At 41.3% G+C, this 57,671-nt stretch carries 45 protein-coding genes and 2 pseudogenes (2 of these 47 running past the window's edge); 29 read left to right on the top strand and 18 right to left on the bottom strand.

Features of this window, described 5'->3' with window-relative positions; genetic code table 11:
• The 11 genes and pseudogenes from AM629_RS01720 to AM629_RS01675 all read left to right on the top strand — a co-directional run.
• Positions 1-1,045, top strand: partial view of a type VI secretion protein IcmF/TssM N-terminal domain-containing protein gene (locus AM629_RS01720; protein ID WP_054475569.1) — the end only. Its footprint begins 2,459 nt before the window's first position; the window shows 1,045 of its 3,504 coding nt (coding positions 2,460-3,504); the start codon falls outside the window, past its left edge; it ends in the stop codon at positions 1,043-1,045.
• A complete protein-coding gene (tssH, locus tag AM629_RS01715; RefSeq protein WP_054475568.1) occupies positions 1,038-3,596 on the top strand; it encodes a type VI secretion system ATPase TssH in 2,559 nt (852 codons plus the stop codon). Before AM629_RS01720 ends, tssH begins: the two co-directional genes overlap by 8 nt.
• A 98-nt stretch (positions 3,597-3,694) precedes the next feature.
• Positions 3,695-4,933: a hypothetical protein gene (locus AM629_RS01710; RefSeq protein ID WP_235525370.1), complete on the top strand. Its 1,239-nt coding sequence runs from the start codon at positions 3,695-3,697 to the stop codon at positions 4,931-4,933.
• 16 nt (positions 4,934-4,949) lie between these two features.
• Entirely contained in the window at positions 4,950-5,576 is a 627-nt protein-coding gene (locus AM629_RS01705) for a response regulator (RefSeq protein WP_054475564.1), read from the top strand.
• Between the two features lie 3 nt (positions 5,577-5,579).
• Positions 5,580-9,185: a transporter substrate-binding domain-containing protein gene (locus AM629_RS01700; RefSeq protein ID WP_054475562.1), complete on the top strand. Its 3,606-nt coding sequence runs from the start codon at positions 5,580-5,582 to the stop codon at positions 9,183-9,185.
• Positions 9,167-9,315: pseudogene (locus AM629_RS23175) on the top strand (IS110 family transposase); the annotation flags it as partial. The gene AM629_RS01700 and the pseudogene AM629_RS23175, both read left to right, overlap by 19 nt.
• A gap of 91 nt (positions 9,316-9,406) precedes the next feature.
• Positions 9,407-9,652: a type II toxin-antitoxin system Phd/YefM family antitoxin gene (locus tag AM629_RS01695; protein ID WP_054475561.1), complete on the top strand. Its 246-nt coding sequence runs from the start codon at positions 9,407-9,409 to the stop codon at positions 9,650-9,652.
• Entirely contained in the window at positions 9,652-10,053 is a 402-nt protein-coding gene (locus AM629_RS01690) for a type II toxin-antitoxin system VapC family toxin (RefSeq protein WP_054475560.1), read from the top strand. The genes AM629_RS01695 and AM629_RS01690 overlap by 1 nt, the downstream gene beginning before the upstream one ends.
• Positions 10,054-10,389: 336 nt before the next feature.
• Positions 10,390-11,949 carry an MFS transporter gene (locus tag AM629_RS01685; RefSeq protein WP_072161782.1) on the top strand — a complete coding sequence of 520 codons (1,560 nt, stop codon included), beginning with the start codon at positions 10,390-10,392 and terminating at the stop codon, positions 11,947-11,949.
• 25 nt (positions 11,950-11,974) lie between these two features.
• On the top strand, positions 11,975-12,778 hold the full coding sequence (locus AM629_RS01680) for an SDR family NAD(P)-dependent oxidoreductase (RefSeq protein ID WP_054475554.1): 804 nt from the start codon (positions 11,975-11,977) through the stop codon (positions 12,776-12,778).
• A 115-nt stretch (positions 12,779-12,893) separates the two neighbouring features.
• Entirely contained in the window at positions 12,894-14,009 is a 1,116-nt protein-coding gene (locus tag AM629_RS01675) for an NADH:flavin oxidoreductase (protein WP_054475552.1), read from the top strand.
• A 158-nt stretch (positions 14,010-14,167) separates the two neighbouring features.
• Here AM629_RS01675 and AM629_RS01670 read toward each other — a convergent pair whose 3' ends face one another.
• Entirely contained in the window at positions 14,168-15,148 is a 981-nt protein-coding gene (locus tag AM629_RS01670) for an EthD domain-containing protein (protein WP_054475550.1), read from the bottom strand.
• Between the two features lie 359 nt (positions 15,149-15,507).
• Here AM629_RS01670 and AM629_RS01665 point away from each other — a divergent pair, with 359 nt between their 5' ends.
• Genes AM629_RS01665 through AM629_RS01655 form a run of 3 tightly spaced genes read left to right on the top strand, consistent with a single transcriptional unit; the run spans position 15,508 to position 20,959 of the window.
• Positions 15,508-17,196, top strand: coding sequence for an FAD-dependent monooxygenase (locus tag AM629_RS01665; RefSeq protein WP_054475548.1), 1,689 nt, complete (start codon positions 15,508-15,510; stop codon positions 17,194-17,196).
• Positions 17,196-17,429 (top strand): DUF2783 domain-containing protein, encoded by a 234-nt coding sequence (locus AM629_RS01660; RefSeq protein WP_054475547.1) that lies wholly within the window; start codon positions 17,196-17,198, stop codon positions 17,427-17,429. Before AM629_RS01665 ends, AM629_RS01660 begins: the two co-directional genes overlap by 1 nt.
• A gap of 44 nt (positions 17,430-17,473) precedes the next feature.
• Entirely contained in the window at positions 17,474-20,959 is a 3,486-nt protein-coding gene (locus AM629_RS01655; RefSeq protein WP_054475545.1) for an indolepyruvate ferredoxin oxidoreductase family protein, read from the top strand.
• 175 nt (positions 20,960-21,134) lie between these two features.
• Here AM629_RS01655 and AM629_RS01650 read toward each other — a convergent pair whose 3' ends face one another.
• The 6 genes from AM629_RS01650 to AM629_RS01625 form a co-directional block, all read right to left on the bottom strand.
• Positions 21,135-22,526: an MmgE/PrpD family protein gene (locus AM629_RS01650; protein WP_054475543.1), complete on the bottom strand. Its 1,392-nt coding sequence runs from the start codon at positions 22,524-22,526 to the stop codon at positions 21,135-21,137.
• 59 nt (positions 22,527-22,585) lie between these two features.
• The gene (locus AM629_RS01645) at positions 22,586-23,164 is read right to left on the bottom strand and encodes an acyl-CoA carboxylase biotin carboxyl carrier protein subunit (protein ID WP_054475540.1); all 579 of its coding nucleotides are present in this window, start codon (positions 23,162-23,164) and stop codon (positions 22,586-22,588) included.
• Between the two features lie 61 nt (positions 23,165-23,225).
• Positions 23,226-24,704: an acetyl-CoA carboxylase biotin carboxylase subunit gene (locus AM629_RS01640; protein WP_054475538.1), complete on the bottom strand. Its 1,479-nt coding sequence runs from the start codon at positions 24,702-24,704 to the stop codon at positions 23,226-23,228.
• A complete protein-coding gene (locus tag AM629_RS01635; RefSeq protein WP_054475536.1) occupies positions 24,701-25,933 on the bottom strand; it encodes a hydroxymethylglutaryl-coenzyme A reductase family protein in 1,233 nt (410 codons plus the stop codon). Before AM629_RS01635 ends, AM629_RS01640 begins: the two co-directional genes overlap by 4 nt.
• Positions 25,934-25,946: 13 nt before the next feature.
• A complete protein-coding gene (locus AM629_RS01630) occupies positions 25,947-27,452 on the bottom strand; it encodes an acyl-CoA carboxylase subunit beta (RefSeq protein WP_054475534.1) in 1,506 nt (501 codons plus the stop codon).
• 236 nt (positions 27,453-27,688) lie between these two features.
• Positions 27,689-28,150, bottom strand: coding sequence for a MarR family winged helix-turn-helix transcriptional regulator (locus tag AM629_RS01625; RefSeq protein ID WP_054475531.1), 462 nt, complete (start codon positions 28,148-28,150; stop codon positions 27,689-27,691).
• A gap of 551 nt (positions 28,151-28,701) precedes the next feature.
• On the opposite strand from AM629_RS01625, the gene AM629_RS01620 reads away from it, so the two are divergent.
• The 5 genes from AM629_RS01620 (at position 28,702) to AM629_RS01600 (ending at position 35,071) form a co-directional block, all read left to right on the top strand.
• Positions 28,702-29,283 (top strand): nucleoside deaminase, encoded by a 582-nt coding sequence (locus tag AM629_RS01620; RefSeq protein ID WP_083451849.1) that lies wholly within the window; start codon positions 28,702-28,704, stop codon positions 29,281-29,283.
• Positions 29,284-29,559: 276 nt separating this feature from the next.
• Positions 29,560-30,438: a PhzF family phenazine biosynthesis protein gene (locus tag AM629_RS01615; RefSeq protein ID WP_054475528.1), complete on the top strand. Its 879-nt coding sequence runs from the start codon at positions 29,560-29,562 to the stop codon at positions 30,436-30,438.
• Positions 30,439-31,112: 674 nt separating this feature from the next.
• Entirely contained in the window at positions 31,113-31,625 is a 513-nt protein-coding gene (locus AM629_RS01610) for a phosphopantetheine-binding protein (RefSeq protein WP_149616671.1), read from the top strand.
• 1,226 nt (positions 31,626-32,851) lie between these two features.
• A complete protein-coding gene (locus AM629_RS01605; RefSeq protein ID WP_083451848.1) occupies positions 32,852-33,400 on the top strand; it encodes a GNAT family N-acetyltransferase in 549 nt (182 codons plus the stop codon).
• Between the two features lie 72 nt (positions 33,401-33,472).
• The gene (locus tag AM629_RS01600) at positions 33,473-35,071 is read left to right on the top strand and encodes a condensation domain-containing protein (protein ID WP_072161781.1); all 1,599 of its coding nucleotides are present in this window, start codon (positions 33,473-33,475) and stop codon (positions 35,069-35,071) included.
• A gap of 196 nt (positions 35,072-35,267) precedes the next feature.
• Here the strand turns inward: AM629_RS01600 and xylB are convergent, their stop codons facing one another.
• Both xylB and xylA read right to left on the bottom strand, forming a co-directional pair.
• A complete protein-coding gene (gene xylB, locus AM629_RS01595; protein WP_054475522.1) occupies positions 35,268-36,755 on the bottom strand; it encodes a xylulokinase in 1,488 nt (495 codons plus the stop codon).
• Between the two features lie 35 nt (positions 36,756-36,790).
• Positions 36,791-38,110 (bottom strand): xylose isomerase, encoded by a 1,320-nt coding sequence (gene xylA, locus AM629_RS01590; RefSeq protein ID WP_054475520.1) that lies wholly within the window; start codon positions 38,108-38,110, stop codon positions 36,791-36,793.
• Positions 38,111-38,387: 277 nt separating this feature from the next.
• On the opposite strand from xylA, the gene AM629_RS01585 reads away from it, so the two are divergent.
• On the top strand, positions 38,388-39,569 hold the full coding sequence (locus tag AM629_RS01585) for a XylR family transcriptional regulator (protein WP_054475518.1): 1,182 nt from the start codon (positions 38,388-38,390) through the stop codon (positions 39,567-39,569).
• A 140-nt stretch (positions 39,570-39,709) separates the two neighbouring features.
• Here the strand turns inward: AM629_RS01585 and AM629_RS01580 are convergent, their stop codons facing one another.
• A complete protein-coding gene (locus tag AM629_RS01580) occupies positions 39,710-41,023 on the bottom strand; it encodes a glycoside hydrolase family 30 protein (RefSeq protein ID WP_054475517.1) in 1,314 nt (437 codons plus the stop codon).
• A gap of 493 nt (positions 41,024-41,516) precedes the next feature.
• Between AM629_RS01580 and AM629_RS01575 the strand changes: the two genes are divergently transcribed.
• Positions 41,517-41,900, top strand: a complete 384-nt coding sequence (locus AM629_RS01575) for a nuclear transport factor 2 family protein (RefSeq protein ID WP_054475515.1) — start codon at positions 41,517-41,519, stop codon at positions 41,898-41,900.
• A gap of 173 nt (positions 41,901-42,073) precedes the next feature.
• Positions 42,074-43,405, top strand: a complete 1,332-nt coding sequence (gene aptA / locus AM629_RS01570; RefSeq protein ID WP_054475513.1) for an omega-aminotransferase AptA — start codon at positions 42,074-42,076, stop codon at positions 43,403-43,405.
• Between the two features lie 135 nt (positions 43,406-43,540).
• On the opposite strand, the gene AM629_RS01565 is transcribed toward aptA, so the two are convergent.
• Complete coding sequence (locus tag AM629_RS01565) at positions 43,541-44,527, bottom strand: alpha/beta hydrolase family protein (RefSeq protein WP_054475511.1); 987 nt, start codon at positions 44,525-44,527, stop codon at positions 43,541-43,543.
• A 273-nt stretch (positions 44,528-44,800) separates the two neighbouring features.
• Between AM629_RS01565 and AM629_RS01560 the strand changes: the two genes are divergently transcribed.
• The 3 genes from AM629_RS01560 (at position 44,801) to AM629_RS01550 (ending at position 47,019) form a co-directional block, all read left to right on the top strand.
• Entirely contained in the window at positions 44,801-45,079 is a 279-nt protein-coding gene (locus tag AM629_RS01560; protein WP_054475509.1) for a type II toxin-antitoxin system TacA family antitoxin, read from the top strand.
• Entirely contained in the window at positions 45,076-45,600 is a 525-nt protein-coding gene (locus AM629_RS01555; RefSeq protein ID WP_054475508.1) for an acetyltransferase, read from the top strand. Before AM629_RS01560 ends, AM629_RS01555 begins: the two co-directional genes overlap by 4 nt.
• Before the next feature lie 243 nt (positions 45,601-45,843).
• A complete protein-coding gene (locus AM629_RS01550) occupies positions 45,844-47,019 on the top strand; it encodes a DmpA family aminopeptidase (protein WP_054475506.1) in 1,176 nt (391 codons plus the stop codon).
• Positions 47,020-47,096: 77 nt separating this feature from the next.
• On the opposite strand, the gene AM629_RS01545 is transcribed toward AM629_RS01550, so the two are convergent.
• The 4 genes from AM629_RS01545 to AM629_RS24470 form a co-directional block, all read right to left on the bottom strand.
• Complete coding sequence (locus AM629_RS01545) at positions 47,097-47,318, bottom strand: type II toxin-antitoxin system Phd/YefM family antitoxin (protein WP_054475504.1); 222 nt, start codon at positions 47,316-47,318, stop codon at positions 47,097-47,099.
• 358 nt (positions 47,319-47,676) lie between these two features.
• Entirely contained in the window at positions 47,677-48,084 is a 408-nt protein-coding gene (locus AM629_RS01540) for a type II toxin-antitoxin system HicB family antitoxin (protein ID WP_054475502.1), read from the bottom strand.
• Between the two features lie 51 nt (positions 48,085-48,135).
• A complete protein-coding gene (locus AM629_RS01535; RefSeq protein ID WP_054475500.1) occupies positions 48,136-48,318 on the bottom strand; it encodes a type II toxin-antitoxin system HicA family toxin in 183 nt (60 codons plus the stop codon).
• A 306-nt stretch (positions 48,319-48,624) separates the two neighbouring features.
• Positions 48,625-48,714 carry an S-4TM family putative pore-forming effector gene (locus tag AM629_RS24470; protein WP_232832504.1) on the bottom strand — a complete coding sequence of 30 codons (90 nt, stop codon included), beginning with the start codon at positions 48,712-48,714 and terminating at the stop codon, positions 48,625-48,627.
• A 288-nt stretch (positions 48,715-49,002) separates the two neighbouring features.
• Here AM629_RS24470 and AM629_RS01530 point away from each other — a divergent pair, with 288 nt between their 5' ends.
• A complete protein-coding gene (locus tag AM629_RS01530; protein ID WP_054475499.1) occupies positions 49,003-49,452 on the top strand; it encodes a hypothetical protein in 450 nt (149 codons plus the stop codon).
• 390 nt (positions 49,453-49,842) lie between these two features.
• On the opposite strand, the gene AM629_RS01525 is transcribed toward AM629_RS01530, so the two are convergent.
• Entirely contained in the window at positions 49,843-50,286 is a 444-nt protein-coding gene (locus AM629_RS01525) for a cupin domain-containing protein (protein WP_054475497.1), read from the bottom strand.
• A gap of 268 nt (positions 50,287-50,554) precedes the next feature.
• Here AM629_RS01525 and AM629_RS01520 point away from each other — a divergent pair.
• Positions 50,555-51,434 (top strand): annotated as a pseudogene (locus AM629_RS01520) (dihydrodipicolinate synthase family protein).
• 227 nt (positions 51,435-51,661) lie between these two features.
• Positions 51,662-52,687: a P1 family peptidase gene (locus AM629_RS01515; protein ID WP_054475494.1), complete on the top strand. Its 1,026-nt coding sequence runs from the start codon at positions 51,662-51,664 to the stop codon at positions 52,685-52,687.
• An 81-nt stretch (positions 52,688-52,768) separates the two neighbouring features.
• Here AM629_RS01515 and AM629_RS01510 read toward each other — a convergent pair whose 3' ends face one another.
• Positions 52,769-53,647 (bottom strand): hypothetical protein, encoded by an 879-nt coding sequence (locus AM629_RS01510; protein ID WP_054475492.1) that lies wholly within the window; start codon positions 53,645-53,647, stop codon positions 52,769-52,771.
• 391 nt (positions 53,648-54,038) lie between these two features.
• Positions 54,039-55,733 carry a glycoside hydrolase family 18 protein gene (locus tag AM629_RS01505; protein WP_054475490.1) on the bottom strand — a complete coding sequence of 565 codons (1,695 nt, stop codon included), beginning with the start codon at positions 55,731-55,733 and terminating at the stop codon, positions 54,039-54,041.
• A gap of 415 nt (positions 55,734-56,148) precedes the next feature.
• On the opposite strand from AM629_RS01505, the gene stlA reads away from it, so the two are divergent.
• A protein-coding gene (stlA, locus tag AM629_RS01500; protein WP_054475488.1) for a phenylalanine ammonia-lyase StlA crosses the window boundary here: on the top strand, positions 56,149-57,671 show its 5' portion. 76 nt of this gene lie beyond the right edge of the window; the window shows 1,523 of its 1,599 coding nt (coding positions 1-1,523); its start codon is at positions 56,149-56,151; the stop codon falls past the right edge of the window.

Below are 57,671 nucleotides of genomic sequence, written 5' to 3'. Positions count from 1 at the left end.
TCGCTTCGCGCTGTGGCGTCATGAAACGGAAAGCAAGAATGCCGGGGTGAATGAAACCTTGTGGCGGCTCTATCAGGGGGATGCTCATCTGGTACTGCGTTATGCCTTCTTAAGTGCCGCCAGCCGCTTGCAAACACAGTGGGAAAGTAAAGTGATCTGGCCGATGGAAAAATTAAGCGGACAAGCGCTGTTCGATGGCCGGGAACTGAATGCTCGATTGTATGAATACAGTAATGCATTTGTGCGGGATACGGCAGATTATGCGCTGGATATTCGTCCTGCAGGCATTAAGCGTCAGGAAATTGAAGGGGTGGCTTTTCCATTTAGCGACAATTTCATTTTTTATATCAATAACTTGATTCAACCGAATAACATGCTTTCATCTACATCTGATATTCGTCGCCGTTTGCAAGAAAAGCTTACTTTGTTGGAAAACGAACATGAATTGGCGGCGGTACAGCAGCAGAAACCAGAACAAGAGCAATCGGCAGAAGTCGTGATGACTAGTCAGCCCGCGACGGCTAACCGGGGAGCACGGGTGTTGCCAGTTGGTAGTTCGGTGACATTGAGTTGTGATGATGGTGAACAGCAACTCAGAAGTATGAATTTCAATGACAGCATGACCCTGCGTTGGAACCCAGCATCATGCGGCAAGGTACAAATTGATGTGTATTTCCCCAGTTTTACGCTCAGTAAAAGCTACGTTGGTACTGATGGTTTGCTGCAATTTATACGCGCTTTCTCCCGTGGTGAACTGACACTGGCAGCACAGGCATTCCCGCAGCGGCACAATGAATTAAGTTCGCTGGGTATCAATAATGTCACCGTGCGCTATCAGATCAGCGGAGAGAAAGCCGTTTCTTCATTGTATCAACAGTGGCAACAACGTCAGCAGCAACAAACCGCGTTGTTGGAACAACGCAACCGGCTGGATAGTCAGTTGCTGGATTTAAGTGAACCGACAGTGGCGAAAGGCTCTCTTTCCACACTGCCGTTACAAATCACCACCTATTGGAATGAATTAAGGAAACCTAAAAGTGAGTAATTATCTGAAACAGATCGTGGGTAAATTAACGATGGAAGCGCGTCAGTGTCTTGATGAGGCGGCTAATTTGGCGGTACGGCGCACCCATCATGAAGTGGAAATTGAACATTTGCTGCTAGCTTTGTTTGAAAAACAGATGTCGATGATGGAGCAGGTGTGTCATCACGGTGGTATTGATGCTATCGCGTTACTGAATGCTTGCCAACGGTCGCTGACGCTATTGCGTAGCGGTAATCATCGTCCGCCAGTATTCTCTACCAATCTGACAGAATGGCTGGAACAATCCTGGATGTATGCCAGCACTCGTTCTCACTTGGGATCGTTGCAGATTACCGCTCAGGCGTTGATTGTGGCATTGCTCGTGAATCCATCACTGCAACATTCACTCACCTCGGAGCTACAACAGGCGTTACAGGGTAACATTGATGCGATAGAACAGTGGTTGTGTACACAGGTACATACCGAACCGCAGCAAATGACGGCTGCCAGGGATAATACGCAATCTGCTCTGGCACAGTATGCTCATCATCTGACTCAGGCGGCACGTGATAACAAATTGGACCCGGTTTTGGGACGTGAACAGGAGATTCGTCAATTAATTGACGTGCTGTTGCGTCGTCGTCAAAACAATCCGTTGTTAACCGGTGAAGCAGGTGTCGGCAAGACAGCTTTGATAGAGGGGCTTGCTCAACGTATTGTCGATGGCCGTGTGCCGGAGGTGCTGACGCAGGCCGAATTATTCACACTTGACATGGGGCTATTGCAGGCAGGTGCTAGTGTGAAAGGTGAGTTTGAAAGTCGCCTGCAAAACTTATTAGACGAGGTGCAGGAATATCCGGCACCCGTGATTTTATTTATTGATGAAGCGCACACTCTGATTGGCGCTGGTGGTCAAGCTGGACAAAACGATGCAGCCAATTTGTTGAAACCGGCATTGGCACGGGGTGAATTGCGGGCGATTGCTGCAACTACCTGGGCCGAATATAAGAAATACTTTGAAAAAGACGCAGCGTTAGCACGTCGTTTTCAGGTGATTAAAGTTGAAGAGCCTTCTCTGGAACTGGCGACAGCTATGTTGCGTGCCATAACACCGGCTATGGAAACACATCATGGAGTCAAAGTACTCGCAGAGGCGGTAACCGAAGCCGTGACATTAGCTAGCCGTTATATCAGTGGGCGTCAGTTGCCGGATAAATCAGTCAGCCTGTTGGATAGCGCCTGTGCCCGTGTCTCAGTTTCACAGACTGACGAACCTGCGCCTATTGAAGATCTGCGTGCCATGCTGGCAAATATTGCTACCGAACAGGAAGCATTATTACGAGAAGGTGGTCATGAAACTCAGTTAAAGAAATTGGCACAACGTCAGGCCGAATTACAGGCGTCACTGGAAGAAATTTTGCCGGAATATCATGTTCAGCGTCAGTTAGTGAATGACATCCTCGCTTGTGAAGAACATGACGAACAGCTACCCGTATTGAGGGCAGAACTGCATCAACGCCATCGTCAACACGCCTACGTATTTGACTGTGTTGATGCCGCCTGCGTAGCGGATATTGTTGCGGGTTGGACGGGAATACCGCTTGGTCGGATGGTGGAAAATGAACGTGATGTACTGCGTCAGCTCGAAAGGCGCCTTGGTCAGCGAGTTATGGGACAAGATCATGCGCTCAGTCAGATAGCCCGGCAAATTCGAATTGCCAAAGCGCAACTGGCCGATCCGGTCAAGCCTACCGGAGTATTTATGCTTGCAGGTCCTTCTGGTGTTGGGAAAACGGAAACCGCTCTGGCATTAGCGCATGAATTGTATGGTGGTGAACATCATATGATTACGATCAATATGTCGGAATATCAAGAAGCTCATTCGGTTTCTGGCCTGAAAGGTTCTCCTCCAGGGTATGTCGGTTATGGACAAGGTGGCGTGTTGACCGAAGCAGTTCGGCGTCAGCCTTATAGTGTGGTACTCCTTGATGAGGTGGAGAAGTCACATCCTGATGTGTTGGAGTTGTTCTTTCAGGTGTTTGATAAGGGCATGATGGAAGATGCGGAAGGGCAACAGATTAACTTCCGCAATACGTTGATTATTCTTACCACTAATGCGGCATCGGATTGGGTGATGCGGGCAGTAATGCATGGGGTAAAAGAGGAGGGCGAAAATCGCTCGGCAACACTTGAAGATATTCAGCAGGTTATCCGACCAGAACTGCAACGGATTTTTACTCCCGCATTTTTAGGTCGTTTGCAGGTTATTCCTTATTTGCCGGTACAGGGTGAAGTTCTGCATGCCATTGTGCGTCATAAACTGAATAAAGTTGTGGAGCGTTATCGTCAGGCAACTCAGTGTGAACTGCACTATAGCGCTGCGTTGGTGGATTTTATCGCTGAAGGGTGCCGGATTGCCGAAAGTGGGGCCCGTGAAATTGATAACTTGTTAATGCAGTTTGTTCTACCGTTGTTATCGGATCAATTGCTACTAGGAGATACGCCAGTGAATGAGGATGTTTGGCTGGATGTTATGGACGATCAGGTCCAGTTATTGTCAGAACAAAACTAAACTATCACCATAGAATATTATCAACTTAGCGTAAGAAGCTGCCCTCTCTGCTATTATTATCTTATGATGTAACATCAGTGTTACGGAATGAGATCCTGATGAAAATGAAAAAGATAGTGGTCTTTTGGTTTGCTTTTACGCTAGTTAATTTTGCGCTGGCACTGCTAAGTTTGCAAGTGCGTGATGTCTGGAGCTTGTCGTCATTGGTGTGGTTTCCGGCGGGTTTGTTACAAGGTATTTTTTGTGCCAGGGCGCCCCGGTACTGGCCTGTCTGGTTAATAACGGGGGCGTTGATTTCTCTGACCGCGAGCCAATGGTATGGCAGACCAGTAAATGTATCGTTGATATTTGCTTGCATCAATGTCGTGATGTTGGCAGTGACGGGGCTAATCTGGCAATTTTTTTACGGTGTAATGTGGGCGCCAAAACGAGCAAGGGATATCTTTAATCTGACAGTGCTTTGCTCATTAAGCGGAATTATTGAGCGATTTGTTGCGAAGTTAGTACTTTATTTATTGGACTACCCTACCGATATATCCATTTCATTATCAATTGCCGTAGGCTCTGTGTTGAGTTATCTGCCGTTTACGTTTTTTGTCATTTCTTGTATCACCTACGAAAAGAGTCGGGCTGGAGATAAGAGAGTCTATGGTTTATGGCTAGTGGCTTTGTTAGTCATGGCAGCGTTGTTTACCAGCCCGTCACCTGAAACCGGGAAAATACAGTGGCAAGGAGTAGCGCTCATGTTTTCCTTCAGTTTGCCGATGCTACTAGCGTTAAGTGGTGATTTATTGGTATTAGGCAGCTTCTTATCTTTATGTACGCTGGGGATTGTGAGTGCAACCATTTTTGGTTTTGGGCCATTTTCATCTCCATCAATGAACCTTCAACAGAATGTACAAATGGCGGCATGGTACAGTACCGCGTTTACCTTGCCTGCGTTACTATGCTGTGGCTGTTTATATAACGCAATCAATGCATTGCATCGTTGTAAAGCGCGTTTTTTGTTAATGAAGATGATGCTGGAACAAGAACAGATTAACTGTTTTCGATTAAGTGCCGATGGACATCTGTATTGGCACCATGATTCGGTTTGGATGCGGTGTGGAAAAGCGCCTGTCTACTGGTCACAGTTGATGGCCTGGGTGCATAAAGAAGATAGACAGAAAATTGAACAGCTTAAGAGTTCAGTTTCTTTGATGCCACAGATGTTAAAAGTGCGGATTGCTGATGGCAAAGGTGAATTTAACCAAGTCATTATCGCCTTGATTGTTCATGTGGGGGAAAATGCCGGTTTTATTGAAGGAACTATGCGTGAAATAGCAGATAGAAAATAATATGGAGAAATAACCTATGTCAAGACGAGTTATTATTGCTGACGATCATCCGGTATTTCTATTAGGACTGCGTACAGTATTGGCAACATTACCCGAGAATTATCAGGTTGTGGGGGAAGCGCATGATGTCTCGGCACTTTTCTCTCTGCTGGCGGAAAAAGAGGTGGATATGCTGATTACGGATTTCAATATGCCAGGTGATAACCAGATAGATGGCTTGAGGATGATTAGTCGGATACGTGAGCAGTATCCGAGCTTGCCGATTGTGGTGATCACGATGATTAGTGACCGAAAGATAATTGCGTCGTTGATTGATTACAAAGTGAAAGCGATTTTAAATAAAAATAGTCTATCTCACGAGCTAGTGAAAGGGTTGTACAGCACAACGGGACGTGATGAGCCTTATTTAAGTGAGCAATTTCTCGAATCTCCGGGTGAGGAAGTTGTAAAAGCACTCACCGGCAAAGAGCTAGAAGTGATGAAATTATTGGGCCAGGGGTTGAGTGTGAATGATATCGCTGCGCGTTTGTACCGTACTAAACAGACGATCAGCGCACAAAAAATCAGCGCAATGAAAAAGCTGGGATTAGACAATGAAGCTGCTCTTTATAATTATTTGCATCAGGTTGGATTGGGATTGTAACAAATGAAAGGCTGGTGGAACGGACCTCGATGGGTAGCTATATTGTTACTTTTGTTGCCATTATCTGGCCGGAGTCTCAATCTGTTTGAATACCATAATGCGCAAGATCTGCCTTCAGGTGGACTGCCGGTGGAATTTTATTCGAACGTCGTCACTCAGGAGTTTGTTCCATTACCTGTCAAAGAACCCGAAATTCTGGCGCCGCATTTCCCAACCCTAAAAGTCGGCATTCTTTGTTGTATTGGGGCGCCATTGGTGATCCATCGTTGGGATGGCAAGCTGGAAGGGATTTATGCTGATTATCTTCGCCTGATTGAAACGGTGTTGAAAAGGCCGGTGGAGGTACGTCTGTTTGGTAACTGGGCATCCGCCTATGAAGCATTGCAGCGTGGGGATATTCAGCTGTTATCGCATTCTGCCTCATCACAGTCGGGAAATAGGAACGATGATACTTACCCGATTCTGGTGCAGCCGCTCGCCCTGATTGTGCGTAAAGAACAAGTGAAGATGCCCTTTGACAAAATGAATATTATGGCAGCACCTGGCAGTAACCCGAATGTCGTTAAGCAATTGAGCAAATACTACCGCAGCGTTTCAGTGGCGCAAAATCAACAGGAAGCAATTCAGGCGGTGGTAGATGGTCAAGTGGATGCTTATCTGGATGGTCAAAGCCAGATTGCCTATTTGCTGGCTTTTCGTCCGTTTTCTGGGCTAACCTACCGTCGGGATCTTTCTCAGGGAGAACGGTACGATTTTCTTGGTCACAATGGTGATGATATGGTTGAAACGATCAATCTCATCCTGACCGCCATTCCCCATGAGATAAGAAATAAGGTTTATCAACGTTGGATTTCTGGATTAGCGCTGGGAAGTAATAACGACACCTCGATCTTTTCACCACAAGAAAAAGCCTGGATTAAAAAAAATCCTGTTATTAATGTCGCAATCAGTCGTACTGCACCGCCTTATTCATTCTTAGATAAAAATGGTGAAATTACGGGGTTAGATGTCGATATTTTACATCTGATAGGAGAGAAAAGTGGCATCACCTTTAATTTTATTCCGGCTGATGGTGCTGTGGGGGTCAAAAAGCTGTTAAAAAACGGCGAAGCTCAAATGACTTCTTTGGTCAATACACCAGAGCGGACCCGATGGCTCTCTTTCAGCCATCCTTATGGCACGGTGGAATGGGTAATGATTACCCGCAATGAGCGTAATGCGCCTTATGAGTTTGATCAGCTTAAGCACCACCGGGTCGCTGTTCAGCGCGATCATGCGCTATTGTCAGTATTGAAACAATACCCAGAGATTTCCGTCGTGGAAGTTGACAATGTGACGAAAGGCATTGATATGGTACTGGCTGGGGCAGCGGATGCAACCTTTGATAGCTTGATTAGTGCTGATTATCTACAGGCAAGCCACTATGGTTCTAATATTTCTATTCAATTCTTTAGGGATTCCTTACAACCAGAACAGTACGCCATCCTACCTTCCTATCCTAAACTAGTTAGCATATTGAATAAAAGCATTGATGCACTACCGCCAAATGAGCTGCGTGTATTGCGCTTAAAATGGTTATCTATGGCGAATGTAACGCCCTATGATGACAATAAAATCTCTCCTTGGGTGAAATTGTGGGGAGGGGCGTTATTTGTGATTGCATTGAGTTCAGCCTTTTGGGGGAGCTATCTTGCACACCAAATCAGACGCCGGAAAAAGGCTGAAAATAACTTACAGAATTTGCTGGCATACTGGGAAACGTTATTCAATAACATCCCTACGCCTATGTTTGTCTGTGATCCAACGATGTGCATTACGGCGGCGAACCTCTATTTCAGACGCGAAATGAGCCTGATTGAGTCTGATGTGATTGGTCGCAGCCTTTTTTCTCTCTGTTTTTTAGATCCTGATGATGAGCAAGAGATCAGTATGATTTTCTTACGTTGTCTGGAGGGGGAACTGGCACATTTTTCTGACCGCAGTATTGTGGCACGAGGCAGAGACAAACATGTTTATTTATGGCTTGAAAGTTACCGAAATACTGAAGGCATTGTTCAGGGGATCATTGGTGGTTGGTTTGATGTCACTGAGCGTAAATTGCTAGCGCAAGAGTTGCGTCAGGAGCGCGATAAAGCTGAACTTGCCAGTTTGGAAAAATCAGATTTTCTGGCACACATGAGCCATGAGATCCGTACCCCTTTACAAGCGATTATCGGTATTCTCGATTTGGAAGTAAAACAGCAAACTCAACCATCCGCACCGTTGCATATCGCATGGCATGCCGCTATGTCCTTACAGGGAATCATCGGTGATGTGCTGGATTTTTCCAAGATAGAAGCTGGGCGCATGGTGCTGAATTTGAAGCCAGAATCATTGCAGGATGTTTTGGAAAGTTGTGCAGCGACGTTTAGCCATCGAGCAAAGGAGAAGAGGCTGTATTTCACCCGGCAGTTCGATTTGCCATCTGAATATTATCATCTGCTGGATGCTACACGTGTCACCCAGATAGTTAATAACCTGTTGGGCAACGCGATTAAATTTACTGAACAGGGCGGTGTGCGGATCAGCACTCGCTATCAGCATATTCCAGACAGTAATCGAGATGAAATTACGCTGGTGGTTGCAGATACGGGTTGCGGTATCCCGGAAATCCTGTATGAGGCGGTTTTACTACCCTACGTACAGGTGACGCAAAATAATGGCGGTAAAACCGGTACTGGGTTGGGATTACCTATCTCTGTACAGTTAGTTGAATTAATGGGAGGGAGCCTAAAAATCACTGGTGTGCCTGGTGGTGGCGCACAGGTAACCGCGGTATTACCGCTTATGCGCAGTACGATTGAAAAGGAGATTGCGAGTGAAAGAACTGAAAATATTGGCATAGAGATTAATGAACCACTGAATATCCTGGTGGTTGATGACTTACCTGCCAATTTACAGGTGCTATCATTACAGTTAGCGCCATCGGGCCATCGTGTTTTATTGGCTGAAAGCGGTGAACAGGCCATGAACCTAATGGAAGATGGGTATTTCGACATTGTGCTGACGGATTGCCAGATGCCGGTGATGAATGGTTACGAGCTGACCCAGTTACTGAGAAAACATGAACGGCTGCGGCAATTACCGCCATTCATTATTCTGGGGTGTACCGCGAATGCGTTTTCTACCGAGCAGGCCCGCTGCCTGGAGGCGGGAATGGATGGTGTATTGATTAAGCCGCTGGTGCAAAGCAAGTTACTGGCAGAAATTACTCGTTATTACCGACAAGTCAATGATGAGGCAGCGCTCCAGTTTGATGAGATTCAAACGTTGGCTCAACAAGACATAGTTGTAGAACGTCAATTACTCAGTGCGATACAGAAAGGGATGTTGGAAGATATTGCAGAGCTGAGGCAACAGGAAAATCAACAACGCCATGAGAAAGTTGCGCATCATGCACATCGTATGAAAGGTGCTTTTGCTTTGATGCGATATCAGCAGGGAATACGTGTCTGTCTGCGTATAGAAAAAGGCGAATGTTATGATGAGAAAACAATTGCCGTTTTGTTGACTCGTGCGGAATATTTCCAACGGCAGATCGAGCAGCGATTGGAAATAAAGCTAAATTAATTTCCTCTCAGTCTGTCTGGCCTTTCGTTAAAAGCAATAAAAATGATTTTATTGTTGTCGAAGCGATATGCGAGGCAGAGCATCACGGTCTTCAATGCGTTTTGTTCAACCCAGAATCGAAGCTCAACAAGCCCCTGATAAATCCTTAATCTAGTCTAGTTAACTTGACTAGATTAATAAAGACAAATAAACTTAAAGTGTGTACATCAAGAGGTGATGTTATGGAAAAGGTTAACATCTACGATGCGAAAACCAACCTGTCTAGAATTGTTCAGGAAGTTGCTCGCACTGGAGAGCCAGTCGTGATTGCTAAGAATGGTCATGCACTGGTTAAAGTCGTCGCATACAGAGAAGAGAAGCCTAAGCGAAAATTAGGTTTTCTCAAAGGTAAAGGCAGTGTTCCCGCCAATTTTGACGATATGAACAGCGCCGAAATTGTTGATATATTCGAAGGAAAATACACTTAATGGAATTACTGTTAGATACCAACATCTTGCTGTTTATGGCATATGAACCAGAAAAACTGAAAACTGATATTGTTGATCTTCTGGAAGATACCAGTAAAACGCTTTGTTTTAGTGCGGCGTCTATATGGGAGGTCGTCATTAAAAGCAATCTGAATAAGCCTAATTTTTCTGTAGATCCTGAACAGTTCAGGGATGGACTGTTTGAAGCTGGTTTGATTGAAATACCCATCAAAAGCGAGCATACGCTCGTTGTGTGCGATTTACCGGAAAAGCTACATAAAGACCCGTTTGACCGGTTAATTATCGCTCAGGCGAAATACAATAAGATCCCACTAATCACTAGTGATAGCAAACTGATAGATTTTGTCAGTGATTATATTACTGTAATCCCTAATAGATAGCCAAAATGAGTAGGTAATTTGGCTATCGTAAGCTAATAGTTTAAGTACCGGTATTTTATCCTCTCCATCTTCTATTTCTGCACGTATTATCTAAAAGCAATTTCTTCTGAAATATATTACATCACTTTATTACTCCTATTGGTGAATTTCCAGGGCATTTTAGCCTTCAAATCACGACCTTCTTGCAACCAACTTACCTTGTATCCTGTTTACGCTATACTTCATAAAAATAGATTGCATACGATCTATTCGTATGACACCATTATGGTCATTATAGCTCCTTGAGCTGAAACAAAGATGACATCTGATTAACCAAACCGAGTCATGGAGTTTAAAATGAACGTTTCACAGCAGATACCAGCTCCTGATAATTATAGTGAGGAGAGAAACCGGTATTCAGTATTACTTCCTTTATGTGCTGCGGGAATCATCATCCCTATCGTATTTACAGGGCCTGCAATTGCTACGCCTATGATTGCTCTCGAACTTGGTGGTTCTTCGATTGAGTTGGGCGGGATTGTTAACGCTTATAACGTTGCTTTTGGTAGTTGTGTGATGGCTGGTGGAACATTGGCTGATCGGTTTGGTCGTAAGCGTTGTTTTTTAAGTGGATTAATCCTGTTTTTTATCACGTCACTTCTCATTGGTTTCGCTCCCGATATTACTTCACTCAACATACTTCGAGGCATAGAAGGAATCGCTGGCGCGTTGACCCTGACAAGTTCATCAGCGCTTATCGCGCAAGAATTCGATGAACATTTACGATTGCGCGCGTTTAGTTTCCTTGGTACCTCTTTTGGCATTGGATTAGCATTCGGCCCTATGCTTGTGGGGATGATGATAGCTAATTTCGGTTGGAGATCGCTTTTTTTCTTTATCGCGCTGGTATCACTAATTGTCCTTTTGTTCAGCGCCAAAAAGGTAAATGAATCAAAAGATCCCGACGCGAAAAATATAGATTGGCCGGGCATCATTCTTTTTACACTTGCCTTGAGTACATTAACGCTGGGAATTGTTTTTGCACCAGAAAGAGGATGGACTGATATTTATATTATTGGATTATTTCTTGCGAGTGCTTTGTTTTTAGTTATTTTTGTTATAGCGGAAGTTAAGTCTCGCTATGCAATGCTTGATTTAAGCCTATTCCGCTATCCGCGATTTATTGGCGTGCAATTATTGCCCATTTCAACCGGATTCTGTTTTGTCGCATTATTAGTTTCTCTACCAATCTGGTTTATCGGTATTCAAGGTTTTGATGAGGGGCGAGTAGGTCTTGCAATCCTTCCACTGACAGCGCCGATGCTGGTTGTCCCTTTCATTGCTGGATATCTCTCGAAATATGTCTCACCTGGGCTGATTTGTAGTGTTGGGTTGTTGGTTGCTGCTGTTGGCGGGTGCTGGTTAGCTTTCAGCCTCCAAGTTAACGGAGAGATAAATTCTTTAGTTGGTCCTTTGTTAATGATCGGTATTGGTAGTGGATTGCCGTGGGGACTCATGGATGGTTTATCGATGAGTGTCGTTCCTAAAGAACGCGCAGGCATGGCAGCAGGCATATTTACAACGATGCGCGTGTCTGGAGAAGCTTTAGCTATCGCTATCATTGGTGCTTTGCTGGCAGCTCAAACATCAGCCATTCTGGTTTCCTCCAAAGCAGATCATGCTTTTTCAAATATCGTCTCCAGTGAGTGGGGAGGAAAGATCGCGAGTGGTCAAATGTCATCCATACTTGAATCGGTTGCTGATGCAGATAGGACAAGTTTAGGCCACTGGCTTGCAACAATATATCAAAGCTCATTTGGTTCAATTCTACTGATAATAGCCGCATTAACAGCGTTGAGTGCGTTAGCTTGTGCATTATTGCTACGACGTGAAAAACAAAACGCCATTCGTAATTAATTGACTTGCAAAAGCGAGGTATCTGATGGATTTGCAGCTGACAGGAAAACGAGCTTTGGTAACAGGAAGCAATAGTGGGATTGGTAGAGCGATAGCGATTTCCTTGGCAAATGAAGGCGTACAGGTTGTTGTACATGGACGAAGGAAAAAGGAAACTGAAGAAGTCATGCAGGAAATACTTGATCATGGTGGGCAAGCACATATGGTTATCGGCGATCTGACCAATGATGATCAAGCTCAAGATGTTGTCCGGTCGGCTCAAATTGCCTCTGGCGGAATCGATATATTAGTGGCAAATGCGGGCGCTTTTCCGCCAACGCCAATCCTGGAAAGTACGGCTCAGGATTGGTTAAATCTTTACGATCAAAATGTGGGTTCTATTATTCGTTTGCTTCGTTTTATTGTTCCTTCAATGGTGGAAAATGGATGGGGACGAGTGATTACTTTAGGGAGTATTGCCGCATCCCGTCCCTTTGCTTCTTTCGGTGCTTATGCGACAACAAAATCGGCCTGTGTGAGCCTTGCGGTCACCATTGCAAAAGAATTTGCGGGTACCGGTGTAACTGCCAATTGTATTAGTCCGGGTGATGTTATTACCCCAGCCGCAGAACAGCATTGGCGAACTGTAGCTAAACGTAATGATTGGGCTGATGAATGGGAAAAGATTGAATCTCATGTGGCTTCTAATATTTCACCGACTTTGGTGGGACGATTAGGGCGACCAGAAGAAATTGCTGATCTGGTGACTTTCCTGGCAAGTCCGAAATCTAATTATATTAATGGTTCTAATTTTAGGATCGACGGGGGTTTTCTAGCGAGTACGGCTTAATTCGATATATACTCAGTGGATTTCAAGATGGATCGCGACGGCAAGGGAGCGAATCCCCGGGAGCAAGAGGCAACTTGAAAGATAACGGGTATAGATAAATAGCTAGAGGGATATTATGGATACGCATTACGCTGCATTGTTTGCGCCAATGTCATTTGGTTCTCAGATGTTGAAAAATCGAATTGTCATGTCACCAATGACACGGCAATTATCTCCCAATGGTATTCCTGGGCAGGTAAATGCTGCATATTATCGACGACGTGCCGAGGGAGGTGTTGGTTTAATTATTACCGAGGGGGTATGTATTCCCCATATCGCAGCAAATGGTTACGCGGATGTTCCGGTAATGTATGGAGATGAAGCGCTTAACGGATGGAAAACAGTTGTAAAGCAAGTGCATGAATATGGTGCATTGATAATTCCCCAACTCTGGCATGTTGGCCCAATGCGTAGACCGGGTATTGGGCCAGATCCTTCAGTGCCTGGATATGGCCCGATGACCATACGCGACGGCGACCAGACAATAGTGAAAGGTCTCAACGAGAAGGATATCAAAGATATTATTGATGCGTATGTTCAGGCGGCTAAGAATGCATTGGACATTGGTTTTGATGGTATTGAGATCCATGGAGCCCATGAGTATTTGTTAGATAGTTTTATTTGGCAAGTGACAAATCAGCGTAAAGATAAATATGGAGGAACATTTAATAACCGTATTCGTCTTGCATCTGAGGTTGTCAGCGCGATACGAGCAGCCACTAGCCCTGAATTTCCTATCGTATTCCGTTTTTCACAGTGGAAAATACGCGACTATGGCGCCAAAATAATCGAAACCCCTGATCAGTTAGAGAAATTTGTGACAACGCTAGTTGAAGCGGGTGTAGATGTATTTGATGTTAGCACCCGCCGTTTTTGGGAACCGGCATTTGAAGGGAGTCCAGACAGCCTGGCAGTTTGGACCCGACGTTTAAGTGGCAAGCCTACTATTATGGTCGGTAGTGTTGGTTTGGATAAAGCCTATGCGATCGCGCAGTTGCGTGGAGATGAGAAACCAGATGCAGGGAGAGCTGATTTAGCTCCGGCAATAGCATTGTTGGCATCCGGCTCAGTTGATTTAGTTGCTTTGGGGCGAATGTTATTAGCTGATCCAGAATGGCCGACAAAAGTTTATGAAGGAAGACTATCGGACATTTTTCCTTTTGATAAGTCGTCAATGATGACGCGTCTTTGATGTTATTTACATATACCCTTCCTCTCACCCCAGTCACATAGTTATCTATGCTCCTGGGGATGCGTTCATTTGCCGCCGCGCTGCAACTCGAAATCTGCTACCGATTATTTGTCTGGTGTCTGTCAGATGAATTTTTGTATCTGATTGTCAATCCCAAATTATAAAAGGCTATTTATCGAGTTTTGATTTATTAATGTGTGAGAAAGTGCACTCCAATATTCACTTTTTTCTATATTAAATAAAGAATTATTTTCTAGAGTGGCAGATAAATCCAGATCCTGGAGAAAGTCTTCTAAATCGGTTATCGATGCGAATGCCATAATTGAGATGGCATCGATATCTTTTGCTATCGGATGGAAAAATTTCTCTCCTGTCATGATGGGACCAATATTATGTAGCTGAATGTAACGTTGAACAAACTTTTGTGTTGAAGGTTGAGAGATTATTGCTTTGGCATATTGGTATAACAGAATTTCATGAAAATCACTGCGATTTAATTCCGTTGCCCGTCGATGAATATTGACTAAAAGTATAGCATCGCTATTTGTTTTGCTCGGAATTAAAACATGTTGACGGCAAAGTACTGGACAGAGTTCTCGAAAGATCACTTGGTCCTCAGGCAAGATGGCTCTACTAATTTCTGGATGTTCGAATAAGGAATACAAGTTATCTATATTTGGGAAGCTTAAATACGCTATGCCATCCCATTGTGGCCGACGATGGCTAGGAATATGCCCTATGATGGTATTAAACAAATGCCCGTCTTTATCAAGTGGTGGCTGATAAGGAAGAGGGTTGATGCTTGAAGGACCCGATGAGAATCGGTGGATTTGATCATAGCGTAGTAACGTATATTTCCCATCGGATTCCCGTGGTAAGGCATGAAGGAACCTGGGACCATGAACTTTACGCCAATATTCGGTCCATTTTTCGAAAGCCAAATTTGCATCCTTTTCAAATGCATTTATGACTAAAGGCGGCTCCACCAAAGGGTGGCCTTGTACGTCAAGCATTTGATTTGGATTTTTGCGACGTTCTGTTAATGGCGAACTGTCAGCTCTGGAGAGCAATGTGCAAAGTACGGTTGTCTGAGGTGTGGATGATGAACTAACGGGAAGAACGCTAATGCAATCAGTCATATGTTACTTCCTTAGCTAAGCGCTGGTGCAATATTAGTGCATTACAAACGTTCGAAGTGTCTGATCAGTATGCGAGGGACAATGAACCAAATAATGGTATCATGCGATTAGTAAGCATGTAATGGTATTTTTGTGCTAGCTAGACCCTATCATGATAGGAAAATAGCATAAGGTTACTGTTCGCTTCATTTTTTGGCCCTTATAACGAATAGCAATGTTGTAGCTGTTTATATTTACATTAAAATTTAAAGAATACATTTGCTTATTACACGCAAACGATCTAAATTCAAAAAAGAAATAATCCCGTTCAGTTCTCATCTATCGTCTCTGTTCTCGCGTCATTTCGGAGAGCTAAAAAAATGCATCAACCTCCAAGTTTGGATTATAAAAAACCTTTGGATATCAATTTATCAGTGCCAAGGAAGGTTCCCGTAGTGATTGTAGGAGCTGGATTAGTAGGATTGACTTTGGCATTAGATCTCGCTCGTAGAGGTGTTCCAAGTGTCGTGCTTGAAACACGTCAGGCATTAATTGAAGGTTCTCGAGCCATTGTCTTCGCTCAGCGTTCTTTAGAAATACTTCAGCGGTTAGGGTTAGGGGAACGATTGACTGAGAAAGGCGTCAATTGGAATTTGTCCAGAATTTATCATAGAGAACGAGAGTCTTTCAGTTTTGACTTTAAAACCGAGCCTTATTTTGGTTGCCCTGCATTCTTGAATATTCAACAGACTTATATAGAACAGTGGTTAATTGAGGATTGTTTAGCCAGTGGGTGGGTTGATTTGCGCTGTTTAAACACGGTGACCTCGTTAGAATCGAGTGGTGTTGGGGCTTCGGTGATGGTCACCTGTCCAGATGGTTCGTATCGACTGGATTGTGATTGGCTCATAGCTTGTGATGGCGCGCGCTCATTTGTGCGGAATGCGCTGAATTTACCGTTAGTTGGTAGGCATTTTCATGATCATTTTTTGATTGTTGACGTCGAAATGAAACCGGACTTTCCTGCGGAACGTCGTTTCTGGTTCGATCCACCGTTTCATCCGGGGCATTCGGTTCTTTTACATAAACAACCTGATAACTTGTGGCGTGTTGATTTTCAATTGGGTGCAGAAGCAGACCCAGCATTTGAGAAACAGCCAGCAAGAGTTACCGAACGTTTAAAGGCAATGCTAGATCCGAAAATCGCTTTCAGGATCGACTGGATAAGCATATATACCTTTCGATGCAGGCGATTGGAGAATTTTGTTCATTCACGAATCGTATTCGCTGGCGATAGTGCCCACGAAGTCAGCCCTTTTGGAGGAAGAGGGGGAAATGGAGGAATTCAGGATGCAGATAATTTGGCCTGGAAACTCTGTGCCGTTGTAAAACATGGAGCATCACCAAAACTATTGCAGTCCTATGATGAAGAACGAGTTTACGCTGCGGATGAGAACATAATTAATTCGACTCGCAGTGCACAATTCATTACCCCGCCAAATCACGCAATAGCGACGCTTCGTCAAGCCAGTCTTGTTTTGTCTGAAACGACGGCAATGGGATGTACCTTTGTAAACTCTGGGCGTTTATCCAGTCCAGCTCGACTAGGAGGTATCGGGCAATTTTTGCCCGATACCTCTGTGAAAGGCAGAGTGAAACCCGGGGATGTTGCTCTGGATGCTCCGGTAAAAAATGGAGATGAGAGTAGCTGGTTATTGCACTTTATCGGTAGAAAAGGGTTCACACTTCTATGTTATCGGCTAAGTTCCAATTATGACGGAGGAGTAAATCATATTCATATAGAAGATATTAGTAATTCCTATCCATTAGAAATCATTACAGTCGTGTCGGCTACAGTAGAACAACCGACTGTAGCCTCAATTGATATCACTTTGGTAGATCACTATGGTTTGGTTGCTAAGCGTTATGATTTGGCTTGTGGATCAATCGTATTATTCAGACCTGATCAACATGTGTTAGACGTATTTCCCTCGTTTAACCGTGATGACATTGAAAGGACACTTGCTCATTCCATGCCAATAGCTACCCATGCCGAGAGAAAAATATAATGAAACCGTACAATCACTTTTTGGCAGGATCGTTAATTACCTACAGCCATTTAACAGACCCAGATGCCTGTTATGAAATGATAACAGAGGCGTGTCAAGAGCTGGGGGATGAACCAGGGAATCTATTTTACGCTCAATTGGTTTTATTACTCGTTAATCATATCGGTGATTCTAATATCTTACGAGAAGCGATAACTGTTACACGTAAGGGGCTGACGACAGTCGCTAATTAAGTCGCGTAATAACCTTTAAAAACTTATATTCAAGGGGAATTGATATGATTCTCGATACTTCTTATCGTCTTGAATCTCGATATCGTCGAGGTATTGATGAACCTCAAGGCAAAATATTTATCAGTGGACAACAAGCTCTGGTACGAATGTTATTAGCTCAATCAGCCCTTGATCGATCTGTTGGTTTAAATACTGCGGGATTTGTCAGTGGTTATCGAGGTTCACCACTTGGTGGTGTTGATAAAGAGCTTTGGGCTGCAAAAAATTTATTGGAGAAAGCAAATATTCGGTTTCAACCCGGTATAAATGAGGATTTAGCGGCAACGACCCTCATTGGGACCCAACGTGTAGAAACGGATAAAATGCGTCTCTTTGACGGTGTTTTTGGGCTTTGGTACGGGAAAGGGCCTGGGGTGGACCGATCCGGTGATGCGTTAAGGCACGGTAATGCATATGGTTCATCACCCCACGGAGGAGTATTAGTCGTTATTGGTGACGATCATGGATGTGTATCTTCCTCAATGTCGCATCAATCAGATCAAGCTTTAATTGCCTGGGGATTACCCGTTATTCATCCTATTAACCTTCAGGACTATGAATATTGTGGACTCTGGGGTTGGGCATTATCGCGTTTTTCAGGTTTATGGGTGGGTTTTAAGGCGATTACTGAAACTGTAGAAGCAACAGCATCAATTAAAGTATCTGAGTTTCCCTCGTTCAAACAACCTGAAATAGAAACTGGGCCTGATGGATTACATTGGCGTTGGCCAGATTTACCGGGTATGCAAATTGAGCGACGTTTTGCTTATAAGCTAGAAGCGGCTCGTCGTTTTATCAGCGAAAATTCGTTAGATAGCGTAGATTGCGCCCCGGCTACCCCAAAATTGCTTATTGCCGCAGTGGGTAAAGCCTACCTGGATGTTCGCGGAGCATTAGATGAACTGGGTATCACTCTGACTGAATTAGAGACGGCAGGCATTGCATTACTCGGTATTCGAGTTGTTTATCCATTATCTCCTGTCTTAAAAGCTTGGGCACAACGGAGTGAAAAGGTATGGATTATCGAAGAAAAAACCGGGATCGTTGAGAACTTGCTAAAGGCCAGTATATTTAATTCAATTCTCGATAGCAGGCCATTAATTATTGGCAAGTCAGACGAAAATGGAATGAAACTTTTACCCAGTGAGGACGAGTTAAGGCCATCACGTATTGTCGATGTTCTTGTCAAACAGCTTCGGGAATGTGGCCTGTCAATAGAAGTCCCATCATTTTGGTCAATGAAACTCATAGAACGTTCTCTGAATTGGGTAAAACGCACGCCATATTTGTGCTCCGGTTGCCCACATAATAGTTCCACAATGATTCCAGAAGGGAGTCAGGCGAGGTTAGGTATTGGATGTCACGCGCTGGCCGCTCGTATTCCTGAACGTGCCACGACAGGCAGTGTACAAATGGGAGGGGAAGGTGTTGATTGGATAGGTCAAATGTCGTTTGTCAGAACAGACCACATTTTCCAAAATATGGGGGATGGAACTTTTTTTCATTCTGGATATTTGGCTATTCGACAAGCGATCGCGGCAAAAGCTAATATCACTTATAAGATTTTATATAATGATGCTGTCGCAATGACCGGTGGTCAACCACTGGATGGTAGCTTAAGTGTTGAGCAAGTAGCGGCGTTAGTTTGTAGCGAAGGGGCTAAAGAAGTGGTTATTGTTGCTAAAGAGCCTGAGCGTTATAAAACAAAGGACCGTTTGCCAGAACAAGTCAAAGTCTACCACCGTGATCAGCTTAATGAGGTGCAGCTTCGATTGCGAACAATACCGGGTGTCACCGTATTGATTTATGATCAAGTCTGCGCCACTGAAGATCGCAGACGTCGCAAACGCCAACCCGTACCTGCTAAAAAGACCTATGTAACAATAAACGAACTGGTCTGTGAAGGTTGTGGAGATTGTCAAATCCAGTCGAATTGTTTATCCGTGGTACCCGTTGATACCGAGTTTGGAGCTAAACGAGCGATAGATTCTGAGTCGTGTAATACCGATCTTTCATGCTTAAAGGGTTTTTGTCCCAGTTTCGTCACTGTTACAGGGAAACCGCGTTTAGTTAATATGGATAAAACTGAACGGCAATTGATTATGACACGGGCAGATGAGTTACCGCTGCCGCAATTACCCGGTATTAATCAATGCTATGAAATATTGATAACCGGTGTTGGTGGTACGGGTGTTGTTACTATGGCGGCGACTATCGGTTTGGCGGCGCATCTACAGGATTTTTCAGTTAGCGTGCTTGATTTTACGGGATTCACACAGAAAGGCGGCTCGGTTTTTAGTCACATACGCATTGGTGCTAAAGATCATATATTACATCAGCATCGTATTGAACGAGGATGTGCCGACGTTTTAATCGCTGCGGATTTAACTGTTGCTTCAGAGGATGAGGCATTAAATGCTCTGCGTTCAGGACAAACTAAAATCATTGCCAATACTCATGAAATGCAGACAGGTTCAATGGTTCGTGATAGAAACCTCAAAATAGACACTTCTGATATTGAGAAACGATTAATAGAATTAGTCGGGGAAGATGGCTATGACGCTATCAATGCACGTTATTTTGCAACTCAATTCGTGGGGAGCATACAAACAAATATATTATTGTTGGGATATGCTTGGCAGAAAGGCGTCATCCCGTTAAGTTTACAAGTTCTTGAGCAGGCGATTAATTTACAAGGCGGTGATGTTGCTGCTAATAAAGTTGCGTTCGCTGGTGGTCGGTTGCTAGCGACTGATCCTGCGTATGTGCAATCCTTAGTTGTCCCTGCCGCATCTGTCAGGGCCAGCGGCGGTGAACAGGGGCTCCGTGAGGTTGTCGAGTCTCGTAGCCGTTATCTTACGGACTACCAGAATGAAAGCTATGCGGAAAAGTATCGAGCACAGGTCAATGCTGTTGTAAAAGCTACTGCTAACTGGGGGGATTTCACATTAGCTCACGCAGTTGCTCGCAATTTATTTAAACTCATGGCTTACAAAGATGAATATGAGGTTGCCCGCCTGCATAGTTCACCGCAATTTCTGCATTCTTTGACCGAATCATACATTGGGCGTCCCAAATTAAATTTTCATCTTGCACCGCCATTCTTGGGTAAGTGGCTGGGAAAAAATGGGTATCATCGTAAAATTACTGTATCTGGTTGGATTATTCCTTTTTTTCGCGGGCTTGCCGCTCTCCGATGTGTGCGTCACACTTTTTTCGACATCTTTGCCTGGTCTCATGAACGACGTGAAGAGCGGCTTTTGGTTTCGAGATATAAGGATACATTAAATGATTTATTATCAAAGGTTTCACCAGATAATCTCTCTTTGATTGTCCAGTGGGCGGAAGTACCCGAAAATATTAGAGGATATGGACATATCAAGGAGCGTTCAATTGCAGTCGCTTATAAACGTCAGGATGAATTACTTAATCAAATAGCGAATGGTGGCGCCACAATATATTCATCAATACCCATTAAAGAAGTTAATTAATAAGCTCTGTATAAATAACTGAATTAAGTGATAATCATTGGTTATTAATTTCTAAATAAAATAAAGTTTGAGAGTTACTGGTTCTAATATTTGGCTACATTCTTATATAAAACACAAAGTAACTCTCATTAATAATAAATTTATATGTCCATACCAGAATAGCGGTTAAATCCCTTTATCTTGGGAATAATACGTTAGCAAGCATTTGATAATCTGGATTATGATTTTCGCGATCTAAAATCCAATCTAATATTGCTGAAATATTTTTGTGAATATATGCATTTTGGGAATAAACCACACATTTTTTAAACTTGTCTATCAACTCTTCAAGCGTCATTGGGTTTTTGGCATTACCTTTTGCATAAGAAACTTCGCCTTTAAGTTGGGTCGCATCTTTAAACTGAATAATAATTTTGATTTTTCCATGTGTGCCTAATTCAGGTATTTCACATTCGGCTGCACTTCTGAGATAAATTTTTCTACTTAAATCAATGATATCCTTGCGACGAATGGCGTTTTCCGTGAAATCATCAATAAATAAATCCCCTGTTGTGAGTACAGACGCAATATTATACGCGAGGCTGAAACGGGCTTCGACTACGGTTTGTGGTACTTGTTTTCGTTCTACTGGCGAGCCAACGAGATCAAATATTTGTTGGTTGGTAAGAACATCTATACGCTCTATTTCATTAATATCAATCTGTTGACCATTTAGCATTTCTTTTATTAACGCCACGGCTGAGGTATTTGGGCGGCAAGTAGGATAGGGTTTAAATGCGATTAATTGATCGAGTACAAAGGTTGTGCCTAATTCGTCAATAATTGAGTCAAGATTTGAACCAGGTTCAAAGGCGCTATAATAGCCCCAGCGTCCACTGAGAAATTGTTTTGCCCCGGTAAAACCTTGTTCAGCGAATATTACCGCTTTCACTGCATGGGATGCGACCAAGCCTTGTTGGTAAAAAACGGTTGAGGCACCGTCTATCATACATTGTGTTTCACCCAATGCGGATGTATATGCAATCCCAAGTGCGTTATGCAGTCGATCTCCTGTCAGGCCATATAACATTCCTGAGGCCGCTGTTGCTGCAATAACTTTACACAGGTCATACCGGCCACTTTCAAGTAATGTTTCCTTACGCGCCCTTGAAAGTCTAAGAGAAAGTTCCATACCTGCAATATAGGCAGTCATGAATTGTTCACGCGATATTGGTCGATCAAGGGAATCGGCAATAGCAAGCAACGCGGGTAATATCGCCACACTGGGATGTGTTCCGAGTGAGTCGCCAACATCATCGAAATCTAGCACTCTGGCAGCCGCTCCGTTTAACATTGCTGTGGCCGGAGCCGGTAAAGCTAATATTCGCCCAACTACTCGACTTTCTGGTTTTCCTCCCCATTTTTCGGTTATTTTAGTCAATAGTTCAACGCCGGGGTCACGGGTGCCAGCTAATAAAACACCAATAATATCAAGTAAGCAGTGGCTGCCGATTTCTCGGGTATTGTGATCAATTGAGGAATATTTAAGACTATCACAATAACTAACGATTTTAGATTCTAAGTTCATGATAATTCCTGTTTATAAAAGTCTTATTCACGCTATAAGTCTTAAAAATAATTAAATATTTATCTAACTGGATTGAAAGTCATGAGTACCTGATCGGTACTGACATTTTCTCCCACTGCCACATCTATTTTTTGGATTAAATATTTTCCTGGAGAGTAAAGTGTTATAACCATTTTCATGGCTTCTATACGTAATAACGGTTGTTTATCTTCTACAACACTGTTTTCAGAGACGAGAATCTCTAATACATTGGCTGGCATAGGGGATGACAATATATTGCTATCTTGATAAGGCTTAATGGATTTGTTTTTCCATAAATTCCCCATACTTAAAGCTATTGCTCGATGGCTTCCCGCATAGTCGATAAGAAAGTCATTTGATGAATTGCGTTTTAATAAAATCGTTTCTCGAATACCGTCAATCTTTATTCTTAATCGTATTGTATCGCTTGATATATGTTGCACATCTTCTAACTTGAGTTCACATGAAATGCCTTGAATATCATTCCATTGCGCTTGGTAAAGATGCGAACCAAGGCTATGAATTGTTGTCCTGACTTGGTTCAATTCACCTTCTACGACACCGTTTAGCAATGTTGCTATTGTTGATGATACAGAGCTTGGATCTGTATTACGCATATGCAGTCCTCTTAATATGAAGGAATTTATGGCGTACCTGTTGACTCATTTCCAACTATTATTATTTCCAACTGCTATTTCGTTGAATCCATGGTGATATTGGTTTATGTGTATCCGAATGTGTTTGCACATCAGGAATAAGATTTAAATGTAGAACCAAAGCGGTAATTGCATGCATTGCCAGAGCTTTCCGCTGGGGTAGGGAATGGGTATTTTCGATTGTTTTACCGATAGAAAGATCATAATTGCCTTGGTTGAATGATTGGTTGTCTATTAACCAACGATGTACTGCGAGATTAGTACTAAAACCCGCAATAACCAGTTCATCCAGCGCCAGCCGCGACCGCTTTAAAGTTTGTTCACGATTGGCGCCGGAAACAATGAGCTTGAGGCATAAGCTATCAAACAGAGGCGACATCTTAGCGCCCAGATGTATCCCTGAATCAACACGTATACCCGGTCCTTCCGGGATACGATAATCCAACACTTCCCCACCGTTTGGTAGAAAATTCCCGTGGGCATCTTCCGCACAAATACGAAATTCCATTGCATGACCTGAGAAATGAATGTCCTGCTGAGTCAGTGTCAAAGGCTGATTTGCCGCGGAATAAATCATGTGTTCAACGATATCTATGCCGGTTATAGATTCTGTAACCGGATGCTCAACCTGAATGCGGGCATTCATCTCAATGAAATAAAAATGTCCTTCTTTATCAAGCAGAAATTCAACCGTGCCGGCGCTGTCGTATTCTACCTGATGAGCAACCGCCAACGCAGCGTTATGAAGTTTTTCATATTGCATTTCTGTCAGTCCGGGAGCGGGTGCTTCTTCAACAATTTTTTGCCGTCGGCGTTGCACGCTACATTCACGAGTTCCAAGATGTAAAATTTTTCCGTATTGGTCAGCCAGTATTTGAACTTCTATATGGCGGATATCTTCTCCCAGGAACTTCTCAAGATAGACCTGATTGTTGCCGAATGCCCGTAGAGCCTCTTGCCTGACTTCCTCATAAGAGGTGATAAAGTCTTCCGGTTGATCTACCACTCGAATCCCACGTCCGCCGCCACCATGAGCGGCTTTAATCAACAGGGGATAACCCAGATTATTTGCCAAAATCATTGCCGCATTAGCATCGGCATCAATTTGCATGCCCGGAATAATAGGAATTTTAGCCCGTTCTGCCGCTGCGCGAGCAGCAATTTTGTCACCTGTCTGGCGGATAACTGCGCTATTAGGACCGATAAAAATTAAGTTGGCCTTAGCACAGGCGTCAGCGAAATCAGCGTTTTCTGCGAGAGGGCCATATCCCGGTGCTACGGCATCTACCTTACAAGATAGCGCGACGTTAATCACCGTCGTGATAAGCGTTTCAGGTATCCAGGCGTCAACTCTTACCGCTTGATCAGCAGCATGAACAAATTCTGCATTATCATCATCCGCGCTGTAAATCACGGTGGTATTAATATCCATTAGCCGACATGTACGTATGAAACGCAGGGCGATTTCTCCTCTGCAACAGATAAGTACATGGCGGATCATAACGATGTATCCTCGGATGATTCAGTTGGCTTGGTCGGGTTTAAGCCACGACCCAATACGGTATGGGCACGGGTGAATTCTCCCGCACTTACCGCGCCAGCAACGGAGATTTCACCCGCCAGTGCAACTGCTGCTGTTATTTCAGCCAATTTACGGGCATCGTGAGTGCACCCAATCATGCTGAGACATTCTTGCTGGATGGGGAGTTTAGTTCCACCGCCGACCACGCCAACGATAAGGTTGGGGATGGTCAAACTGGCGTTGAGATCTCCGTTATCAAGTACTTCAAAATGCGTGCAGGCATTTTTAAAAGAGACGGTAACAAAAGCCGGATCTTGCCCACAGGCGATAAACATTGCGGTTAACGCATTAGCGACATGGATGTTTGGCGCTGTGGCTCCGCGTTGTGCAAGTAATGTGTTACATGCTAATAGAAATTGTTGCATGCGTAATGGCGTTGTACGTAATCGTTCTTTTACCAAACTGTGAGGTATTCGGACACTCGCGGCAACATATCGGCCTTTAGCCTGATCACTGACAAAACGTTTATCTCCCCCTAAGGTATTGAAATAGTGTGAAATAAGTTCGGGACACGCTTCCTGAATATAACGACAAACGGCCTCATTCGCCTTAGTCGCCATATTTAATCCCATTGCGTCACCTGTCTGGTAGGTCAATGCTAATCCGATTAAATTACCCTGAAAGAGCGGGGAAATTTCTAACAGCCGAGCGTAACGGCTGGTGTTGTTGGCAACTATTAAGATTTGCGACATGTGCTCTTGCAGCCAGTTGGCGAATTTTAGCGCATCCTCAGATCGGTGTAATACAACAGCAGAGACTTTTGTCAAAGCGTCGCCCAAAAAGCGATATGCGGGGTTTGGTGTGTTTTGAACGGAATTCTCCTGACTCAGTATTTGGCAACCTCCGCTATCACTGATTAAATTCATTCCTCTTGAAAAAGAAGCAATCAAAGCGCCCTCTGTCGTTGCCAAAGGAATAGCAAATGTTCCTTTGGCTGATATGCCATTGATCAGAAGCGGGCCCGCTATGCCTAGAGGAACCCCAACGTAACCAATCATGTTTTCGCAGGTTCCTTGAGCTAACTCGGGTCCCATGGTTTTGCCTGCAATATAGGGATAAGATTGCCCGGTTGTTTCGGAAAGCCAGGATAACCGTCGGCTTACCGATGCCTGACTATAGTCATCGTGTCGATCACGCGGAATTGCCATAATTTTAATTCCTTTATAGTTGTATGTTCGAATGCCGTCTGGCTGGATGACCACTTATTTTGTCTCTTAATATTCTGAAACTTGAAATAAGCCGGTTACGTAGATGAGAAGCGGGGATCAGTCCTTCAATGTAGGTTTTTTTTGCAGAATATGCAGCGCTAGCGTGGGCTTGACGATATTCTGTAATCAAAAGTTCTCGCTGTTTTTCTGGTTCTTGAGTAGCCGCAACAATTTTACGAAATATGATATTGACCGCGCCTTCTGGCCCCATGACAGAAATTTCGGCATCAGGCAGGGCATAAATGAAATCCGTGGCTCCCCGATTGGCTAGTGTTGGATATGCTCCTCCATATGCTTTACGCAATATCACGGCAATCTTAGGGATCGACGCTTCACAATAGGCGTGCATAAGCTTAGAGCCAGCGCCTATTATGTTACCTTGTTCCTGCTGTTTTCCCGGTAAGTATCCCGGTACATCAACTAATGTCAGTAAGGGGATGCCAAACGCATCACATAAACGGACAAAACGAGCGGCCTTTTCAGAAGCATCAATATCTAAACAGCCCGCTAACCAATTAGATTGATTAGCGACAATGCCGATGACATGTCCACCCAAGCGAGCCAGACCGGTAATGATATTGCGAGCATACAATTGCTGTATTTCAAGGAAAGTTTCTTTATCGACTATTTCTGCAATGACTTCCTTGACGTCGAAAGGAAGAGATTTGTCATGAGGTACAATTTCCTCAATGTTGGGTGTTTCTCGCTGCCTCGCTGTAGAATCTGAGATAACGATAGGCGTTTCGGCATTATTCTGGGGAAGATAGGATAATAGATGTCGTGTTAAAGATATTGCCTCCAACGCTGAATCGACCAGAAAGTGAGCCAGCCCGGTCTGACTTGCATGCATTAACCCACCGCCTATATCTTCTTTACTGACATTTTCTCCGGTCGCTTGTTTAATGACCGCTGGACCGGTTAAAAATAAAGTAGATTGTTTATCAATCATTATTATGAAGTCAGTGAGTGCTGGTGTGTAAGCCGCTCCGCCTATACAGTCGCCGAGTATTAATGATATTTGAGGGACAACGCCGGAAGCTTGTACTGTTTTATAAAATACGTAACTGAATTGAGAGTTGGCATCAACGCCTTCATGTATGCGTAAGCCAGATGATTGATTCAGCGCTATGATCGGCATACCAGTACGTAAAGCTAACTCTATGACTTTGCATATCTTTACGGCATGAATTCGGCTGGAACTGCCTCCCATAAACTGATTGTCATGACCATAAACAACCACTGGACGGCTATTGATGAATCCATATCCGGTAGATATCCCGTCTCCGGGTATTTTCTTTTGATCTGCGTTAAAGAGAATACAGTCATGTTCTGCAAGCGCATCCAATTCTGAAAAGCTACCTGGATCAAGCAGATTTTCGATCAGATTATAATTTGGGTTTGCGGGGGATACTTCTTTTTGTTGATTGATGATACCGGTAGTGTCAGATAATTCGGACATGTAGTGACTCCGCTCGCATAACGAAACAAGATAACAAAATGGACCTTATCTGATTATGATAATAGATCTCATGCGAACTAATCGCAAGCTGTGTTATTGAGGATTTCGTTGATATAAATTTGCGCGCTGAATTTAGGTGTACGATGGACGCTCTCGTGGGTTAAATGAATTTTTTTCTCCATTTTGCTGCATAGGGTGCTTACTCGAGGCGTCCATCTCGTCAGATCCGTACTCGTTTATTCACTGGTTTCACTAGCCGTACTGGCTGCATTGATAATCTTGTCAAAAACGCGATCAACAATGGCCAGATTTTCGTTAGGTTCACCATCAAGTAATCGAGCTCGGATATTTCTTACGACAATTTCGGCTTGCTCGGCTAAATTACGTCCTTCATCAGTGAGGTAAAGCGCCTTAGCGCGACGATCGGTAGGATCGTCTTGCCTGATCAGTAACCCGGCTCCTTCTAGCTGATCGAGTAGCCTGACTAATGATTGTCCTTCAAGCCCCATATGGTCGGCTAAGGTGCGTTGGCGCAGACCCTCTCCAAGTTTATTAATCAGCCAGAGCGGAGTTGTTGTCGCTTCGGATAAATTTAGTTTGCTCAGTTCCTCATCAGATACCTTACGCCACATCCTTGCGGCGCGTTGCAAACGTAGACAGAATGTATCGTCAGCCAAGGTTAGTAAACTTGTGTACATCTTATTGCCTTTTTGTTTGAGTGCTTATGCTCTGATGAGATCAGCTAGCATGGGATAAATCTGCTAGTTATATAATATCGGAGTAAGCAGGAGCTTGTGAATCTGTGGCAAGTTATGCTCAAAGAATAGATACTAACGAGCAATAAGCATGCTTCTAACTTCAAAGTTATACCAAATATACCAAAGTGAGGGAAAAATAACACCACTTGTCCGAATTCCGGGATTGAACGTTACCAAAATCCAAAATCGTGCTCCTGTGTGTCGCGGGCAAATACCGACCGGGCTTGATTTATATAATATCTGAAAAAAAGGGTGTGACGGTTATGATATTAATAAAAGCAAGAATAAACATCACATTAGTTACTTAATAATTTTCTTTTTTATGTAATTTACTCGTCAATATTAATGATTTATATATCAGATAAAAAATTAACATAAAACTATGTTGTTGTTTTTTAAATGATGGAATAATCGGAAAATATTACTCAAACTGTAATTTATCCTATTGAAATAGAAAATCGATAAAATGATAACCAAGAAAAGGATTAATCATGAATAAAACCAGAAGAAAATTATTGGCAATGCCTGACATTATGAGTGCCAATATATCTTTTGTTACACAAACGGGTGAAAATAAAACACAGTTTACAAATAATATATTATCAGAACAGGAGATTGCCAAACATGAAAAATATATGCGAGAAGCAATAGAAGAAGCTAAAAAGAGCGCTAAATATCCTTTTGGTGCGGTAATCGTTAACAGGAACAGCGGGGAAATATTAAGTCGTGGTGTGAATTCATGGGTAAAGAATCCCATTTTGCATGGAGAAATTCAGGCAATAAATCACTATGTTACTTTATATGGCAACCAAGGATGGAATAATGTTGCACTGTATACCACAGCAGAGCCTTGTTCAATGTGCATGAGCGCCTTGGTCTGGACGGGTATTCGGGAAGTGATCTGGGCGACGTCTATCAGTGGCCTTCGTAATATGGGTATACGCCAAATTGATATTTCTGCGCAGGAGATTGCGGAAAGAGCATCATCATTTTACAGCCCGATCTCTTTGGTCGGAGGGATCTTGGCAAATGAGACAGATAAATTGTTTTCTGAGCTCAGAAAGAAAAACTGAATCATAGTACTTCGTATCAGTAGCGAAATAATAAATTGTTATTTCGCTATCTTTATTGTCGAATAAACCTAAATTTTTATACCCTTCATCTTTCAAGCTGCTGCTTTGTTGGCTGCGTTCACTTGCCGCCGCCCTGCAACTTGAAATCTATTGGGTATAGTTCTGTATTTATCTGGAAACTCAGAGTAGCATGAAACCATATAAATATGAGACTGACTACTGTGTTATTCTTTTTGGGGTCAGGGTTTAAGTTAATTCAGAAAAACAGGAAATTCTATGTCTAGTGTACCTTTTAAACAAGTTGACGTTTTTACTTCAAAACGATTTAAAGGAAATCCCGTTGCGGTTGTTATGAATGCTTCTGAGCTTTCGACGGAGCAAATGCAAAGTATCGCCCGTTGGACCAATCTTTCCGAAACCACTTTTGTCCTTCCAACAATAGATTCGGCGGCTGATTATCGGGTTCGTATATTTACACCAGGAAGTGAGTTACCTTTTGCGGGTCATCCCACTATTGGTACCGCACATGCATTGCTTGAAGCTGGCGTTATCTCAGTAACAGATGGGCGTTTAATTCAGGAATGCGACGCAGGCTTGATTACCCTAAATGTTAGTGAAATGGAAAATGGTGAACGGTCAATCTCATTTGAGTTACCAGATCCGAAAATCACGTTACTTAGCAGAGAACAAATCAGTCGCCTTGAAGATATTCTTAGTTGTTCGATCAATGATGAATTAACGCCAGCATTAGTTGATGTTGGTGCCAGATGGATAGTTGCCTGTACTCCTGATGCAGAAACAGTGCTCGCTGCACAGCCCGATTTCAGCCGCTTAAAAGCTCACGACATTGAAATGAATTGCACCGGAATTTGTATCTATGGTTCGTACCCGGAAGGCATGGAGGCGCACATTGAAGTTCGCTCTTTTGCCCCTGCTTGTGGTGTAAATGAAGATCCGGTTTGTGGTAGTGGAAATGGCAGCGTTGCGGCGTTTATGCGTCACCATCATGTTATGCCACCAGAAGGTGTGGCCGTGATCTCTTCACAGGGTGCAAAACTGGGTCGTGAAGGGTTGTTATCGCTCGTTCAGCGTGGAGGCAAGATTTTTGTAGGCGGAAGTGCCGTTACCTGTATTGACGGCACAATTGCATTCTGAAACAAATATGAGCGAATAAGACCAGTTCTAATTTAAGCATGTTTAATGTAATACAGAATTATGAATATTTTCAAAAAGCTAGATTATTCTAGCTTTTCATGTTTGTTATAACTAAAGGTTTGATTTATTTAAGTTATACCCAATAGATTTCAAGATACATCGCGACGACTAGGGAGCAAATTCCCGGGAGCCCCGGGAGCATAGCTAACTCTGTGACCGGGGTGAGTGAGTGCCGCCAACTTGAAAGATAACAGGTATATTGTCTAAGGATGAAATAATGGCAGTTAACAACTCGGCTCGTGAAAGCAGTGATCAGGATATCCTATCAAGCAAATGCAATGTGGATGATTTTAAAGGCTGCCGGTATCGCCAGAACGAGCCAAGTTTATGCTGCGTGATACGAAGGCTCGTGTAGTTCTAACATTGGGCGCGCCGGGAGAGCTTTATCTTGGTGGTATTGGATTGGCTCTCGTGAGGAATTAAGTACTCAACGATTTGTCGCAAACCCTTTTGCCGATGAACATGACAAAGAAAAAGGGTATACACGACTCTATAAAACGGGTGATCTGGTTCGCTGGCGAGGTGACGGTGAGCTGGAATATTTGGGAAGAAATGACTGCCAGCTAAAAATCCGCGGATTTCGGATCGAACCGGGAGAGATAGAGAATACGCTGATGGACCTAGACGACGTACAGCAGGCAGTGGTAATTGCCCATGGAAATGGAGCGAGTAGCCACTTAATTGCGTATATCGTACCGACACCGGGAAAAGGGCAATCAGAATCGAGCCTGCGTGATGCGTTGGTGAAGGTTTTGCCGGAGTACATGGTTCCGAATATGTTTATTACGCTGGAAAAGTTACCGTTGACGATAAACGGCAAATTGGACCGCAAAGGCTTGCCGGCGCAGGGAGAAGTCAGAAATGGTGACTACGAGGCACCCGTGAAAGAGATAGAGCGTAAGCTGTGTCAAATCTGGCAAGCAGTATTGGGTGTAGAGCGGGTAGGCATCAATGATAATTTCTTTCACATCGGTGGTAACTCTTTATCCGTTGTCCGGTTGGTTGCAAAGATGAATGCTCAAATGCCGGATCAAATGAAAGTAAGGATTAGGGATGTTTTCAGACATAAAACCATCGCCATGCTGCTAAAGTCGCTGGAAAAGACATTTGAAGTAACAATGGCGTAAATCATCAATAATATAGAGGGAAAGCAAGGTACGAAAACACCGCTTTCCCTAAATTGTCTAAAAAGCCTTTGCTCATTATGATAGAACTGGCGGGGGCTTATTGAAGGCACTTAAAAATCGTTTTATTAAATAAGCTTATTATGTTCAAATTATCAGTAATAGTGATGAAATAAATAAACAGGAGTTTAGGTTTTAAAGTTATTCGTTATTCTAATAAATCAAATCAATAATATGCTTCTACATAAATACCACCTGGTTTAATAAATTGACAACTGCATATATCAGCAGTAGCATATAAAGGCAGTTTGTGGTGGCAGGAGGGTCCCCACGTAAAAAACAGAAATTTCCAAACAGAATTAACTGCCAGAAAAAAACCTGAATTTTGGGGTTTTTCTGATCTAAGCAAAAGTGATCAGAATTAAATTAAGAAAATAAAAAGATTTAGGGAAAAGAATATTTCATTGTTAGGTCTATGAATAATACGATAATGTTTTTTCATTGATTGGTGATCTACTTTAACGGAAATACTAACAGAGCATTTAACTCAAATAATTTAATTTTTACTTGTTAAACTTATACACATTCGATTGATGAAATACCTGTTTGAATCATTATCATCAAATTAGGCAGCATTTAATGCTGATAAATATGTACAGAAAGCCACAGTTGTTTAAATAAAGATCATTCATTTATTCCCATGTGATATATTAAATATTTTTAAGATCGAAAAAATTATATTGGCTATGCGCCATAATGAACGGCATATTTTATCCATATGTTAATTTATGGGAAATTTATTATTAATATTAATTCTTAGTGTGACTAATATCACAAAAAAAGAAGAAAACAGAGGAAAAATATCAAGCAAGATTTTATCTTGCATCACAATTTCAGTATGAAGCTAATTATTGCTAACTGCTTAGTTTCATGAAGTAATTACATTATGAAATTGTTATTCATAGAAACTTTCAGGTGTTAATGGGTTAGAATCAGCTCTTGGCATCTCTGGATTTATTGGATTCGGTTGCACACCATCTGGTGTCGTTGCTCTTGATATCAAAATGATGCAGATCATTCGCGGTCAGTTTAGTCATGTGAAAGCACGGATAGACAGAAAAACTCGGACAATGATTTTTGCGTCAGCACATCTCTATAGCGAGAGGGGCGGTTTATGTGCGACTGCAAGCGGTATCATTGCTAAAGGATGATGAAAGGGAGAGCTGATTATGCTGAAAAATGAAAGAATTATGCTGGTTGAACCTACAATCGACCTTGCTGACACAATGTATTCCGCAATTAAAGAAAATAGAGAGCACCTTTCTCGTTATATGCCTTGGGTAAAAGCCATCACGGATGAAGAAAGTTTTATCGAGAATATGAAGGAAGCGGTGGAAAATTTTAATAAATGTGAAAGTGAATTGCGATTTTCCATTATTCGGTTAGCTGATAATCGATTTCTTGGCGCACTGGGGCTTATTGTCCGTGATAAATCAATCCCATTCTTCGAAATGGGATATTGGCTATGTCGTGATGCTGTAGGCTTGGGCTATGTCAGTGACGGTGTGAAACTCTTAGAAAGATATGCTTTCGAAAATCTTAAAGCCAAAAGAATCGAAATTCGTATGGCAGCTTGTAATATGGAAAGTCGGAAGGTCGCAGAAAGAAATAATTATCAACTAGAAGGCATTCTAAAATGCGAACGAAGGCTACCATCTGGAGAAATAGACGATACTGCAATATATAGTAAATGTATGTATCAGTCCGCATTAACATAAAAAAACAAAATCAAGAAAATAAAACCCTCTGTATTGAGGGTGGCACAACTCATTCTTAAACAAACTATGTGAATGCTTATGTACGATACAACGCGTTATCCAGTTAATAGCTACCAACAAAATTTTCATTTGGCCTCTCAATTAGATGAGACCCACACGAAGTACTTAATTCCGGTCAAGGTGTCGATACAATGTGTGTATGATATAAGCAAGATATTAAGCGCACTAAATCAGTGGATAGCACGGCATCCAAATATTTTTTCTAAATTGTCGTTTGATCAAGGCATGACATTTTTTACTGCCGAAAACGCGACAATAGAACAATATAAATTTAATCAGGAAGAGAAAAGAGAGCAGGCGTTACTGAAATATCTCCAACAGCCTATTAAGGTCGATGACGATCCTTTATTTCGGATTGGGCTATTTTATCTGGAAAACGCTGGCATTGAACTTGCACTGCTTTTTCATCATATTCTCATTGACCAGCAAGGGCTTGAAGAATTGATGACAGATCTCGACCTTATTTTTCAAGGGCACGACAAATCACCTGCTGTCAGGTTAAACTCATCACCTAACAAAGAAATTGAGCACTCACTTTTTGACTTTTGGTATCAGTCAATACATTCATATGAAGCAATTAGATTCAAAGCACCTGAATCTAAAGATGCACCTTCGTCAGACTGGCGCTACGATTTAATATTCACTCAGGAACTGTCAGATAAAATAACCCAATTCTGCAAGGAAGAGGGCGCTACTCCGGCAATTTTTCTCAACAGCTGCCTTGCGATTGTTATTTCATCACTACAACATTCAGATAAAGTTCTCCTGGGAACAGTGACCAATGCCCGTCAGGAAGAAGATGAAGGTATAGGATGTTTTGCTAATACGACATTCCTTCCGCTCGATCTGTCGAAAGCGACAAGATTCACTGATGTTATAGAAATAGTGTTAGAAAAGACTATCGATATTCTTGAATATGGACATTATCCGTTTCAGGCATTGCGCAAAGGTATGCTGGAAAAAGGCTGGGGAGGAGAAAATCCATTTCATATTTTTACCAGCTTTGCCGAGAAATCGAAAAATAAATTAGCCACACTTGCATGGGAAGTGATATCTGCTGGTGGATCTAAATTTCCGCTGAATGTGCTGTTCTCAAAAGAGCATGCCTGTTTTTCTGTCTGTATAACATACGACACCACTATTTTTAACCGTGACTATGTGGCTGTTGTATGCCAAATGATTATTGAAGTGGCGCAGAAAGCTGTTGATACGAACGGCCATTTGGATATCACAAATCGAGAGCTTTATAGAAAGTTTACACCGTTAACGACAGGAACATTTCAGCCAGACAGTACATTGCTGGGGCGATTTAGACAACATGTGACAGCCTGCGGAGATAGGCCGTTTTATGCATCAGGGGCGAGTTCCATATCTGCGGTAAGGCTGATTGCTGAAATTAATGAGCAATTTGGTTTGAACCTGAAAGTATCAGACTTTCTTAAGCAGCCAAGAATTGTTTTTTTTCAGGATATTCAATTAGGGAAGCCGACTCAGTCAGAAGAAGTGGAAGAAAATCAACATGGAGAGAGAAGCTATTCATTAAGTTCACTGCAACAGACGATGTGGAATATCAACCAGCTTGATGAAACAGACACCTCTTATCTGAACTAATACAGTTTAGTTAGGGTTCTTGGTTACTCTCCAGAATATCGCCCAATGATTACACCAGTATTTGATTCGATTTATACCCTTCATCTTTCAAGCGGCTGCTTTGTTGGCTGCGTTGCAATTTGAAATCTATTGGGTATATATACATTTTCATTACCCAAGTCGATTCACTGAGCTCAATAAGTGAGCGGCAATGATGTCAGAATGTCGTACCATTATGTCGTTCCGGGAGATAAATCGATTTCAATGCCTGATAAATTTTACTAAATGACTGTCTTCTTTCTTGATAAATTTCATAATGTTTCTCATTGGGCCGCACTACGTGTTCTAAAGGTAATTCCGGTAGTAGTTCCTTTAACGATAAAAATGGATTGAGAGCAATTTGTGCCAAACGAGCTGCACCTAATGCTGGCCCGACATCACCTCCTAACCTAAATTCTAAAACTTGCCCGGTCACATCCGCTAACATTTGCCGCCAATATGGACTACGAGCACCACCACCAATCAAGGTAATTTTCTCTGGTGTCACTCCTGCCTTAACTTTGTGAAGGGCATCTATACCATCAGCCAGACCAAAACTAATTCCCTCTAATACCGCTCGACAAAAATCGATTCTTTTATGTTGATGAGTTAATCCCCAAAATAGACCTTTAGCATTTGAATCATTATGTGGTGTCCTTTCGCCTGATAAATAGGGGAGAAAAATAGGAGAAGCGATATTAATATCTGTCTGAGATTCAATGGTGTCTAGCATAATCGATACTGAAGAATGATGCGTTATTTCTGCAACCCAATCCAGACAATTTGCCGCATTCAACATAACAGACATTAAATGCCATGAATTAGGTAGAATATGGCAAAAACTATGTACTGCATTTTGTGAAGAATAAAACCCATTATTCACAACAAAATAAACCCCGGAACTACCAAGAGACAGCATTGCTTGCCCAGATCGGTATAATCCGACACCTAAAGCGCCGGCAGCATTATCTCCTCCGCCGGCAATAACCGGTACAATTGGCATTCCCCAACGTTTAGCCACGTCAGGTAATAACGTACCCGTTATTTCATTACCCTCAAATAAATAGGGCATATGAGAACGATTTAATCCAGTTGCATCAAGTAACTTATCACTCCAGTCTCTTTTGGCAACATCAAGCCACATTGTACCTGAGGCGTCAGACATATCTGTTGCAAAATTACCGCACATTTTAAACCGCAAAAAATCTTTCGGTAATAAAACCTTATCAATTTCCGTATAAATTTCTGGTTTATGTTTGGCTATCCATTTTATTTTAGGTGCCGTAAAACCAGGCATCATTATATTACCTGTAATCTCTTGTGCATCAGGAACAAGATGCATAATTTCTTCGCATTCTTTTGTACAACGTCTGTCGTTCCAGAGAATCGCTGGATGCAAAACGTGATAATTTTTATTTAGTAAAACAGCGCCATGCATTTGCCCAGTTAAGCCAATGGCTTTCACTGATTGAAGGGAGTTTCTTTGAGATAATTTTTGAATAACTATCTCAGTTTTATGCCACCATTCTGAAGGTTCTTGTTCCGAATAAAGTGGATGTGGATGAGAAATTGATAACTGCTCACTCGCGATATCAATGATTTTTCCTTCTTCATTCAATCGTACCGCTTTTATACTTGATGTTCCTAAATCAATACCAATGTACATAGTCCACCTTTCATTCCCATTATCTGTCGATTCATTTAACCATGAATATAACGATTAATAAGATTTTCCAGCCATTCCTGTTGCCCACTTTGATGTTTAGGTTCTTGTGTCAGTCTTTCTGCATAATCAGCAACTTCATCAAGCGTCATTCTTCCTTTAAGAATATTTTTACCTAATTCACTATGCCAACCGGAATAACGTTGAGCGATATATTTATCTAATTTACCGTCTGATAATATTTTCATGGCATTTTTTAATGATAAGGCCATCGTGTCAATTGCACCGATATGTCCATAGAATAGATCTTCAATATCGATACTTTGGCGGCGAACTTTTGCATCAAAATTTAAACCGCCTGTTGTAAAGCCACCGGATTTTAATATTTCATACATCACGAGCGAATTTTCTTCTACACTATGGGGAAACTGATCGGTATCCCAACCAAGTTGAGCATCCCCGCGATTTGCATCAATAGAACCAAATAGACCTAATGCAATTGCTGTCGCAACTTCATGTTGAAATGAGTGCCCGGCTAATGTGGCATGGTTGGCTTCAATATTCAGCTTAATTTCGTTTTCCAAGCCAAACTGTTTTAGAAAACCGTAAACTGTCGCTACGTCATAATCATATTGGTGTTTAGTTGGCTCCTGGGGTTTAGGTTCAATAAGCAAGGTGCCCTGAAAACCAATTTTATATTTATAATCTACAACCATTTGCATAAAACGACCGATCTGTTCTCTTTCCTGGCGTAAATCTGTATTGAGCAAACTTTCATAACCTTCACGTCCTCCCCAGAGTACATAGTTTTCACCAGCCAATTTTTTAGTTATTTGCATGGCTTGACATACCTGTGCTGATGCATAAGCGAAAATATTTGGATCGGGGTTAGTTGATGCACCGGCAGCATAACGCGGATGGGTAAAACAATTTGCCGTTCCCCATAATAACTTAACACCGGTCAGCTCTTGTTTGTTGGCAAGAATATCGGACATGACATTCAAATTATAAATATATTCTTTTAAGGAATAACCTTCAGGGGAGACATCAATATCATGGAAACAATAAAAAGGAATATTCAGCTTGTAGAAAAACTCAAAAGCAACATCCGCTTTAAGTTTAGCTCGTTCTAAGGCATTACCTCCTTTTTGCCAAAAACGTTCAAAGGCGCCAGAACCAAACATATCGGAACCATTCCAGCAGAAGTTATGCCAATAGCAAGCAGCAAAACGTAGATGATCTTTCATTTTTTTACCCAGAATAATCTCTTCAGGATTATAGTGGCGGAAAGCTAATGGATTATTGCTTTGCCTACCTTCATAACTAATTCTATTGATTTTCTTAAAATACTGGTGCATATCAACCTCTATCTATATACCCGTTATCTTTCAAGTTGCCTCTTTGTTGGCTGTTTTCACTTACCCTGGTCACAGAGTTATCATAGACATACGTGAGTGTATAAAATTTTGTTTATCAACTGCTATTTTTTCAATTGTGTTATTTTATTTCTTCATTAAGATTATTGTTAATTGTGTGATTTATCTCATAATTTGGCATTAATTTAATCCTGAAAATAGAAAAATAATTATGATTCACACTGTATATATTCAATTTTAATCTTCAAGGTCACCAACAATGCCTAGACGCTATCACATAACATTATTATTCAACGCCAATAAAGCTTATGATCGTCAAGTGATAGAAGGAATAGGGGGATATTTACAGGCATCTCAATGTAATTGGGATATTTTCATTGAGGAAGATTTCACCACTAAATTAAATGGCTTGAAAACCTTGCAGAGTGATGGAATTATTGCTGATTTTGATGATATGGAAATTCAACGTTTTTTCAGTCACTTAGACATTCCTGTTGTTGGTATTGGTGGTTCTTATCACCAGGAAAATCATTATCCTGCGGCGCATTATATTGCGACAAATAACTTTGCTTTAATAGCGAGTGCGTTTAATCATTTAAAAGCTAAGGGTATTAAACGTTTTGCATTTTATGGTTTACCGCCAGCTAGTGGTAAACGATGGGCAATAGAACGTGAATATGCTTTTCGGCAATTGGTTGAAAAAGAAAAATATCAAGGTATTGTATATCAGGGAATGGAGATAACGCCAGAAAACTGGTTTTACGCACAAAATAGATTAAAAGATTGGCTCCAAATTTTACCCTCAAATATAGGAATTATCGCGGTAACAGATGCAAGAGCCAGACATATTTTAGCAGCATGTGAACATTTGGATATTCTTATTCCTGATAAAGTCTGTGTTATAGGTATCGATAATGAAGAAATAGCCCGTTTTCTTTCACGTACTGGACTATCTTCCGTTGTGCAAGGTACACAACAAATGGGCTATCAGGCTGCAAAATTACTTCATCGGCTGCTTGATGGTTATGCGCCTAAAAAATATCATCGTCAGTTAATTCCACCTTTAAAAGTTATTGCAAGACAATCGACAGATTTTCGTGCATTAAAAGATCCCGCTGTCATTCAGGCAATGCACTATATTCGCCATAATGCTTGTAAAGGGATAAAAGTTGAACAAGTTATTGATGCTGTGGGCATGTCACGTTCTAATCTTGAAAGCCGTTTTAAAAGTGAGTTTGGGCAAACAATTCATACTATCATTCATAATAATAAATTAGATAAAGTCAAAAATCTTTTAACAGATACCTCTATTCCAATAAGTGAAATTGCCAGTATTTGTGGATATTCTTCTTTACATTACTTTTACTCTATGTTTAAAAGAAATTATAATATAACACCTAAAGAATATCGGAACAGATATAAAATTATTAAAAAAATTTAAACGTTAAATGACATTTTTAATGTAATAAACCATCCGTTAAATTAACAGGATGGTTTTTAATTAGATATTTTTGCCATTCCCATGGTGTATATCTCAGTATATCTAAATCATCTGATAAAATAGACCAAGCAAATAATAACTTAGCTAAAAATAATAGAATTAATAGAGTTAGGCTCTAAGCAAATATGCCAAACATCATTGTTATAATTTATATTTAGTGGTTGTTTTTCTTTATGCGCGTTATTTACATTAACTACAATAGATCCATCTTTATTCTCGAAAGCGACAGAATTTCCTGACATATTACCTTCTAACTCAACATGTTCCGCATCAGGTAAAATTAAACCAGAAAAATGGCGCATGACATAATACTCGGGATTATATATTACTTCGTTTGTTCCTTTGGGAATACTTATCATGCTATTCTGTTGCCAACCCCAACTACTTTCTCCACCTGAATGCAGCACCATATTCCAGTACAAATAACCATTAGCACCATTAGTTAAATAATGTCTGAAAAGTGTAAATATATAATGGGAATATTCCCAACTATTATGACCATTACCACATTCATTTTCAGTTTGATAATATTTTAATTCTGGGTAGCTTTGTACTGTCCTTTGAATAGCATTTTTTCCTTGCCATTGATAACCAACACCTTTTATATATTTATAGGCGTCTGCATCACGCAATACACAGTTTGCGTAATCATCATAATCCTGTCCAACTTCTTTGGAGAATTCTGGTGCATTAATTGTGCCTAACCAAATTTCAGTTTTTATATTATTTTGTTCGAATTTAGGACCAAGGTATTTCTTTATAAAATCTCTTAATTGTTCACCACTCCACACACAAGAAGGGAACTTTTGATCTGCGGCAACTTCATTTTGAATATGAATTTGAGCAATTGCAATGTCTTCTTTCTGATATTCTTCAACAAATTTCGTGAAATATAAAGCATATGCATCCTGGCTTTGAAAATCACTCTTTAATTTACCAAAATTATATACCTGATGAGTTTTAAGCCATATAGGGGGACTCCACGGTGAAGCAGATATTTTTAGGTTAGGTTGTCTTTTTAAAGCTTCTTTTATATAGGGAATGAGTAAGCGTTTATCTCTTTGAATGGAGAAATGTGCCATACTATAATCATCTTCAATATCATTTAAACTATACCAGGAAACCGCATAATCACTGGCACCAATAGGCATTCTGGCTAATGTAAATTTGCACTCTCCATCGGGTGAAAATAATTTATCTAAAATGGTCTTTCTATTTTCTTTATCTAGTTCTAATAAAGATTTCATTCCAAGCTCATTAAAGCAACCACCAAATCCGTCTAACTTACGACCTCGTTTATTAGTGATAATTAAATTGGGTTTTTTATCTGTTTTTGTAATAAATTCTTCTTCTTTCCATTTTTCTTTATCATTTGTATAAATAAATTTAATCATGTTTTATATCCTGCGATTGTTAAATATAAGTAAATTCACATAATATTATTTCTTTGTTGCAACCAATTAAGCACAGTTAATTTGGTTTTAATATTACGTTATTTCACAAATGGTTTAACTTAACTGGTTTTTTTGAATTCCATCACATATCTTTTATCGGGATCATTTTTTGATTATAAACCATAGTGTTAATAATATAGATGTTTACATTAAATTAAAGGGTAGGGTAGAAGCCGCTCTTAAGAAAATAAACGTAACTACACAACACACATGTATTAAGTACATATATTAAGTACATATATTAAGTACAACAGGGTATGGGGAATGCGTCATTATACGGGAGCAGTATCGATTCACCGCAAGGAAAGTACTAAATTCTCGTAATATGACCGTTAAAACTTATAAATTTATTTTATGTATGATATAAAAGCTATGGCTATTCCGGCTTACGGTTTTCAACATCCATATTTACCTTAAATTAAGGAGTTATTACATGAACAACCCAACCTATATTCAGGAATACAATGCTATCGTTGAAGTTATAAACAAGTACAAAGAAGGCTGTGCAAAAGCTAACAGCGACATGATGAAACCTGCTTTTAATGAACAAGCGACCATTTTTGGTGTTGATGACGATAACACGTTGGTTGGTGGTCCGATTCAGGGGCTTTTTGACATCATCGACAACACGTTCTGTCCATCCCCGGAAACGAAAATTGGCATCGTTAGTATCGATATTGTAGGAACCGCCGCCAGTGCTCGTATTGATATGGACGACCTTTCTGGTTTCCGTTTCACCGATTTCCTCCATCTCTTGAAAGTGGACGGTAAGTGGACAATTGTCAGCAAAATCTACCACACTCATCAAAACACATAAGCCAAAGCGATATGGGGCTAATTCAAGTCTCTATCATAAGCCTGACAGCGTTCTTTTTGGACTCTGTTGAAGCCGAATTAATAGGTGCGTAAATACAAAGTATTTAAATATGTTGGCGAAAATAGAGGTGGGGCACTAAACTCAAATTTTACTTTTGTGAGAGGAAGTTAGCTATGTCTGAAACCCGTTTTTCTGAATCGTTAAACCTGAAATCTCACTGGATGCCATTCAGCGGCAACCGAAATTTCCAACACGATCCGCGCCTTATCGTCGCAGCTGAGGGACAATGGCTAAAGGATGATAAAGGGCGCAAGATTTATGACAGTTTGTCCGGTCTTTGGACTTGCGGAGCGGGTCATACCCGAACAGAAATTCAGAAAGCTGTTGCTGATCAATTAAGTACGCTCGATTACTCGCCAGGATTTCAGTTCGGTCATCCTTTATCGTTTCAACTGGCAGAAAAAATTGTCAATTTAACACCTGGTAATCTCAATCACGTCTTTTTCACCAGTTCAGGTTCTGAATCTATAGACACCGCAGTTAAAATAGCGCGAGCTTACTGGCGTGTGAAAGGCCAACCCGAGAAAACCAAACTGATTGGCCGTGTGCTTGGCTATCATGGTGTCAATATTGCTGGTACCAGTTTGGGGGGGATTGGTAATAACCGCAAAATGTTCGGGCAGTTGATGGACGTAGATCATTTACCCCATACGTTACAGAGTGGTATGGCATTTACGCCAGGTATGGCGAAAACCGGCGGCGTGGAGTTGGCCAATGAAATGCTCAAGTTGATTGAACTGCATGATGCCTCCAATATCGCGGCGGTTATTATCGAGCCGGTGTGTGGCTCCGCTGGTGCGATTATTCCACCTAAAGGGTATCTACAGCGTTTGCGTGAAATTTGCGATCAGCATAATATTTTGTTGATTTTTGACGAGGTTATTACCGGCTTTGGCCGCATGGGGCGCTGGACGGGGGCTGAATATTTTGGAGTGACACCAGATATTCTTAACTTTGCCAAACAAATTACCAATGGCGCTATTCCTCTGGGAGGTGTAGTAGCAAGCAGTGAAATTTATGAAGCTTTTATGTCTCAACCGCTACCGGAACACGCCGTGGAGTTCAGTCATGGTTATACCTATTCGGCACACCCCGTAGCCTGTGCCGCTGGACTAGCAACCTTGGAACTGCTGGATAAAGACCATCTTATCCAGCGCTCTGCCGAACTTGCTCCTCACTTCGAAATCGCTCTTCATTCTCTCGGAAACTGTCCAAATGTGACTGATGTCCGCAACTGTGGCTTGATAGGGGCAATTCAGTTGGCGGCCCGTGATGGTGATGCTGTTGTGCGTCCTTTTGATGCCAGCATAGCGCTTTGGAAAGCGGGTTTTTATGTCCGCTTTAGCGGCAATACGCTGCAATTCGGGCCTATGTTCAATGCTGAACGAGCTGATTTGGATCGCCTTTTTGACGCCGTAGGTGAAGTCTTACATTACATTAACTGAGGATAGGGCGGGTAACCCGCCCAGAATAAGGTGATGAAAGGGTACGAAAATGCTCAGTAGTGAAACGGACCATTGAAAACAGTGGTCCATTTATCGACCAAACGCGAATATAAAAATAATAGTGTACAAATATGACTAAAACGTCTTGTTTTGTAACGTTCTTTTAAAAAACTGAATGACCTCATCATTAAACTCTTTGTGAAAATTTATGCGGTCAAAACCAGCCGGGTCTGTACAAATTATTGGTACATCACGTTTTTGTCGAATGGTGCACGGGGCAAGAAAAGAAAAATGGCCTGCATTCTTTGCAATATGAAATTCTGGAGCAAATCTCAGGGCATTTCTTATCGATTCTATATCTTTCAGTACCACACCATCACCACCGAATTCAGACGCCCATAGTTGTATTGGTGCAGAAACACTTTTAAATCCATCTTGCGAGAACAAATTGAGTGGATCGGCAAGCACGAAAGCTCTTATACGAATGTCACTTTTAGGTAATACCAGAAATTCTCGTTCACGAGCTTCTTTGCAAAGTGGCAAATCATCACGCAAGCAAAAATTGGCAGCCATCCCATAATCCGGTTTAGCTCCTGCTGCGGCTAAACCTGTATAACCGCCTCGAGAGAAACCAAAAAAACCAATTTCTCCTGATGCTAAATGCGTATGTTCTGGCCATGTTCCAGTCATGAAATCAATCAGACGTTTTATATCATTTGGACGATTTACAAACACACGTAAGTGTCCTTGATCGGACACGTCCTGAAAATTGTCGCCAGGATGATTGATGGCTGCAACAACAAAACCGGCATCAGCCAATGCTTCTGCCGTGTCGTGATGCCCTAAGAACGATCCCGCACTTCCATGTGAAATAATCACCAATGACCACATTGATCCAGATGCTACACAATCACGCACCCCAGGTAAGGTAAATGGCCCAAGTTGAAATTGACCCGCAGGTGATTGGCATGGATACCAGACAGCCCCATGCATCTCAGGGCCCTGTTCGTCCGCTGGAACATCAATCAAGCTAAATCCAGCCGCTTGTACACTCTGAATAAGTGCTATCAGCATAAATGTACTGAGTGCAGCGAGAAAATAGTGAATGGTTGAACGTAGCATAGGGATATTTTCCTTAATCGAAACTTATTGAGATAATAGAGTAGTGAGAATATTGTTTCGAGAACTATTTTCAAGAACATGGAAGCCTCGTTTTCAGGTTTCTAATCAAAGCTGAACTCTTTTTCCCAAAAACAATTGGTTTCAATGAGAGGAGAGAGTTGGCACTCAGAAACTCTGTGTAATCCGTTCGAATAGCACTTTCACTGCGTATACCTTGCTGGCCGGTACGCTTTAATGTACAATTTTAATACGTACAAATAGGAGGGCTTAACCATGCCTCAGATCCCAGTAGAAACTAACGACCGTATGTCGCTACGTATCGCCTCAGAAGAAAAATCGCTGTTAATACGTGCAGCCGCTTTACAGCATACCAACTTGACTGAGTTCGTGATCCGCAATGTGATGCCAGTAGCACGAAAAATTATCGACGAGAATGAGCGGCTGGAGTTGACAGAAAGAGATAGTTTGCATGTTCTGGATCTTTTAGATAACCCACCGGCACCCAATGACAAATTGATGGCTGCCGCATTTGCCTTGCCGAAACAATCATGATGCTATCGATTTGGCATGAAGAAGCTATTGGCAAATATCATGATCGTACCTCCTTTAATTGCGGTGATGAGGCGCTGAATCAGTTTTTACATCTCCATGCAAGGCAGAGCCATGAGAAAGGTGGAGCAAAAACTTTCCTGGCTGTTAGCGGGGGTAATAAAAAGATATTGGGCTATTACAGTTTAAGCCCGGCCTCCATTGCTTACGAACGAGCGCCTGAAGTGATTAAACGCGGTTTGGCTCGACATGAAGTACCGGTATTTCGGCTTGGCCGCCTAGCTGTAGATTCTTCAGTACAGGGGCAAGGACTTGGCGGGCAGTTATTGCTTACAGCTGGGCGGCGTTGTTTGTTGGTAGCTGCTCATGCCGGCGGAGTGGCATTGTTGATTGATGCCAAAAATGAGCGTGTCGCTCAGTGGTATACCAGCTATGGTGCTATTTCGTTATTAGATGCTCCTCTATCTTTGCTGTTACCATTCAAAACGATCCATACAGCGCTGACTACAGCGGGGAAGCTCTAACACTAATGCCTTCATGATACATCCTCTCATTTTTATGTTTTCAATATCATTTGTATAGACAATGAATGGACAGTAAGCAATTTAACTTATGTTGAATATTTAGTGATGGAAATTTTTTAACCGAGATCCCGAAAAAAGATACAAAAGGGCATACAGACTGGCCGAAAACGAATCCTTTTCATATTATATTGTGGATCTTGATATTCTGATCTTGAGCCTACAAGTTAATTACAAGGAGTAATTGTGAAAATATTGAATATTATAATTTTATCTATATCGACAATAATAGCTTCCAATTCTTTAGCCAATGAGATGAGAGCAAGGGACTTAGGCATTCCGTTCTCTGGCGTAACGGGGAAATATAATGCGATTACAGATGTCAGCGGTGTACAAGTTGGCTATTCAACCATAATAGAAGGCAATGGCAAGCTAGAGGTTAGAAAAGGCCCAATAAGAACCGGCGTGACAGCTATATTGCCAAGGGGGAAGAAATTTAGCCCAGTATTTTCGGGTATATTCTCTTTAAATGGAAATGGAGATATGACAGGCAATCAATGGGTCAAAGAGAGTGGTTTCTTGGAAACGCCAATATTAATCACTAACACTCATAGCGTTGGAGTGGTCAGAGACTCAACAATTAGCTGGATGATTGATAACAATCTAACATCACCACTAAAAGATGATTTATTTTGGTTATTACCTGTGGTTGCAGAAACGTGGGATGGAATATTAAATGATATAAACGGTATGCATGTAAAAAAAGAACATGTATATAATGCGTTGAATAGTGCTAAATCAGGAGCGATAGAAGAGGGTAATGTCGGTGGGGGAACGGGAATGAACCTTTTTAAATTTAAAGGGGGCACAGGTACTTCATCAAGAGTTCTGGATAAAGAAGATGGAGGATATACTGTTGGAGTTCTTGTTCAGGGCAACTTTGGTAATCGTGATGACTTAATTATTGCGGGGATTCCGGTTGGTAAAGAAATACAGGATCTTGAGCCGATATATCATGGGAGTAAGAAAAAAATAAAGGATGCGGGTTCTATAATAGCCGTCGTAGCCACAGATGCACCATTAGCGCCTCACCAATTAGAAAAAATAGCCAAAAGGGTATCTCTTGGGCTTGCAAAAGTAGGTGGTGTAGCCAGAAATACTAGCGGTGAGATATTTATTGCATTTTCAACCGCAAATAATGATGCATTCTCCAGAGATAAGGCAAAAACAATAAAAATTATGCCAAATGACAAACTAGATCCTTTATATGAAGCAACAATAAACGCAACAGAAGAAGCAATAATTAATGCCATGATTGCCGCTAAAAAAATGGTTGGGAGAAATGGTAATACTTCCTATCCTATTCCTAAAGATAGGGTTAAAGAGATATTAAAAAAACATAATGTACTTAATATCACCTGAGAGATATTAGTTCAGACAAGGTGAATCCGAGCTGTCCACCAATTCCCGCAAATATTGAGCTAACTGACTGACAGTTTTCATCGGTCAGTCAGCGCCTTGATCGTGTGTTCATGCCGTTGCATGATGGCATCAAATTCCGCATCCAGTTTGGAATTTTGATAGGCCTCGAATTCGGCTTTGCTGATCAGCACGGCGGCACTGCCGTCACGACGGGTGATTTCAACAGGCTCACCATTTAACGCGGTATCCAGTACGGTGGAAATATTGGCTCTGGCCTGTGTGGTGGTATAGGTTTGCATGGTTATTTCCTGATATGTACGAGTATAGTGTACGTTTAAATTGTACATTACCCTAGGGCTAATGTGTAAATACATTTCATCGGCATATAAAATCACCCATAATCACTTACGTAACATTAGACAATCCGCTTTTCGCCGACAATAACGTCCTGCAAGAAGAATATGGGGGCGGGGTAACTGTATGATTGATCGTGGTCTGCGGGCGGTTATGAACTAAATGAATGGCGGACCAAATTTAACATAATATACATTAGGCGCACTATGGTTATAACACCAATATAGTCATATCACTTTGGTATTCTTAAAAGAAAAAGCCCGCTAACAGCAGGCTTTTCATGGTTTTGATAGAGGAATTATCTTACGAGTGTTTCGACAGCTCACGCCGAGCCAATTCAGCCAAGAATCCGCTGCGGCTATGATACTCACGATGTGAGTTCACGTATTCATCAATTCTACCCAATAAAAATTGAGGCATAGTAATGTTTAGCTTGATGGCTTTTCCATCGTATTTAGTTAAATCCATATCAACATAAGCCCAACTACCGCCAGTGCAATCTTCATTGCTTAGATGGTCAGCAACAGTTCTGGCTTGTGCTGGAGCCTCACCCTTTTCGCTCATGTATTCAAAATAAGTATCTAATGCGTTTTGAGCATCGCTAATAGCGTCGTCAATGGTATCACCAGCAAAGTAACATCCGATCACGTCTGGCACAAAACCAGAAAACGATCCGTCGTCAGCCTGATGTAAATAAATAGGATATCTCATGCTTACACCTTCTCTTTGATTAAAGAGCGGCCTTTCAACCGCTTAATTAAGTTATTTCAGTCCTGCTTGTTTAAGTATTTTATTGAGCGTCCCGACCGCCAAATCTTTGCGCGGATGCGGAATTACTATCGGGCTGGGTTCCCCTGATTTCTCAAAAACATGGTGCGAACCATTGGCTCGCACAAAATTCCAGTCAACCGCTTTGATTTGCTTTATTAGTTCATCGCTAGACATTATCCCTCTCTTTAATCAAAACCAAGAGAATAATAGCACCTCTCATACCCACCATCAACACCAGAACCCATGGTGGGTATGAGCAATATTGTTCGGGTAGCCGACTATTTTGTCACTCACAGGTTTAGGACGCGAATAACTAACATTACTCATTAAACCTAGATTAAGACCTAGCTCAATTGATGGCATTTAAACCAATTCTCGTATTGATCCCGCTGAAGCGCGGATTACGTGGTGCTCTGTTATGAAATTGACTATTATCACCCTTTTTTATAGTAAGAATATGCTTTAAAAATATTTTCACGACTAATTTTTTCCAACTTTAAACTCGTTCCATGGAATGTGTAGAACATCACAGTCATATATTTCCTGAATGGTCAACGCAGTCTTTTTCATTGAGGGGGAAAATACCAGAAAAAATAATTTCATTGAAATAAAACCAAGCTGTGCATCTATATTTTCACTATTTATAGAAATTTTACAAACAGTGTCGAAATATTATGGTTATTATTGAGGCATATATAAAAATAAGAATATAAAAAAATTTTTTATGATCTAGTATAAATAAGGTTTCATAATTCTGATACACACATGGTCTTCGACCCGGATTATACGTTGTACAAGGTGTAGCACTATTTTGGAATGTTATTTATAATTGTTAATTTTAATTGGAGGTTTTAAAAAATGGCTGCATATCATATTCATAATTGGGATGGTTCTGTTAATAAACATGCGAAAGCTGGAGTAGTGGTCGGTGGTGTAACTATATTAACAGCTGAATCTATATCAAGTTTTACAGACCCAACATTTCAATGGGTGCTCAATATTAATGCGCCCATGTCTGGAGCGATTACAACTATTTCTCAACTGAATAAAGATTTGTATTGGGTACGCGGAGATGCTTTTACTGTTGGAAACAAAAGTTATATGGGCATTGAGCTCGCGTTTCCATCTCCCACAAAACCAAAATTACAGGTAGAGCTAAAGCAAGAGTACTCAGGAGGTTATAGCTTATATTCATTAGACAATGAATATATTATTATTGTATATGATCCTATTGGTCAGCGTCATAGAATTTGTCTTTCTGCTACTCCTGCTGGCTATCATCCATGGTTTTTTTCGCTGGTGTTTTAAGTAATAAATTATGGTCAGGATTTATTCATTTTTTATTTTGTACTTCCCTCGAAGTAAGAGGGGAAAAAAGAATGAATAATCTTTGAGCTTACTCCCCGTGAGTTCTATGTTGCATAAACCTGTTGCCAGCATTTTTAGTTTGGCAACAGGTTTTCGCTACGTGTAACTGATATGGAAATGGAGTGACATTTTAAACTTGGAATAACAACTTACTGCTGTATCGTGTGACGGGCAATATTAAATATGTCTTCATCAGCCAACTCGGAAAACTTATACATTTAAGTCTTTCGTTGCCATTACAAAAATATCATCCATGCTGTTTTTGCTGACAGGAGAATTCAGGCCATCCCAACGCTGACACGTTCTTTCGTCTTCATGACTGAATGATTTTTACTCAGCGGGTTTAGAAAGCGGGATATCTTTTTGCCCCGCGTAGAAGACCAAGAGAGTAACGCCTTCTTTGCCTGTGTAACCGCGATGAGTGCTGTCAACCATCTCAGGTAACACCTCTCCCGCCTTTATAAGACGTTTTTCACCACTGGATTTTTTCTCTGCCGTTAACACCCCGTTCAGCACGTAAGCGGCATTAGGTATCGGGTGCTGATGCCAGTCAAGGCTGGTATTTGGAGCAATAGTAATTTTGAGAACTGAAAGCTGAGGTGTACCTTTAGGATATCCCTGATAAGGCACGCCATCCCAAGATTTTTCAGTCTCAAGCAATTTTTCAACGTTAATACCCGCAGTATTGCTGCTATGTGCTTGAGTGAAAAACGGAGTAATGAGGAAAGCAAAAGATGTAAAGAAGAGTGATAAAGTTTGAATAGATAGCCGCATATGGGATTCCTTGTACATAAATAATTGGGTAGGTGACCTGTGGCAATTAGTCAATATAAGATTATCTAATGATTTCTGTTATTCCGTCAATTGAACAATCGCGGGTCCGTGAGGATGCGTTAAAACAGGCTTGTAAAGCCGTATCCATAAGATGGTGAACCCGCTATTATTAGAATTGAAACTAATCTCATCAGTCTGGAAGAAAAATAATTAGTTGATTCTCACGGGTAGCTTCAATTATTCATTTATTAAGAAACAGGAGAAAAAAATGTTTACCGGATTGAGTGCTTTTCCTTTAACACCGCTGTGTGGCAATAAGGTGGATGAGAAAACATTTATCTCGCTTATTGAAAATCTTGTTGAGGCTGGAGTGGATTCTGTCGGCGCACTGGGATCGACGGGGAGCTACGCCTATCTTACATTGCCGGAACGTGCACATGTCGCCCGACTAGCTGTTGAACATGCGAACGGTATACCGGTTATGGTCAGCATTGGAGCGCTGCGTGTAGCAGATATACTCAATCTTGCTGAAGATGCCCAGCACGCGGGTGCTAGCGCGGTAATGCTGGCTCCTGTTTCTTACCAACGCCCCACACCGGATGAGGTGTATTCACTCTATGAAGAAGTCAGCCGCCATCTATCCGTGCCGCTCTGTGTCTATGATAATCCTGCAACGACAGGTTTTGAATTCAACGATGAGTTACTGATTAATATTGCCAGTTTACCGTTTGTCAGCTCGCTCAAACTTGCTCGCTTGCCGCAAGAGCTGTCTTTGGCTACACAACGGGTGAATGCACTTCGTTCCCGCCTTCCCGGCCACGTTTCGCTCGGAATCAGCGGCGACGGGTCTTTGTGCGGGATGTGATGTCTGGTTCTCTGTTATAGGTGGACTTTTTCCGCAAACTGCACAGGCTATTACCCGCGCAGCAAAGGATAATGATGAAAAAACGGTACAGATGTTGTCGGCTGCCCTTGAGCCTGTCTGGAGGCTTTTCAGAACCCATGGTAGCCTCAGGGTCACCGCAGCCGCCGCTGAGTTGCTGAACAAAGTAACCGCCCCTTGCCTTCCCTTTCCACTCAAATCATTATCAGGTCAGTCCCGAGATCAGCTAGATGCTATTCTCGAAGATTTAAAAAAACTTATTTAAACTAAATGATGAAAAATATGCTCGCCGGAAATTTCCTTTTCCGGCGAAGAGAGCCATCTTTCTTTTCATAAGTGCATAATCTCTGTCTAACCTTGAATATCCCCCCTTCGTTTATCAAGCTGAATTCATGCCAAAAATCACAGTTTGTTTAGTCGTCTTTGCTATGATTTACTGCAAAATCATTAATATACTTTATGAATAACTTTAAAGATTAAGGTGGGTAATTTATGTATAAGACAAATGGAACAATCCTGGATGTACCGGGTATCAAAGTTGGGCATGCTGAAGATGAGTTGAAACAAACCGGTTGTAGCGTAATTATTTTCGACGATGGGGCTGTTTGTGGTGTTGATGTCAGAGGTTCTGCTCCGGGGACAAGGGAAACCGAGCTTTTAGACCCTATTAATACTGTTCAGAAAACCAACGCATTGGTGCTAAGTGGAGGGAGTGCTTTTGGATTAGATTCCGCCTCTGGCGTCATGCGCTATCTTGAAGAAAGAAAAAAAGGTTTTGATGTCGGTGTCGCTGTTGTGCCTATCGTTCCTGCCGCAATCATATTTGATCTAAATTTTGGTGATCCTGCTGTTCGTCCTGACGCTAATATGGGCTATATTGCATCGAAAAATGCTTCTACAAATTCTTTTCCATCGGGCAATATTGGTGCAGGTGCTGGGGCCACTATAGGTAAAATGGCCGGTTTTGATAAAGCTATGAAAGGTGGGCTTGGGACAGCATCTGTTAAGTTAGCTGGGGGACTGACAGTCGGCGCCATGGTTGTTGTAAATGCTGTTGGTGAAATCAGAGACCCTAAAAATGGTAAAACTATTGCAGGTGCATGTGATGAAAATGGCCACCTTATCGATCTTATTTCCTACGTTTTAGAAAATTATAAAGATCATCATTTCACTCAGGGGAAAAATACGACCATTGGCATAATTTGTTGTAACGCAAATATGAATAAAAGTCAGATGAAAAAAGTTGCCCAGATGGCTCATGATGGGCTTGCGAGGACGATATATCCTGTTCATACCATGAGTGACGGGGACACTATTTTTGCAGCGACAACAGGTGGTGTAGATTCATCGGTGAATATTGTTGGTATGCTTGCAGCGGAGGTTATGGCTGTTGCGGTTTTAGATGCTGTGAAATCAGCTAAGTCAAAATTTGGGGTTAGAGGTTATGCTGATTTAGCAAATACTTCTATATCCAGTGACGTCCCAAGTGTCACCGGAGCCAACAAAGAAGTACGATGAAATCCAAAACGTCTTACCACCCTTTTCACGAATGAGTTAAAAGGGTGATTTGGCCTGAGCTAATACAATTAACAGTAATGTTTATTTTTTCCGACTAAATCTTGCCATACCCGGTTTTTTAGGATTAGGAACAAAGCCCGGATTTCCAGCGCCCGGTTTCCAACTCACTTTCATTTTTGCACCAACCTTGTTGTAAAACTTTTCTAATTCATAAATATCATTGGCTATTATCCATTTTCCTTTACAGATGATAGCAACTGGAAACTCTCCAGGTTCGGCAACAACTTTGACAATCCCACCTCGTTTTTTGACTTCTTCTCTCTCTTTGTCCATAGCAAAAGCAGGATAACTTACCTGAGGACCATGTCTGATAACATTATGTTCTATATCTTCAAATGGCCGGTTTAAATCAGCGTGGGCAATAAATCGGTTAATCAGATCGATTATTTTCTTTTCTTCTAATGAAGCAGATGGAACTGAATGTGGTTGCGTCGTGAAACTAATCATGTCATGCATATCATAGTCACCAGTGAAAGGCAGCGCGGCCCAGTTTTCTTTTCCTTTTAAGGAAGAGAGACTTGCCTCGAGATTGTTTAAATCTATTGGATAAATTCTTCTGTCACCACTGCTCATATATATACCTTTAAGATGACCACTTTTTTTATCCCAGTGACCGACATAACCCTCAATAGATGCCTTCCGCACCTTATTTATGACATCTGAAGCTTCATCTCCAAAATATGCTTTTCTAATTGAACTAGGTTTAATTGTTTTTTCAAGAATATCGTGTCCTTTCGCGGCAGCGCCTTTACTAAGCGCTTTCAGAGTTGGTTCACCTGCCGCCCGAAAACTGACAGCAAAATTACCCATTTTAGACGCTTTTTCAATCGCCTTCATGTGCCCTTCCCAAATAAATTCTCTCTTAACTTGCTGGCGAACACCAAAGTCATTCTCGAACATATTTATAAATCCTTTGAATAGTCTAAGCGCGGAATAATAAAAATAAGATTAATATTAACTTATTTAAATATCCTCCACTCTATATTGTATATTTATATAAAATAACTCTAAACCAAGTTAATGCCTACATCACGATTAAATATTAATTTTATGACAAATCAGAAACTGTAAACACAAAGCTAAAAGTCCACTTCGGTAATGAAATTGTTGGAATTTTATTACGTAGTGCTTAAAATGCTATACCCAATAAATTTCAAATTGCAGAGCGGCGGCAAGAGAACGCAGCCAACAAAGCAGCAACTTGAAAGATGACGGGTATATATGCAGATTAAAGAAAGAAATAACACCACCAGTACATATATTGTACTGGTGGCTTGGGTTTAATTAATTATTAAATTTTTATCCAGGGATAAGCATCATCAGATGTTCCAGCGCCGTCAGGTACGGTTCCCCTATTCCACCATTTAGCTTCCCAGTTTTGACCTTTCCAGCTGACTTTATCGCCAGCTTTATACTCATTATTTGCATCCCATGTTGGGTAATCTCCGCCCTTGTCCTGATCACCCGGATCAACATTGACACCTTTGAAGTAGAATGGCGTCATATCTATTTTTTGGGTAATTAGCTCACAGCCAAGACCTTCTCTTGCGGCATTGACTAACAAACCTCGGTCTTGGTCTGCGGTCCATGTAAATATTCCACCCAAGTTCTTCTCCAATGCATATTGAGCCTTGGATTTAACGGAACGAGGGGTGTCAGTCGAAATAAACAATTTGCTTTCCTCATTGTAGAGATAATCAGCATCTGCTATTTCATCTGTATATAATTTAAAGTTATTCCTCCCTTTCTTTCCTTCTAAATCCAAATAATTATATATTGTGTCGTACCATTCTATTGTTCCTGATTCAAACGAGCCTGTTGTCGTAATTTTGGGATCTTTTTTCGGAACATAGCCAGGATCATAACTACCAGACAATGGAGAATAGCTATCAATAACGGTATTTCTAGCATTGCGTGAATATCCAGCATAACCAATATTGATTGCAGATGCTGGAACACCAATACTTAGTAAATATTCAACCGCTTTTTCTACACTATTCTCACCTTCTGGATAATTACGGAGATTCGTATGATGTAGCAGTTTTTCAGCCCATGGAGTACCAAAGAAATCATAGGTCATCACGTTAATACCATATAGTCCGGCTTTCAATAATTCTGGTATTTTTGATTTCTCCATTTTTTCTGGTACTGCGGAACAGGCTATGCTTATTTTTATATCTGAACGCCCTGCTTCTTTGAAAGCAGCTGTTAAGTCCTGAATTAAGCTAATATAATAATCACCATCATCAGGCGCGTAAATATTACCTTCGTTCCCTGCAACTCCTGGATATTCCCAGTCAATATCAATCTCAGTAAACATGGGAAAACGTTGGAATATATCAACCAGACTTGAGCAGAAATAAGATTTCAGTGTTTCATCTCTGACCATATTATAAAAACCATTACTCATGGTCCAACCACCAACACTGAATGACATAATAAGGTCATGGCCCTGAGCTTTTGCAGCCTGTTGAATTTTAGCCAATCCACCTAATACGCCCATACTTTTAGATTGATCAAAATCCCTTGGCATTTGGATATCCTGCCAACCAGCATAAGTACAATTCTGATAAGACTGGCAATCACCCCATGCATCTGTAAATGTCACTTCTCCATTATTGGTACGGTTAAATAGTGGTGCTTGTTCTTTAATTTGCTGCTTTTTTTCACCTTCATCACCTAATATTCCACAGAACCCAATAATTAATTTATCATAAGCGAAAGGATTATCTAAAAGGTGTTGTAAATCTATTCCTCTACCTCGACTGGTGGGATCTTGATTCCCTTGTAATCTGCCATCATATTGTGACCAATCTGTATAATACCCGAAAATTTTCGGTTTATTTCGTGTATCATATTTATTATAAACAGGTAATAAAACTCTCCCTGATGTGTAACTGAAATTTATTGTCTCCGTTGATGGGTTGAAATTATCTATTTGGTAAGACTGTTCACTAAGAAAATCTGTCTGGATTATTTTTGACATAAATGACCTCGATTATATATCAATTTATTTATGTTGATTAACATTCCGCAACTTTATTTCTTACAGTGATGCAATTACAGTCTAACTTGTTTTATTAGGAAAACAACTAATTGCTATTTTTTTGATTGTTAATGGTTAACTTAATTTTATGTCAATGTGTATGATATTATCACTTGTTTATTATAAGATGGAAAAATTAAAAGCAATAGTCTCAATTTGAAAATATATTAATTTGACATTATCATAACTTCCAATTTAAATAAAATTCCGTAAATTAATTTTTACGAACCATTGATTTTAATTTTATTTTCAGGTGGCTATTTTTCTGTGTTTTATACTTATACTAATTTGTATCATTAAGGGAGTTTGTTTCTTTAATATATTATTATCATTCTTATTTTATACGGAGATGAAAATGACCGCTAAAGATATTCAGCCAACCATTATTATTAATGAAAATGGTTTTATCTCTCTGGAAGATATCGATCAGATTGCGACAAAACAGAAAAAAGTAGAGATATCAAAGGGTGTCATAGATATTTTGAATCGTGGTCGTGAAAAATTAGAGGAAAAATTAAACTCAGGAGAGGTGATATATGGGATTAATACCGGATTTGGGGGAAATGCCAATTTAGTTGTGCCGTTTGAGAAGATTTCAGAACATCAGGAAAATTTGTTAACTTTTCTTTCTGCTGGCACTGGGGACTATATGTCCAAAACGTGTATTAGAGCTTCACAATTTACGGTGTTACTTTCTGTTTGCAAAGGTTGGTCTGCAACTAGGCCAATTGTCGCTCAAACGATAGCCGATCATCTTAACCATGATATTGTGCCTCTGGTTCCCCGATATGGCTCAGTGGGTGCAAGCGGTGATTTAATTCCTTTATCTTATATTGCACGGGCATTATGTGGTATTGGTCAAGTTAATTATATGGGCGAAGAAATTAGCGCGGCTGAGGCAATTAAACGTGCAGGATTGACGCCGTTATCCTTACAAGCAAAAGAAGGACTCGCTCTTATTAATGGCACTCGGGTGATGTCGGGTATCAGTTCAGTTACAGTTATTAAACTGGAAAAACTATTAAAAGCCACACTTTCTTCTATTGCATTGGCTGTTGAAGCATTACTCGCATCTCATGAACATTATGATGCCAGAATTCAGCAAGTTAAAAACCATCCTGGACAGAAAGCAGTAGCTAGTACATTGCGTAATTTATTGGAAGGTTCGACACAGATCAATTTATTAGCAGGGATTAAAGAACAAGCGAATAAAGCTTGGCGTCACCAAGAAATCACCCGGCTAAATGATACTTTACAAGAAGTTTACTCAATTCGTTGTGCACCGCAAATATTAGGTATAGTTCCAGAATCTTTAGCTACAGCTCGAAAAATATTGGAGCGGGAAGTTATTTCTGCTAATGATAATCCTTTGATTGATCCAGAAAATGGTGATGTTTTACATGGTGGGAATTTTATGGGGCAATATGTTGCCCGGACTATGGATGCATTAAAGTTGGATATTGCTTTAATTGCCAATCATCTTCATGCAATTGTAGCGTTGATGATGGATAGCCGTTTCTCCCGTGGATTACCAAATTCACTTAGCCCAACTCCCGGTATGTACCAAGGTCTGAAAGGTATCCAACTTTCACAAACAGCTTTGGTTGCTGCAATTCGCCATGATTGTGCTGCATCTGGTATACATACTTTGGCGACAGAGCAATACAATCAAGATATTGTGAGCTTGGGTTTGCATGCCGCGCAAGATGTTCTGGAGATGGAACAGAAGTTACGTAATATTGTTTCAATGACAATTCTGGTAGTTTGTCAGGCAATTTATCTCCGTGGCAATATTAGTAAACTTGCACCTGAAACAGCTAAGTTTTACCATGCGGTACGCGAAATCAGCTCTCCTCTGGAGGCAGATCGTGCATTGGA

It is taken from the genome of Photorhabdus heterorhabditis (assembly GCF_001280945.1).
GTDB classification, from domain to species: domain Bacteria; phylum Pseudomonadota; class Gammaproteobacteria; order Enterobacterales; family Enterobacteriaceae; genus Photorhabdus; species Photorhabdus heterorhabditis.
The sequence above is the reverse complement of the archived record's forward strand: the minus strand, read 5'-3'. Positions and strand labels throughout refer to the sequence as shown.

Excerpts from the sequence above, each read along its gene's own strand:
- AM629_RS01710 (WP_235525370.1), top strand. The coding sequence starts at position 3,695 with ATGAAAATGAAAAAGATAGTGGTCTTTTGGTTTGCTTTTACGCTAGTT.
- AM629_RS01610 (WP_149616671.1), top strand. The coding sequence starts at position 31,113 with ATGGACCTAGACGACGTACAGCAGGCAGTGGTAATTGCCCATGGAAAT.
- AM629_RS01530 (WP_054475499.1), top strand. The coding sequence starts at position 49,003 with ATGGCTGCATATCATATTCATAATTGGGATGGTTCTGTTAATAAACAT.
- AM629_RS01670 (WP_054475550.1), bottom strand. The coding sequence starts at position 15,148 with ATGACTGATTGCATTAGCGTTCTTCCCGTTAGTTCATCATCCACACCT.
- AM629_RS01535 (WP_054475500.1), bottom strand. The coding sequence starts at position 48,318 with ATGTCTAGCGATGAACTAATAAAGCAAATCAAAGCGGTTGACTGGAAT.
- AM629_RS01650 (WP_054475543.1), bottom strand. The coding sequence starts at position 22,526 with ATGAACTTAGAATCTAAAATCGTTAGTTATTGTGATAGTCTTAAATAT.
- AM629_RS01560 (WP_054475509.1), top strand. The coding sequence starts at position 44,801 with ATGCCTCAGATCCCAGTAGAAACTAACGACCGTATGTCGCTACGTATC.
- AM629_RS01600 (WP_072161781.1), top strand. The coding sequence starts at position 33,473 with ATGCTTATGTACGATACAACGCGTTATCCAGTTAATAGCTACCAACAA.
- AM629_RS24470 (WP_232832504.1), bottom strand. The coding sequence starts at position 48,714 with ATGAAAAAGACTGCGTTGACCATTCAGGAAATATATGACTGTGATGTT.
- AM629_RS01685 (WP_072161782.1), top strand. The coding sequence starts at position 10,390 with ATGAACGTTTCACAGCAGATACCAGCTCCTGATAATTATAGTGAGGAG.
- AM629_RS01505 (WP_054475490.1), bottom strand. The coding sequence starts at position 55,733 with ATGTCAAAAATAATCCAGACAGATTTTCTTAGTGAACAGTCTTACCAA.
- AM629_RS01655 (WP_054475545.1), top strand. The coding sequence starts at position 17,474 with ATGATTCTCGATACTTCTTATCGTCTTGAATCTCGATATCGTCGAGGT.
- AM629_RS01565 (WP_054475511.1), bottom strand. The coding sequence starts at position 44,527 with ATGCTACGTTCAACCATTCACTATTTTCTCGCTGCACTCAGTACATTT.
- xylB (WP_054475522.1), bottom strand. The coding sequence starts at position 36,755 with ATGTACATTGGTATTGATTTAGGAACATCAAGTATAAAAGCGGTACGA.
- AM629_RS01575 (WP_054475515.1), top strand. The coding sequence starts at position 41,517 with ATGAACAACCCAACCTATATTCAGGAATACAATGCTATCGTTGAAGTT.
- aptA (WP_054475513.1), top strand. The coding sequence starts at position 42,074 with ATGTCTGAAACCCGTTTTTCTGAATCGTTAAACCTGAAATCTCACTGG.
- AM629_RS01515 (WP_054475494.1), top strand. The coding sequence starts at position 51,662 with ATGTATAAGACAAATGGAACAATCCTGGATGTACCGGGTATCAAAGTT.
- AM629_RS01630 (WP_054475534.1), bottom strand. The coding sequence starts at position 27,452 with ATGTCCGAATTATCTGACACTACCGGTATCATCAATCAACAAAAAGAA.
- AM629_RS01585 (WP_054475518.1), top strand. The coding sequence starts at position 38,388 with ATGCCTAGACGCTATCACATAACATTATTATTCAACGCCAATAAAGCT.
- AM629_RS01660 (WP_054475547.1), top strand. The coding sequence starts at position 17,196 with ATGAAACCGTACAATCACTTTTTGGCAGGATCGTTAATTACCTACAGC.
- AM629_RS01645 (WP_054475540.1), bottom strand. The coding sequence starts at position 23,164 with ATGCGTAATACAGATCCAAGCTCTGTATCATCAACAATAGCAACATTG.
- AM629_RS01580 (WP_054475517.1), bottom strand. The coding sequence starts at position 41,023 with ATGATTAAATTTATTTATACAAATGATAAAGAAAAATGGAAAGAAGAA.
- AM629_RS01525 (WP_054475497.1), bottom strand. The coding sequence starts at position 50,286 with ATGCGGCTATCTATTCAAACTTTATCACTCTTCTTTACATCTTTTGCT.
- AM629_RS01675 (WP_054475552.1), top strand. The coding sequence starts at position 12,894 with ATGGATACGCATTACGCTGCATTGTTTGCGCCAATGTCATTTGGTTCT.
- AM629_RS01690 (WP_054475560.1), top strand. The coding sequence starts at position 9,652 with ATGGAATTACTGTTAGATACCAACATCTTGCTGTTTATGGCATATGAA.
- AM629_RS01615 (WP_054475528.1), top strand. The coding sequence starts at position 29,560 with ATGTCTAGTGTACCTTTTAAACAAGTTGACGTTTTTACTTCAAAACGA.
- AM629_RS01625 (WP_054475531.1), bottom strand. The coding sequence starts at position 28,150 with ATGTACACAAGTTTACTAACCTTGGCTGACGATACATTCTGTCTACGT.
- AM629_RS01640 (WP_054475538.1), bottom strand. The coding sequence starts at position 24,704 with ATGATCCGCCATGTACTTATCTGTTGCAGAGGAGAAATCGCCCTGCGT.
- AM629_RS01620 (WP_083451849.1), top strand. The coding sequence starts at position 28,702 with ATGAATAAAACCAGAAGAAAATTATTGGCAATGCCTGACATTATGAGT.
- AM629_RS01665 (WP_054475548.1), top strand. The coding sequence starts at position 15,508 with ATGCATCAACCTCCAAGTTTGGATTATAAAAAACCTTTGGATATCAAT.
- AM629_RS01540 (WP_054475502.1), bottom strand. The coding sequence starts at position 48,084 with ATGAGATATCCTATTTATTTACATCAGGCTGACGACGGATCGTTTTCT.
- AM629_RS01555 (WP_054475508.1), top strand. The coding sequence starts at position 45,076 with ATGATGCTATCGATTTGGCATGAAGAAGCTATTGGCAAATATCATGAT.
- AM629_RS01695 (WP_054475561.1), top strand. The coding sequence starts at position 9,407 with ATGGAAAAGGTTAACATCTACGATGCGAAAACCAACCTGTCTAGAATT.
- AM629_RS01510 (WP_054475492.1), bottom strand. The coding sequence starts at position 53,647 with ATGTTCGAGAATGACTTTGGTGTTCGCCAGCAAGTTAAGAGAGAATTT.
- AM629_RS01545 (WP_054475504.1), bottom strand. The coding sequence starts at position 47,318 with ATGCAAACCTATACCACCACACAGGCCAGAGCCAATATTTCCACCGTA.
- AM629_RS01605 (WP_083451848.1), top strand. The coding sequence starts at position 32,852 with ATGCTGAAAAATGAAAGAATTATGCTGGTTGAACCTACAATCGACCTT.
- AM629_RS01680 (WP_054475554.1), top strand. The coding sequence starts at position 11,975 with ATGGATTTGCAGCTGACAGGAAAACGAGCTTTGGTAACAGGAAGCAAT.
- AM629_RS01700 (WP_054475562.1), top strand. The coding sequence starts at position 5,580 with ATGAAAGGCTGGTGGAACGGACCTCGATGGGTAGCTATATTGTTACTT.
- AM629_RS01635 (WP_054475536.1), bottom strand. The coding sequence starts at position 25,933 with ATGGCAATTCCGCGTGATCGACACGATGACTATAGTCAGGCATCGGTA.
- xylA (WP_054475520.1), bottom strand. The coding sequence starts at position 38,110 with ATGCACCAGTATTTTAAGAAAATCAATAGAATTAGTTATGAAGGTAGG.
- AM629_RS01705 (WP_054475564.1), top strand. The coding sequence starts at position 4,950 with ATGTCAAGACGAGTTATTATTGCTGACGATCATCCGGTATTTCTATTA.